At 63.3% G+C, this 57,146-nt stretch carries 51 protein-coding genes and 1 tRNA gene (2 of these 52 running past the window's edge); 22 read left to right on the forward strand and 30 right to left on the reverse strand.

Annotation, left to right across the window (positions count from 1 at the left end):
* A protein-coding gene (locus LJX93_RS17260; RefSeq protein ID WP_227696240.1) for a leucine-rich repeat domain-containing protein crosses the window boundary here: on the reverse strand, positions 1 to 3,482 show its 5' portion. Its footprint begins 568 nt before the window's first position; 3,482 of the gene's 4,050 nt are visible here — the first part of the coding sequence; its start codon is at positions 3,480 to 3,482; its stop codon lies off the left edge, out of view.
* Positions 3,483 to 3,720: 238 nt separating this feature from the next.
* Here LJX93_RS17260 and dkgB point away from each other — a divergent pair, with 238 nt between their 5' ends.
* Together dkgB and LJX93_RS17270 are read left to right on the forward strand one after the other, a co-directional pair.
* Positions 3,721 to 4,524, forward strand: a complete 804-nt coding sequence (dkgB, locus tag LJX93_RS17265) for a 2,5-didehydrogluconate reductase DkgB (RefSeq protein ID WP_033699024.1) — start codon at positions 3,721 to 3,723, stop codon at positions 4,522 to 4,524.
* Between the two features lie 162 nt (positions 4,525 to 4,686).
* A complete protein-coding gene (locus tag LJX93_RS17270; RefSeq protein ID WP_227696241.1) occupies positions 4,687 to 5,151 on the forward strand; it encodes a DUF1348 family protein in 465 nt (154 codons plus the stop codon).
* 14 nt (positions 5,152 to 5,165) lie between these two features.
* Here LJX93_RS17270 and LJX93_RS17275 read toward each other — a convergent pair whose 3' ends face one another.
* A complete protein-coding gene (locus tag LJX93_RS17275; RefSeq protein ID WP_033699028.1) occupies positions 5,166 to 6,521 on the reverse strand; it encodes a sensor histidine kinase in 1,356 nt (451 codons plus the stop codon).
* A complete protein-coding gene (locus LJX93_RS17280) occupies positions 6,518 to 7,228 on the reverse strand; it encodes a response regulator (RefSeq protein WP_095063633.1) in 711 nt (236 codons plus the stop codon). Before LJX93_RS17280 ends, LJX93_RS17275 begins: the two co-directional genes overlap by 4 nt.
* A 168-nt stretch (positions 7,229 to 7,396) precedes the next feature.
* Here LJX93_RS17280 and LJX93_RS17285 point away from each other — a divergent pair, with 168 nt between their 5' ends.
* The 4 genes from LJX93_RS17285 (at position 7,397) to LJX93_RS17300 (ending at position 10,899) form a co-directional block, all read left to right on the forward strand.
* Positions 7,397 to 8,164 carry a VacJ family lipoprotein gene (locus LJX93_RS17285; RefSeq protein ID WP_033699031.1) on the forward strand — a complete coding sequence of 256 codons (768 nt, stop codon included), beginning with the start codon at positions 7,397 to 7,399 and terminating at the stop codon, positions 8,162 to 8,164.
* Complete coding sequence (locus LJX93_RS17290; protein WP_033699033.1) at positions 8,157 to 8,399, forward strand: hypothetical protein; 243 nt, start codon at positions 8,157 to 8,159, stop codon at positions 8,397 to 8,399. The genes LJX93_RS17285 and LJX93_RS17290 overlap by 8 nt, the downstream gene beginning before the upstream one ends.
* 133 nt (positions 8,400 to 8,532) lie before the next feature.
* Positions 8,533 to 9,579, forward strand: coding sequence for an NAD(P)-dependent alcohol dehydrogenase (locus LJX93_RS17295; RefSeq protein ID WP_033699036.1), 1,047 nt, complete (start codon positions 8,533 to 8,535; stop codon positions 9,577 to 9,579).
* Between the two features lie 171 nt (positions 9,580 to 9,750).
* On the forward strand, positions 9,751 to 10,899 hold the full coding sequence (locus tag LJX93_RS17300) for a M14-type cytosolic carboxypeptidase (RefSeq protein ID WP_033699037.1): 1,149 nt from the start codon (positions 9,751 to 9,753) through the stop codon (positions 10,897 to 10,899).
* Positions 10,900 to 10,915: 16 nt separating this feature from the next.
* Here LJX93_RS17300 and LJX93_RS17305 read toward each other — a convergent pair whose 3' ends face one another.
* The 7 genes from LJX93_RS17305 to LJX93_RS17335 form a co-directional block, all read right to left on the reverse strand.
* Positions 10,916 to 11,884 carry a spore coat protein U domain-containing protein gene (locus LJX93_RS17305; RefSeq protein WP_047581089.1) on the reverse strand — a complete coding sequence of 323 codons (969 nt, stop codon included), beginning with the start codon at positions 11,882 to 11,884 and terminating at the stop codon, positions 10,916 to 10,918.
* Positions 11,881 to 14,178, reverse strand: coding sequence for a fimbria/pilus outer membrane usher protein (locus LJX93_RS17310; protein ID WP_227697311.1), 2,298 nt, complete (start codon positions 14,176 to 14,178; stop codon positions 11,881 to 11,883). Before LJX93_RS17310 ends, LJX93_RS17305 begins: the two co-directional genes overlap by 4 nt.
* 108 nt (positions 14,179 to 14,286) lie before the next feature.
* Complete coding sequence (locus tag LJX93_RS17315; RefSeq protein WP_095063635.1) at positions 14,287 to 15,063, reverse strand: molecular chaperone; 777 nt, start codon at positions 15,061 to 15,063, stop codon at positions 14,287 to 14,289.
* 39 nt (positions 15,064 to 15,102) lie between these two features.
* The gene (locus tag LJX93_RS17320) at positions 15,103 to 15,606 is read right to left on the reverse strand and encodes a spore coat U domain-containing protein (RefSeq protein WP_033699040.1); all 504 of its coding nucleotides are present in this window, start codon (positions 15,604 to 15,606) and stop codon (positions 15,103 to 15,105) included.
* Between the two features lie 3 nt (positions 15,607 to 15,609).
* Complete coding sequence (locus tag LJX93_RS17325) at positions 15,610 to 16,143, reverse strand: spore coat U domain-containing protein (RefSeq protein WP_033699041.1); 534 nt, start codon at positions 16,141 to 16,143, stop codon at positions 15,610 to 15,612.
* Positions 16,144 to 16,161: 18 nt separating this feature from the next.
* Complete coding sequence (locus tag LJX93_RS17330; RefSeq protein WP_047581094.1) at positions 16,162 to 16,698, reverse strand: spore coat U domain-containing protein; 537 nt, start codon at positions 16,696 to 16,698, stop codon at positions 16,162 to 16,164.
* A gap of 30 nt (positions 16,699 to 16,728) precedes the next feature.
* Positions 16,729 to 17,256, reverse strand: a complete 528-nt coding sequence (locus LJX93_RS17335) for a spore coat U domain-containing protein (RefSeq protein WP_227696242.1) — start codon at positions 17,254 to 17,256, stop codon at positions 16,729 to 16,731.
* Positions 17,257 to 17,551: 295 nt separating this feature from the next.
* Between LJX93_RS17335 and LJX93_RS17340 the strand changes: the two genes are divergently transcribed.
* From LJX93_RS17340 to LJX93_RS17350, 3 genes are read left to right on the forward strand one after another with little or no spacing between them, the layout of a single operon-like run.
* Positions 17,552 to 19,801 carry an ATP-binding protein gene (locus LJX93_RS17340; RefSeq protein ID WP_227696243.1) on the forward strand — a complete coding sequence of 750 codons (2,250 nt, stop codon included), beginning with the start codon at positions 17,552 to 17,554 and terminating at the stop codon, positions 19,799 to 19,801.
* 15 nt (positions 19,802 to 19,816) lie between these two features.
* Positions 19,817 to 20,278 carry a response regulator gene (locus tag LJX93_RS17345; protein ID WP_186655050.1) on the forward strand — a complete coding sequence of 154 codons (462 nt, stop codon included), beginning with the start codon at positions 19,817 to 19,819 and terminating at the stop codon, positions 20,276 to 20,278.
* A gap of 13 nt (positions 20,279 to 20,291) precedes the next feature.
* Positions 20,292 to 22,679, forward strand: a complete 2,388-nt coding sequence (locus tag LJX93_RS17350) for a response regulator (RefSeq protein WP_047581098.1) — start codon at positions 20,292 to 20,294, stop codon at positions 22,677 to 22,679.
* A 126-nt stretch (positions 22,680 to 22,805) separates the two neighbouring features.
* On the opposite strand, the gene LJX93_RS17355 is transcribed toward LJX93_RS17350, so the two are convergent.
* A tRNA-Gln gene (locus tag LJX93_RS17355) sits at positions 22,806 to 22,880 on the reverse strand.
* A gap of 272 nt (positions 22,881 to 23,152) precedes the next feature.
* On the opposite strand from LJX93_RS17355, the gene LJX93_RS17360 reads away from it, so the two are divergent.
* Complete coding sequence (locus tag LJX93_RS17360; RefSeq protein WP_033699049.1) at positions 23,153 to 23,395, forward strand: hypothetical protein; 243 nt, start codon at positions 23,153 to 23,155, stop codon at positions 23,393 to 23,395.
* A 114-nt stretch (positions 23,396 to 23,509) separates the two neighbouring features.
* Positions 23,510 to 24,583: a cell division protein ZapE gene (zapE, locus tag LJX93_RS17365; RefSeq protein ID WP_095063638.1), complete on the forward strand. Its 1,074-nt coding sequence runs from the start codon at positions 23,510 to 23,512 to the stop codon at positions 24,581 to 24,583.
* Between the two features lie 34 nt (positions 24,584 to 24,617).
* On the opposite strand, the gene LJX93_RS17370 is transcribed toward zapE, so the two are convergent.
* Positions 24,618 to 26,507 carry a propionyl-CoA synthetase gene (locus LJX93_RS17370; protein ID WP_033700162.1) on the reverse strand — a complete coding sequence of 630 codons (1,890 nt, stop codon included), beginning with the start codon at positions 26,505 to 26,507 and terminating at the stop codon, positions 24,618 to 24,620.
* A 180-nt stretch (positions 26,508 to 26,687) separates the two neighbouring features.
* On the opposite strand from LJX93_RS17370, the gene LJX93_RS17375 reads away from it, so the two are divergent.
* Positions 26,688 to 27,554: a LysR family transcriptional regulator gene (locus tag LJX93_RS17375; RefSeq protein WP_033699053.1), complete on the forward strand. Its 867-nt coding sequence runs from the start codon at positions 26,688 to 26,690 to the stop codon at positions 27,552 to 27,554.
* Here the strand turns inward: LJX93_RS17375 and LJX93_RS17380 are convergent.
* From LJX93_RS17380 to LJX93_RS17400, 5 genes are all read right to left on the reverse strand, one after another.
* On the reverse strand, positions 27,528 to 28,685 hold the full coding sequence (locus LJX93_RS17380) for an HPP family protein (protein WP_227696244.1): 1,158 nt from the start codon (positions 28,683 to 28,685) through the stop codon (positions 27,528 to 27,530). The genes LJX93_RS17375 and LJX93_RS17380 overlap by 27 nt on opposite strands.
* 225 nt (positions 28,686 to 28,910) lie before the next feature.
* A complete protein-coding gene (locus tag LJX93_RS17385; protein ID WP_033699055.1) occupies positions 28,911 to 30,230 on the reverse strand; it encodes a sensor histidine kinase in 1,320 nt (439 codons plus the stop codon).
* Complete coding sequence (locus LJX93_RS17390; protein ID WP_033699056.1) at positions 30,227 to 30,895, reverse strand: response regulator transcription factor; 669 nt, start codon at positions 30,893 to 30,895, stop codon at positions 30,227 to 30,229. The genes LJX93_RS17385 and LJX93_RS17390 overlap by 4 nt, the downstream gene beginning before the upstream one ends.
* On the reverse strand, positions 30,896 to 31,210 hold the full coding sequence (locus LJX93_RS17395) for a PepSY domain-containing protein (protein WP_033699057.1): 315 nt from the start codon (positions 31,208 to 31,210) through the stop codon (positions 30,896 to 30,898).
* Entirely contained in the window at positions 31,210 to 31,515 is a 306-nt protein-coding gene (locus LJX93_RS17400) for a PepSY domain-containing protein (RefSeq protein ID WP_033699059.1), read from the reverse strand. Before LJX93_RS17400 ends, LJX93_RS17395 begins: the two co-directional genes overlap by 1 nt.
* A 155-nt stretch (positions 31,516 to 31,670) precedes the next feature.
* Between LJX93_RS17400 and LJX93_RS17405 the strand changes: the two genes are divergently transcribed.
* On the forward strand, positions 31,671 to 32,750 hold the full coding sequence (locus tag LJX93_RS17405; RefSeq protein WP_033700164.1) for a hypothetical protein: 1,080 nt from the start codon (positions 31,671 to 31,673) through the stop codon (positions 32,748 to 32,750).
* 15 nt (positions 32,751 to 32,765) lie between these two features.
* Here LJX93_RS17405 and LJX93_RS17410 read toward each other — a convergent pair whose 3' ends face one another.
* On the reverse strand, positions 32,766 to 33,371 hold the full coding sequence (locus LJX93_RS17410; RefSeq protein ID WP_033699060.1) for a hypothetical protein: 606 nt from the start codon (positions 33,369 to 33,371) through the stop codon (positions 32,766 to 32,768).
* 124 nt (positions 33,372 to 33,495) lie between these two features.
* Between LJX93_RS17410 and queD the strand changes: the two genes are divergently transcribed.
* Entirely contained in the window at positions 33,496 to 33,852 is a 357-nt protein-coding gene (gene queD, locus LJX93_RS17415; protein WP_033699061.1) for a 6-carboxytetrahydropterin synthase QueD, read from the forward strand.
* Between the two features lie 66 nt (positions 33,853 to 33,918).
* On the opposite strand, the gene LJX93_RS17420 is transcribed toward queD, so the two are convergent.
* Positions 33,919 to 34,398: a DUF1289 domain-containing protein gene (locus LJX93_RS17420; protein ID WP_162181144.1), complete on the reverse strand. Its 480-nt coding sequence runs from the start codon at positions 34,396 to 34,398 to the stop codon at positions 33,919 to 33,921.
* Positions 34,399 to 34,803: 405 nt separating this feature from the next.
* On the opposite strand from LJX93_RS17420, the gene acnB reads away from it, so the two are divergent.
* Positions 34,804 to 37,413, forward strand: coding sequence for a bifunctional aconitate hydratase 2/2-methylisocitrate dehydratase (gene acnB / locus LJX93_RS17425; RefSeq protein WP_033699063.1), 2,610 nt, complete (start codon positions 34,804 to 34,806; stop codon positions 37,411 to 37,413).
* A gap of 128 nt (positions 37,414 to 37,541) precedes the next feature.
* Here the strand turns inward: acnB and prpD are convergent, their stop codons facing one another.
* The 6 genes from prpD to LJX93_RS17455 form a co-directional block, all read right to left on the reverse strand.
* Entirely contained in the window at positions 37,542 to 39,026 is a 1,485-nt protein-coding gene (prpD, locus tag LJX93_RS17430; RefSeq protein WP_033699065.1) for a 2-methylcitrate dehydratase, read from the reverse strand.
* Between the two features lie 68 nt (positions 39,027 to 39,094).
* The gene (gene prpF, locus LJX93_RS17435) at positions 39,095 to 40,285 is read right to left on the reverse strand and encodes a 2-methylaconitate cis-trans isomerase PrpF (protein ID WP_033699067.1); all 1,191 of its coding nucleotides are present in this window, start codon (positions 40,283 to 40,285) and stop codon (positions 39,095 to 39,097) included.
* 59 nt (positions 40,286 to 40,344) lie between these two features.
* Entirely contained in the window at positions 40,345 to 42,933 is a 2,589-nt protein-coding gene (gene acnD / locus LJX93_RS17440; RefSeq protein ID WP_227696245.1) for a Fe/S-dependent 2-methylisocitrate dehydratase AcnD, read from the reverse strand.
* 77 nt (positions 42,934 to 43,010) lie between these two features.
* Entirely contained in the window at positions 43,011 to 44,138 is a 1,128-nt protein-coding gene (gene prpC / locus LJX93_RS17445; RefSeq protein ID WP_033699070.1) for a 2-methylcitrate synthase, read from the reverse strand.
* A gap of 111 nt (positions 44,139 to 44,249) precedes the next feature.
* Positions 44,250 to 45,140 carry a methylisocitrate lyase gene (prpB, locus tag LJX93_RS17450; RefSeq protein WP_047581107.1) on the reverse strand — a complete coding sequence of 297 codons (891 nt, stop codon included), beginning with the start codon at positions 45,138 to 45,140 and terminating at the stop codon, positions 44,250 to 44,252.
* Positions 45,137 to 45,853 carry a GntR family transcriptional regulator gene (locus LJX93_RS17455; protein ID WP_050506083.1) on the reverse strand — a complete coding sequence of 239 codons (717 nt, stop codon included), beginning with the start codon at positions 45,851 to 45,853 and terminating at the stop codon, positions 45,137 to 45,139. The genes prpB and LJX93_RS17455 overlap by 4 nt, the downstream gene beginning before the upstream one ends.
* A gap of 293 nt (positions 45,854 to 46,146) precedes the next feature.
* Here LJX93_RS17455 and LJX93_RS17460 point away from each other — a divergent pair, with 293 nt between their 5' ends.
* From LJX93_RS17460 to LJX93_RS17480, 5 genes are all read left to right on the forward strand, one after another.
* Positions 46,147 to 46,683 carry an ATP-dependent zinc protease gene (locus LJX93_RS17460; RefSeq protein WP_033699072.1) on the forward strand — a complete coding sequence of 179 codons (537 nt, stop codon included), beginning with the start codon at positions 46,147 to 46,149 and terminating at the stop codon, positions 46,681 to 46,683.
* Positions 46,684 to 46,688: 5 nt separating this feature from the next.
* Positions 46,689 to 48,224 carry an inactive transglutaminase family protein gene (locus LJX93_RS17465; protein ID WP_033699073.1) on the forward strand — a complete coding sequence of 512 codons (1,536 nt, stop codon included), beginning with the start codon at positions 46,689 to 46,691 and terminating at the stop codon, positions 48,222 to 48,224.
* Complete coding sequence (locus tag LJX93_RS17470; protein WP_033699074.1) at positions 48,224 to 49,204, forward strand: alpha-L-glutamate ligase-like protein; 981 nt, start codon at positions 48,224 to 48,226, stop codon at positions 49,202 to 49,204. Before LJX93_RS17465 ends, LJX93_RS17470 begins: the two co-directional genes overlap by 1 nt.
* 159 nt (positions 49,205 to 49,363) lie before the next feature.
* On the forward strand, positions 49,364 to 50,707 hold the full coding sequence (gene pabB / locus LJX93_RS17475) for an aminodeoxychorismate synthase component I (protein WP_047581109.1): 1,344 nt from the start codon (positions 49,364 to 49,366) through the stop codon (positions 50,705 to 50,707).
* A gap of 103 nt (positions 50,708 to 50,810) precedes the next feature.
* Complete coding sequence (locus LJX93_RS17480; protein WP_033699077.1) at positions 50,811 to 51,545, forward strand: phosphoadenylyl-sulfate reductase; 735 nt, start codon at positions 50,811 to 50,813, stop codon at positions 51,543 to 51,545.
* 39 nt (positions 51,546 to 51,584) lie between these two features.
* Here LJX93_RS17480 and cysB read toward each other — a convergent pair whose 3' ends face one another.
* The 3 genes from cysB to LJX93_RS17495 form a co-directional block, all read right to left on the reverse strand.
* Positions 51,585 to 52,559 (reverse strand): HTH-type transcriptional regulator CysB, encoded by a 975-nt coding sequence (cysB, locus tag LJX93_RS17485; RefSeq protein ID WP_033699078.1) that lies wholly within the window; start codon positions 52,557 to 52,559, stop codon positions 51,585 to 51,587.
* A 128-nt stretch (positions 52,560 to 52,687) separates the two neighbouring features.
* Positions 52,688 to 53,185 (reverse strand): universal stress protein, encoded by a 498-nt coding sequence (locus tag LJX93_RS17490; RefSeq protein ID WP_033699079.1) that lies wholly within the window; start codon positions 53,183 to 53,185, stop codon positions 52,688 to 52,690.
* A gap of 104 nt (positions 53,186 to 53,289) precedes the next feature.
* Complete coding sequence (locus LJX93_RS17495; protein WP_047581116.1) at positions 53,290 to 54,237, reverse strand: putative 2-dehydropantoate 2-reductase; 948 nt, start codon at positions 54,235 to 54,237, stop codon at positions 53,290 to 53,292.
* A 234-nt stretch (positions 54,238 to 54,471) separates the two neighbouring features.
* Here LJX93_RS17495 and LJX93_RS17500 point away from each other — a divergent pair, with 234 nt between their 5' ends.
* Entirely contained in the window at positions 54,472 to 55,548 is a 1,077-nt protein-coding gene (locus LJX93_RS17500; protein WP_033699083.1) for a 3-deoxy-7-phosphoheptulonate synthase, read from the forward strand.
* A gap of 52 nt (positions 55,549 to 55,600) precedes the next feature.
* On the opposite strand, the gene LJX93_RS17505 is transcribed toward LJX93_RS17500, so the two are convergent.
* Positions 55,601 to 55,882 carry a GNAT family N-acetyltransferase gene (locus LJX93_RS17505; protein WP_033699084.1) on the reverse strand — a complete coding sequence of 94 codons (282 nt, stop codon included), beginning with the start codon at positions 55,880 to 55,882 and terminating at the stop codon, positions 55,601 to 55,603.
* 504 nt (positions 55,883 to 56,386) lie between these two features.
* Between LJX93_RS17505 and oprI the strand changes: the two genes are divergently transcribed.
* A complete protein-coding gene (oprI, locus tag LJX93_RS17510) occupies positions 56,387 to 56,638 on the forward strand; it encodes an outer membrane lipoprotei OprI (protein ID WP_003259780.1) in 252 nt (83 codons plus the stop codon).
* A 123-nt stretch (positions 56,639 to 56,761) separates the two neighbouring features.
* Here the strand turns inward: oprI and LJX93_RS17515 are convergent, their stop codons facing one another.
* Positions 56,762 to 57,146: the end of a L,D-transpeptidase family protein gene (locus LJX93_RS17515; RefSeq protein WP_033699085.1), read on the reverse strand. 593 nt of this gene lie beyond the right edge of the window; 385 of the gene's 978 nt are visible here — the last part of the coding sequence; its start codon lies beyond the right edge, outside the window; it ends in the stop codon at positions 56,762 to 56,764.

Genomic DNA, 57,146 nt, shown 5'->3' on the forward strand with positions numbered 1-57,146 from the left:
CGATTGCCGGCAAGGTTCAACTTGGTCAACCCGACCATGCGCTCGACACCCGCTGGCAACGACGCGAACTGGTTATTGCTCAGGTTCAGATACTGTAGCCGGATCAACCTGTGAATCTGATCGGGAAGGCCAGACAACAGGTTGTCACTCAGGTCCAACTGAGTCAGCAGCGTCAGGCCCTCCACACCCTCAAGCGCAGTCAGCCGGTTGCGCCGCAGATCCAGACGGGTGAGTCTGGTTAGCGTTGCCAACCCAGGCACCTCACTGACCTCGTTGTCATTCAAGATCAGTTGCGTCAGCGACGACATAGGCTGAACCCCATCGACGGTGGTCAAGCGGTTGTGCTGCAGGTCCAGGCTGATCAAACGGCGCAGGCCGCTCAAGCCAGGCACCGCAGTCAGTTTGTTGCCACTCAATCGCAGGCTCCGCAACTGGGTGAAACGGCCAAGGAAATCATCCTCCAGCGAGGTCAACCTGAGATTGCTCAAGCACAGTCGGTGCAGGTTCGCGAACTGGATATCAGCTGGCAGCAGGGGCAGGCCCTCGACTGGCTCATTGCGTACTACCAATTCCTCCACACCGCCGGGGCCATAGAAATCAGGCTCCCACGCCTCACGAATCAGTTGCCCGACGCGCTGGCGGCGATGGTAATTTTCCGGCGTGGCTTGCCCCCGCCAACCACGCAGGCTGAGGTCTAGCCGCTCGACCTGCCTGGCCAGGTCACTGAACGCTGTCCAGACCGTGCGGCCCGGCCTCTGCTCCAGCTGCATCGCCAACCACATCACATCCCTTGCCGAGCGATGCGTGAACAACTGGTGCAGCCCAGTGCGAATGGACTGGCGGGCACGCAGGTCTGCCGTGGTGAATACCTGACCGCGCAGTGGGCGCGAGGCATCGCCACCACTCAGCGGGTAGCCCAGTCGACCATCGCCAAGGCGCACTGGCGGGCGTACAGCCCCCTCTGCCGGCGCCATGCCAAGCAACGTTGCCGCGCGCTCCCGTGGTTCGCCAGCGCGAATGGCCAAGGTATGGCCAAGCTGCTCAGCCGTAGCTACACCCTCGCCAAGCACCTGCTTCTGCGCCTCATCGAGGTGCCACCATAGCGCCTGGCAGAGGCTGTCATTTTCGCTCGCCGACGGCAGTGGCGCCCCCGACTCATGCAGAGCCTGGTAACCCTGGCCACGCCTGACGATGTACCTCACTTGGCTGGCATCCTGTGCACCGGACTGGGCGAGCAGATCGCCGTCCAGGCGCTCGCTGCGCAGCTCGACCCGCACGGTTTGCGGCCACGGTGCCGCCTCTGCGATCAGGCCCAGCGCCAACCGCTCGGTGTCAGCATTCACCGCTGCCGCCTGATAGAACCCTGCGCAGGCACGATCCAAGCGGCAATCACGCAACAGCCAGCGTGCTTCGGTGGCCAAGGCAAGCGGCACGCGTTGGCTGCTGTTCATGGCTTCGATCACTTCGGGCCCCGCACGCTGGGTGATCTCCCGCGCGCCACGCGGCGTCAGGCCGGGGAAGTCGCGCCTCAACACCCGCTCGGCGGGTTCTGCAGGGGCCTGCAGCCCACTCAGGTGCAGCTCGAAAGCGTCACCGTGCAACGCGGGATGCTGTGCATGCAACTGGTAGCGCTGCACAGCATCCTGCAACCGTGCAGGCGCTGGCGCATGCTCAAGGTGCAAGCGGCGCAGACGCGCTTCATCGAAGCCTGTAATGCGCATGACATGCTCGGCAGTCAGTGGCTCGAGCGCCGCCCAGGCACTGTTCAAGCGTTGCATCAGTTGCGTAGAACCCTGCCAATACTGTGGGGTTTCCAACTGATGGCGCCAACCGCCCTCGCCATTGCCGTCGAGCAACGGCGAGTAGGCCTGCGCCCTGCTGGGGTGGCGGATGCGCAAGCCCGCCCCTTTAGCATCCTCGACCACCTGGTAGGTCGCCAGGTGGGTACGCAAGCGCATCTGTCCCACCACCTCGGCCCGCTCGCCAACGGCCAGTCCTCCATCTGGCAGCGCGTAGCCTGGCAGAGCTGCATCGATCAGGCGCAACCCATGGTTTTCGGTCAACACCGGCATCAATGCGTCCACGTAGGCAGACCGTTCGATCAGGCGCCCTGCTACCAAACCGATCGACGCCAATGCCACCCCTGCGGCCAGGTTTTCGGCAACGCCCCACAGGTGATTCAGCGCGCCTTCCCGGTCCCCTAGCTGCCAGTCGGCATACCCTTCATAAACCTCATGGCTGGCCTGCACCGCAGCGATACCCAACAACGGCAGGCCAAGCACGGGGACGAACAGGCTGGCCAGCCCCAACAGGTCAAGACCTGCACTGGCATAGTCGCCCATGCGCCGCTCGCGCTCTGCCTGGTTGGCCTTGGCAGTGGGTGTGGCCAGCACGCACGCATCGTCAAGCAGCGTATCGATACGCACCTGGCGTACATGCTGAAACAGCTGCCCTTCGATCGCCTGGCTGCGGCCATCGAGCTGGACTGTCTGGCTGTTGGTATGGGTCTGCAACAAACGTTGCAGTGTCTGGCTGAAGGCGCACCGGTCGCGCTCACTGACGAAGCGCTGAATGAAGGCAGGATAGCCGTCCTGCCGGCACCTTTGGCCCAGGGCCTGCCACAGGTCATCCCAGCAATCATAACGTTGCAACGCACCATGAACATCATCCGGCACCCACAGCACCACCCCCTCGAGCGGTGCGCTCGGCAGCCCCTCCTGGCGCGCTTCGAACGCCACCATCCCGCGCATCAACTTGCCCAGCAGGCGCAGCTCGAAGGGCAGCAAACGGGTTGGGTCGGACGCCACCACGGCAACTTCCGCAATGACCGGCAGGCATTGCAAGTACGTGCGCTCATCGATTTCACCTTTGGCTGCCGCCAGGCGCACGTCGGCCTCCAGGTTGGCGCGGGCGCTTTCTTCGAGCAATGCGGCTACCTGCGTACCCGGCACGCCCGGCGCCAGCAGTATGGATTCAAGATGCCCCTGGTACTGCCCCCCGACATCCACGCTTCGGCATAGCGCAACGTAGGTTTGCGGGTCAAGCGCCTGCACCGTGCCTTCAGCGTCAACGATCACCTGGGTCTGCAGCGAGCCTGCGGGCGCGGCTTCCTGTTCGGCGAAGTTGTGCAGCGCAGCAACCAGCAACGTCACCTCGCTGACCTCGGTCTGCGACTGGCCCAACCCGCCAGGTACGGTAGACGAACCAGGAAGGATGGTGGTGCGCCGCAACTTCACCTGCCGCACATCAAGCCCAGGCACCTGTCGCTCGCTCAATGCCTGGTCAAGCAACGCCTCGGCGAAGGTATCCAACGGGGTAACGCGGGAAAACAGCGTCGCCAGCCTGTGCTGGGTGCGCTGTTGGTACTGCAGGCTTGTCCGCAACTTGCCCAGCTGATCGAGTGAGGCCGTGCTGAGCCAGGTGGGTAATAGGCTGGCGATGAGGGTGTCGGTGAGATTGGGTTGCTGCGATGGCGTGGTCATGGGCGGCATTTTCCGGTTGGAGGTTCAGCCCGCAGCTAAACAGCGGTGCGCCGGGCAGCCGCACTACTTAAGTCAACCAGGGCGGCAATCGATGGATTGCCCGCGACTTGATCACGGTCACCCCCGCCATTCGTGACTACAAGTCAAATGACCTTCGCCCAGACCCGCCTTAATCATTTCACCTGAACCCCGCACACTGCTGCCCACTCGAACAGTCTCACTCAACAGGAGCACCTCCATGAGCATTCCCTCTTTCGGCCTGGGCACCTTCCGCCTTACCGGCCAAGCCGTCATCGACTCGGTCAGCTCGGCACTGCAACTGGGCTACCGCGCCATCGACACCGCACAGATCTACAAGAACGAAGCCGACGTGGGCCAGGCCATTGCCGAAAGCGGCGTGGCGCGCAGCGAGCTGTTCATCACCACCAAGATCTGGGTCGACAACTATGCAGCCGACAAACTGATCCCCAGCCTGCGCGAAAGCCTGGCCAAACTGCGCACCGACTATGTCGACTTGTTGCTGATCCACTGGCCCGCACCGGGCAATGGCATCGAGCTGCCCGAATACATGACTGCACTGGCTGAGGCCAAGGCGCTGGGCCTGACCCGCCAGATCGGTGTGTCCAACTTCAACATCGACCTGGCCCGCCAGGCCATCGAAGTGGTGGGCAAGGGCGAAATCGCCACCAACCAGATCGAGCTCAGCCCTTATCTGCAAAACAGCGCGCTGAGCGCTTTCCTCAAGGAACAGGGCATCACCGTCACCTCCTACATGACCCTGGCCTATGGCAAGGTCCTGAAGGACCCGCTGCTGGCCGAAATCGCCGCCAAGCACAAAGCCACCGTCGCGCAGGTCGCGCTGGCCTGGGCCCTGCAACTGGGTTATGCGGTAATCCCGTCCTCCACCAAGCGCGAAAACCTGGCCAGCAACCTGCTCGCCCGTGACCTGCACCTGGATACCGACGACATGGCGCGCATTGCCACCCTCGAGCGCAATGGCCGCGAAGTCAGCCCCGACGGCCTGGCGCCGCACTGGGACTGAGCCGGCTGAACCTGGGTTGCGTTACGGTGCCAGAACTCGATATTACCCCGTACAGCGCATTGTTCCGCAGCCCGCAACTATGAAGTGTCAAACGCCCCCATTCTCCTCACCAGACTCGGTGACTACTCTGAACAGGTGCAAATCACCTCAGGAGTGCCTACGATGCCCCGCCCACCGCTGCCCCCCTTCACCCGCGAAACCGCCATCGAAAAAGTCCGCCTCGCCGAAGACGGCTGGAACAGCCGCGACGCGGCCAAGGTGGCGCTCGCCTACACGCCCGATACGGTGTGGCGTAACCGCGTCGAGTTCCTCCGTGGCCGGGCCGAGGTGCAGGCCTTTCTGACACGCAAGTGGAACCATGAGCTGGAGTATCGCCTGATCAAGGAGCTGTGGGCCTTCACCGGCAACCGCATTGCCGTGCGTTACGCCTACGAGTACCACGATGACAGCGGCCAATGGTTCCGCGCGTATGGTAACGAGAACTGGGAGTTCGCCGACGATGGCCTGATGCACAACCGCCATTCGAGTATCAATGAGCAACCCATAGCCGAAGCGGATCGCAAGTTCCACTGGCCCCTGGGCCGGCGCCCGGACGATCACCCTGGCCTCAGTGACCTGGGGCTCTGAGCACGGCGGCCCGGTCAACCGACAGGCAGTGTGACCCTGACCTCGAGCCCGCCACCCTGGCGGTTGCTCAGGGTCACGCTGCCGCCCTGCTCCAGCACGATGGCGCGCGCCGCCGGCAAGCCAAGGCCCACCCCGCCGGTGTCCTTGTTGCGCGAGCCTTCGATGCGGTAGAACGGCTCAAAAACGCGCGCCTGGAGCGGCTCAGCAATGCCCGGCCCTCGGTCAAGCACCGCAATGACGAGGTGCTCGTCAGCAACGTGCAGCTGCACGGTCGGCTCACAGCCGTACTTCACTGCGTTGTCGATCAGGTTCACCACCACCCGTTTGATGCCGATGGGCCGGCCCGTATAGACGCAGCGGCGCGGGCCGCTGAGGCGGATGTCCATGCCTGCATCCCTGAAGTCATCCACCACCGTCGACAGCAATTCACCCAGGTCGAACGCCGTGCTCGGCTCCAGCCGCGCATCGTCACGGAAGAACTGCAGTGCGGCGTCGACCATCGCCTGCATCTCGTCCACGTCCTTGAACAACTTGGCCTGCAGTTCACTGTCCTCGATGAACTCGGCGCGCAGGCGCATGCGGGTCAGCGGGGCGCGCAGGTCATGGGAGATGGCGGCGAGCATTTGCGTGCGGTCGTCGAGAAAGTGCTTGAGCTGGGCCTGCGTGGCGTTGAAGGCAAGGATGGCCTGGCGCAAGTCGTAAGGGCCGACTACCGGTATCGGTGGCGCGTTGAAGTCCTTGCCAAAGCGCCGCGCCCCTTCGGCGAAACGCTCCAGAGGCTGGGCGAGGTAACGCGTGGCAAGCAGCGCCAAGGCCAGGCTGGAGGCAATCATCAACGCCAGAATGATCAGGTTGCGCGGCAGTTCATCCAGCCCCCAGCTGCGGTCGCTCGCGCGATACAGCAGCCACGACTTGTCCGACAGTTCGATCAGCAGGGCATACCCACGCTGCTGCGCCTGCGCGGGCAGATCCTGCGGTCCGAAGACCTCGATCTGCGCATCCGGGCGCTTCAACAGCGCACGCAAGGTCGGCGCGCCTTCGCGAAATTCGCTATCGGCCAGGGTCGGCAACCCAGCGTCGGCATGCCGCCGCAGCCATTGCACGCTGTAGGCCGCATCACCCGCTGCGCTGGCCAGGGCCGGCCGCTGCGCCGCAGGCGCGGCGTCGATCATGCGGGCGACCGAGGCAACCTTGTCGATCAGGCCGCTTTCCAGCAACGGCGGTTGCGCCCACACACTGAGCAGCACACTGAACAGCCACTTGAGCAGCAGCAGGCTAAGCATGGCAGCCAGGGTGGTGAGTGCAATCCAGCGGGCGATGGTGACCCGCGGCCGCGGCAGCGCCTTGCGCACCCAGGCAAGCGGGCTCATCGTTTGTTCACGCTGGCGCTGAACAGGTAGCCGACGTTGCGCAAGGTGCGGATCAGCGGCTCGCAGTCGTCATCGCGCTCAAGCTTGCGCCGCAGCCGGCTCACCTGCACATCGATGCTTCGATCATAGGCTTCGTGCGCTTCACCCCGCGCCAGGTCCAGCAATTGCTGGCGGCTGAGCACGCGCCTGGGGTGCTCGGCAAACACCAGCAGCAGTTCGAATTCGCCCGTGGACAAGGGGATCAGCACGCCCTCTGGCGAGCGCAACTCACGGCGCAGTACCTCCAGTTGCCAGCCCGAGAACTCAAGTACCGTACGCACGTCAGCGGGTGGGCTGCTCGCACTTTCGCCTGCCCGGCGCAGCACCGCCCGCACCCTGGCCAACAGCTCACGGGCAGCGAACGGCTTGGTCAGGTAGTCGTCCGCGCCCAGCTCCAGCCCGACCACACGGTCGCTCAGCTCGCCCATGGCGGTGAGCATGATCACCGCCATCTTGTATTCGGCACGCAAGCGCTGGCACAGCACCAGGCCGCTATCGCCCGGCAGCATCACATCAAGAATGACCAGGTCTGGCACCCGCCGTTCGAGCGCCTGCCAAAGGCCTTTGCCATCACTGGCCACATCGACTTCGTAACCATGCTGACGGAGAAACTTCTGCAGCAGGTCGAGTACTTCGACATCATCGTCGACAATCAGCAAATGGCTCACACCAGGGCACCGCGAACAGGGACAGTAAAGGCTTACTGTACGGCCATCGCGCAGCTGCCGTCATATATTTCAACCCGGAAACAAAGTGACAACCGCGAAGCAATCCGGACATTCCCAGGCAATCAATCGGCCACACCATCGGCGCCAGTTCTTGTCAGGAATGCGCCCATGCCCACCCTCCCCCATGCCTGGTTCTCAGCCCGCAATGCCCTACTCGCCCTGTCACTGCTCGCCGCCGCGGGCTGCAGTCAGCGGCCGCCTGCCAGTGCCTGCGGGCCTGTGGCCTATCAACTCAGCGACCCCGCCGAACCCGCCAACCGCGCCGTGTTCGCCTTCAACCGAAGTGTCGATGACTACCTGCTGGCACCCATCGCCCGTGGCTATAGCGCATTGCCTGATTTCACCCAGCAGGGCGTGCACAACTTCGTCGCCAACTTCGGCGAGCCCAAGGTCTTTCTCAACGACCTGCTGCAAGGCAATGGCGAGCGGGCATTGACCAGCCTTGCACGCTTCACCTTCAACACGACCCTGGGCGTGGCAGGCCTGGTCGATGTGTCCGGGAAGATGGGGCTGGCCCGACACACCTCGGACTTTGGCCAGACCTTCGGTGTGTGGAACATTGCCGATGGCCCGATCGTCGAACTGCCGTTGCTCGGCACGCACAACCTGCGCGATGCAACCGGCAGGGTGCTGGGCATTGCAGTCGCGCCGTTTGGCGACAACAGCGACACGGTCGACACCCTGGGCAACGCGGCAACGGCAGGTGGGCTGGTGGATGGCCGCGCCGACGTGCTGCCGCTGACCGACAGGCTGCGCACTCAGCCAGACTACTATCAGGCCGTGCGCGACTACACTGCCCAGCAGCGTGCCGAGCGGGTGGCCGAGGGCAAAGCTGACCACCCAGCGCGCTGCCAGGGGGTGCCAGCCGATGCGTGATGCGCAACCACCCGTGGTGCTGTTCAGGCGCCTGGAGAGCAACGCCCGGCAACAGTTGCTACACGAACTGGAGGCCCGGGTCTCCGAGGATGGCCGGGACCTGATCATCAGCCGCTATCGCGAACGCTCTGGCGAGGCAGCTGCGCAGCAGCGGCACGAAGTGCACCGCCGCGTGCCCATCGCAACGCTGTTGAAGTGGATGGCCAGGGAAGGCGCAGAAGGCGAGCCATGCTGATGGCGTTTTTCAGCGCGCCATCGCGCTGACGCTGGCAACAGAATCAGGCAATCCGTCGGCTGAATCGAGTTACCCCTGCCCGGAGAGGGTCGGACATGCTGCTTGTTCCGACTCTTCACCCGAGGATCTCCCCATGCACGTCATCGCCTATGGCGCCCACGCCAGCGACCAGCCCCTCGAACCGATCCGCATCACCCGTCGCGCGCCAGGCGCTGACGATGTGCAGATCGCCATCGACTATTGCGGCATCTGTCACTCCGACCTGCACCAGGTGCGCTCCGAGTGGGAGGGCACCCGCTTCCCCTGCGTACCGGGCCACGAAATCGTCGGCCGGGTGACTGCCGTGGGTGAGCATGTCAAAGGCTTCAAGGCCGGCGACCTGGTCGGTGTCGGCTGCATCGTCGACAGTTGCAAACACTGCGCCGACTGTGACGCGGGCCTGGAAAACTACTGCAACGGCATGATCGGTACCTACAACTTCGCCACGCCCGACGAACCCGGCTGGACCCTGGGCGGCTACTCGCAACAGATTGTCGTGCATGCGCGCTATGTGCTGCGCGTACGCCATCCGCAAGCGCAACTGGCGGCCGTGGCGCCACTGCTGTGCGCCGGTATCACCACGTATTCCCCGCTGCGCCACTGGGGCGCTGGGCCGGGCAAGAAGGTCGGCGTGGTTGGCATCGGTGGCTTGGGGCACATGGGCATCAAGCTGGCCCATGCCATGGGCGCGCATGTGGTGGCCTTCACCACGTCCGAGTCCAAGCGTGAAGCGGCGCTGGCGTTGGGCGCCGATGAAGTGGTGGTGTCGCGCGACGCCAACGCAATGGCAGCGCACCGCCTGTCATTCGACTTCATCCTTAACACTGTCGCGGCGCCGCATGAGTTGGATGCATTCCTGGTGCTGCTCAAGCGCGATGGCACGCTGGGCCTGGTGGGGGCGCCTGCTACGGCGCATCCATCACCGAACGTATTCAACCTGATCATGAAGCGCCGAGCGATTGCCGGGTCGATGATCGGCGGTATCGCCGAAACCCAGGAGATGCTCGACTTCTGCGCCGAGCATGGGATCGTTGCCGACATCGAGCTGATCCGGGCCGATCAGATCAATGAAAGTTATGAGCGGATGCTCAAAGGCGATGTGAAGTACCGCTTCGTGATCGACAACGCCACCTTGGCCTGACCCACTACGCCCGCCGAGCAGCCCCAGGGTTCTGGTTCCCATCGTCGGCGCCGCCGCCATCGCGGCGGGCCAGCGTTGGCTTGGCACCCGCAGCAACAGGCTATGTGCATCACTCCAGCACGCAACCGGTGTACAGTAACCCCACAACAAAGCCCGTCAAGGAGCCCGGCGATGACCGTGACGCTGTCCCCCCTGCAGATCGACTGCGATTTTGATTCCGGCAACATCCAGGTACTGGATGCCAGCAACCCTGCCCAGGTGCACCTGGCCATCCGCCCGGACACCCACAGCGGCCACTTCCAGTGGTTTCACTTCAAGGTCAGCGGGCTGACACCGGGGCAGGTCCATCGCTTCAGCCTGGATAACGCCTCCGAATCCTCGTACAAGCAGGCCTGGGCCGGCTACAACGCGGTGGCCTCCTACGACCAGCAGGCCTGGTTCCGCGTACCCAGCCAGTTCGATGGCAAGGCCTTGTCGTTCGAGCTGAACGCTGAGCACGAACAGGTCTGGTTCGCCTACTTCCAACCTTACCCTCGCGCCCGCCACAACCAACTGATCGAACGCGCACGGCAAATTCCGGGGGTCGAGCTGCTGGCCAGCGGCCGCAGCGTGCAGGGCCGTGACATCCCCTTGCTGCGTGCCGGCAACGGCGCACCCGGCAAACGCAAGCTGTGGCTGATCGCCCAACAGCACCCGGGCGAACACATGGCCGAGTGGTTCATGGAGGGCGTGATCGACCGCCTGCAAGCAAACGATGACAAGGTGCGGCAACTCCTGGAAAAAGCCGACCTGTACCTGATCCCCAACATGAACCCGGACGGTGCCTTCCTCGGGCATCTGCGCACCAATTTCAAAGGCAAGGACCTCAACCGCGCCTGGCAGGACGCCAGCGTCGAACTCAGCCCCGAGGTATTCTTTGCCCAGGCGCAGATGAAGCAGTACGGCGTGGATGCATTCATCGATGTGCATGGGGATGAAGAAATCCCCCACGTGTTCACCGCAGCGTGTGAAGGCAACCCCGGTTACACGCCACGCCTGGCGAAGCTGGAGGAACAGTTCCGTAGCACGCTGTGCAGCGTGACGCCGGACTTCCAGACCGTGCATGGCTACACGCGCGATGAGCCTGGGCAGGCCAATACCACGCTGGCGTGCAATGCCGTAGGGATGGCCCATGACTGCCTGTCACTGACGCTGGAGATGCCGTTCAAGGACCATGACGATGCGCCCGATCCGGTTGCCGGGTGGTCGGGGGCGCGGTCGAAGGCATTGGCCGGGGCTGTGCTGGAGACGTTGCTGAAAATGGTTGACGACCTGCGTTGATCGCAAGGGCCGACCGCTAAAACTGCACATCCAGCGTCACATTGTCGGTATAGGTGGCCGCTGGCGGTGTGGCCTGGTCGGTGTACACCTTGGCGTTGTAGTTGAACACCTGGCTGCCCGTGCCGGTGCCAGCCCCCGGGTTGATGTCGGCGTCACTGCTCGAACGCCGGGCACCGGTGACCGAGCCCCAGCGCACCGCGCTGGCGCTCTTGAAAATATCGTAGGCCAGGTAGTTGTTGGCTGCAGATTTCATCCTGCGCCGCCCGCCAGACACGTTCTGCCCGTCATCCAGCCCCACCGTGTAGCTGGTACCCTTGGTGCATGTCAGGCTTACGCCCTGGTTCACCGTGGCAAACCCCGATACCACGGGTGCACTGCCGAAACTGATGGCGGGCGTGGTGATCTGGCAGTCGTTGCTCACCGTCAGGCTGACAGTCAGCGGCTGGGTGCCGGAACTGTTGTCGCGCCCAATGCACAAGCCGCCAATGCCGATGCCGTCGCAATAGTTCCAGGCCCAGCCGACGCTCAGCGTTTCCTGATAAAGCCCCGCCGCAACGTTACTGCCGATCTGAGTCCGCATGTAGATCGGTACCGCCTTGGGCGTACCATTGAGCAACCCGAGCAGGTCGAGAATGCCGTTGCGGGCGAAATCGAAGGCCACGCCCCGGGTGATCGGGTAGTTGGTGCTGCTGTCGGCATACAACGTGTAGGGAATGACGTCGCCTGTGGGGCCGACCAAGCCACCTGTGGCCGGAAGAATGGTCGCTTTGAAGGTATCGCCGCTGCCGAGCACGCTGAGCACCGAGCCGTTGCACTGCAACCCCGAATTGCTGCTGAAGGCGGTCTGTACCGTGCTGCGCACCAGGGTCGAACTGATGGTGCCAAATGTCGCGGGCACGGTTGGCACTGACGTGCATTTGCTCCATGCCACGCCTGCCGGCAGCAGCAGCGCGCTGGCCCATAACCTTCGTTGCCAGGCCTTCATCGGCACACCAATGGGCCAATCAAGGGGATCGACCCTGCACTTTCAGGCAGGTCGAATTCAACCTGGCAATGCCCGCCCCCCTCCAGCACAACTTGCAGGCGGTTGTGCGGCGACAGGTTCTCCAGGTAGACCAACCCATCCCAGCCAACCACGGCCTGGCTGCCACTTTCCCCATGGGTCACGCGGCTGCCGAGTTTGATCACCTGCTGGTTGCTATCCACCAGTTCAATGCTCGCCGCCAGCACACGTTTGATCGGGAACTCCAGCAAGTAACCACTGCCCCGACGGACCGCCACGCGTTGCTCCACTTCCGGCGCCAGGATGTCGGGCGGCAGGTCCATCGGGTCGATTTCATACTTGCCTCGGTAGTAGCCGCTGCTGTACGGCACCAGCAGATGGCCATTGCTGTCGGTGCGGCCGATCTGCTGGTTTTCGTAGCGCACCGGCACATCGGCATAGCCATTGGTGCTGACTACTACGAAGGCGTCGTCGATGCGGTTGGCGGCGAACACCCCGGCGTCCATCCATACCAGTGAGCCGCTGGCATCAGCCCAACGGGTCATCTCGCCACTGCTGCCATACACACCGGCCTGCAACTGCACCGACTGCAGGCGCCAGGTGGCATCGGCCTGGCGGTAGGCATCGCGGTTGCCACCGGTGGCGTAACCCAGGTTGTAGCCGACACCACCGCCCACCGGCACCGCACGGCTGTAATTGACCCGCTGCAGATCTTCGCCTTCCTTGCTGCGCTCCACACTCATGGCCAAGGTGCCATTGAAGTCGAACGGAATCACCAGTTGCGCCTGCACGGCCCACTGGCTGTCACCAACCTCGCGGTTGCCCGACAGGTAGATGCTGGTGTTGCCCCATAGCGACTTGCTCCAGCTGAGGTTGATCAGCCGGGTGCGCGAACCGTCCCCGGCCCGGACATCGAAATAGCCGGCGCCGAGGCTGCCGTATTCGTTGAGGTTGAGGCTGACGGTGGCCTGCTCGCTGCGTTGGCTCAGCTGCATGTCCGGGCTGTCGACCCGTGACAGGTCGGCATAGTCGCCATAGCGCTGCAGGCGTTGGTAGCTGAAGCCGATGCGCTGGCTGTTGTACTGGTAGCCGAGGGCGACCTGATGGCCCTTCTCGCCCTCGAACTGGCTCTGCGCCAAGGCCGCGTTGAGCACCCCGAAGTTGCCCACCCGCATGTTGCCACCCAGCCCGCCCAGCAAAAGCGATTCAGAGGTTTCGATGTGACTTTCGAGGGTAAAGCTGTCACTCAGGCCATAGCGCAGGCTGCCCGAGGCGACGCCTGGCCCGTAGCTGAAGTCGCGCACCGCGTAGTCGCGGCGCAGGCTACCGGCAGCTACCGAAAAGTCCGACAGACCTTTTTGCAGCAGGCTGCTGGTGACATAGAACGGCAGCGTGGTCGACACCTGTCGGCCAAGGGCGTCGGTGGTCACCACCACTGCCTCGCCGGCGCCGTTGATGAACGGCACGTTGGTCAGGGTGTAAGGGCCCGGCTGCAGCTCGGTAGTACTGGACTTGTAGCCGTTGATGAACAGGTCGAGCGAGGTCGGCACCGCTGCCTCACCGGCGAATGCAGGCAGTGGGTAGGTGACCAGGTCGGGACGGGCGCCGAAGTCTCGCGACAATTGCAGGCCGCCGACCCGCACCGAGCTGGTCCAGGGCAAAGCACCGGTGACGAAATCACCGGCTTCGTAACTGAGCAGGCGTTGTTCATCCGTGAAGCGCCAGGTGCTGTCGTAACGCAGGAAGCCCTGGCGCGTCTGGTCGGCCTGCGCACCATTGAACGACTGACGCCACTGACCGGTGCTGGAGAACGTTCCCCAGCTATCGAACAGGCGCACTTCATTCCAGGCCGCCAGGTAGGTGCCGCCTTCATCGGTATCGTTGAGGTACAGGTCGTAGTTGAACAACACGCCGAAGCTGCTGCGTGCATCGCTGGCCGGGTACAGGCTGCGGTCGCCGACCTGTTGGCCCGGCAGCCAGGCGGGCGGTACTTGCAACAGCAGGCGTTGGTTCGCGCTGTCGTAGTCGGTGTGCAGGCCTGGCACCGCATCCAGGGCCAGTTCGCCCTGGGGCTCGCCCGGCAGGCTGATACCGGCAGCCCGCAACACATCGCTGCCCAGGTACAGGCGCCCGGCCCGTTGTTGCACGGGCACCAGCTCAGCCTTGGGCATCTGGTTCACCAGCAGGTCGAGGTACAGCGTGGCATCGGCGGTGGCGGACATCTCCGTGGGCGGTGGCGGCAGGTCGTCGGCCAGCACCAGGCAGGGGCCGAACATGGCCAGCCCCAGGCACCAGCGGCGCGTTGTCGCCGACAGCCAGTTCACACACGGTTTCCAACCATTGCCGGGTCCTCCCTGGCCCCTGCCCTTCATTCAATTGCTGGCTCATTGCCCTTGGCGGATGGCATCCGCCGCGCTCTGGCCATTGACCCGCCCCTTGAGCACGCTGCCGGCGCTCGGCGCCAGTGGTGCAGGCCAGCGCATGCTGGCACCGGGCAGCACATAGCCCAGCAGGCCTTCGGCCAATGGTTTGCTCTGGCTGCCCTGCTGCACCACCATGTCGGTGAGGCGCGCATGCACCGGGCCGGTGTTGCGCAGTTCCACGTAGGGCTTGCCCTGCACCGTCACCGCGCGCCAGCTCAATTGCGGCTTGCCCACGCCCTCGGCGTTGCGCTTGCCCTCGGGATCGGCCCTGCCCCACAAGCCTTCGCCGTAGACGAACAGCGGCACCGAGTAGCGCATCTGCAGGCGGATGGCGGCCGTCGCGCCCTGGCTGGCGGGGTCGGCCGGTATCGCCGGGGGGATTTCATCGATGATGATGCGATAGGCCTGCTCCTGGCCGGCGGGCGAGCTGCCGGTGCGGGTCAGGCGAATCAGCTGCTTCTGCCCGGGGGCGATGTTGGCCACTGGCGGGCTGCCAATGATGTCGCGCTGCGGCTGAAACTGCTCCTGGTAATCCCCCTGGCGCCAGGCGAACACCCGCACCTGCAGGTTGGCCGGGGCGCTGCCGCGATTTTCCAGCCACAGCGCACCGGCCTTCTGGTCGGGCTCCAGCACCGGATCAATCGGCCAGATCAGCACCGAGGTGGCGGCCCCTGCCGGCAGGCTTCCCAGCAGCAACAAACCGATCAAACCATGCGCCCACTTCGCGCCTGCCCCCATGCCACTCTCCTTAGATTGCTGTCATTGGTGCCGGCTGTTTCACCAGGTCACCGTCACTTGCACTACATCGGTGTAGGTCCCTGCCGGCAGCGTGCCGGTCAACTGGGTTCGGCCGTACACCGGCAACTTGATCGCCGTGGGGTCGGTGTAGCTGACCGCCACGCTCTGGCCGATGCCAAAGGCTTGGCTGTAGGCCGCGTCGCGGTACAACTGGTAGGCCAGCACTTGCGTGCCGCCCGTGCGTTTGAGGTTGCGGGTGCCGCTGGCGTTGTTCTGCCCGCCGTCCAGGCTCATGCTCAAGGCCACGCCTGGGGTGCACTGGAAGGTCACCGTGCTGCCCCCCAGCGAGGTGCTCAGGGTACCGCTGGCCAGCGCCGACTGGGTGCCGAAGTTGAGGGCCCCGTAATTGCTCACGCCCCCGACCACCAGGCAGCCGGCGACGATCTGTGCAGACACCTGGAACGTGCTGGTGGGCGCCGCACCCAGGGGCGTCGCCAGCAGCACAGCGATACCCGTGAGGCCACCTGCCAGCCAGGCGCGCATGGCTCAGAACGTCAGCTCGACCGCCACGGTGTCGGTGTACACCCCCGCCGGCAGCCCCGCCTTGCCGCGTGCCTGGCCGTACAGGTTGACGGTCTGCGCCACGCCGGTGCTGGTCGGCAAGGTGATGGTGCCGTCGATAGCCAGCACCTGAGTGCGCCCAGTGTCGGTGTAGAAGTCATACGGCACGAAGTTGCCGGCACCGTCGGCGAGCGCACGCGTGCCGCCGCTGGACTGGCCATCGTGGGTACCGGCCCGCACGCGGATCGCCGGTATGGTGCCCGCCGAGCACAGGATGCTCATGGCGCCACCGCTACCGCCAAGCACTTGTGCGTTGGCGGTGCCGAACAGAGCATCCTGGGTACCGAAGTCGAGGGCACCGAAGTTCAACCCTGAGCTCGCGGAACTGCCGTTGACCTGGCAGGCCGAGATCAGTGTCAGCGTCGAGGTGATGTTGCCGGTCACCGTGGCGGCCTGGGCCTGGGAAGCCAAGGCCAAACCGAGGCCGGCGAGGATGCAGTGGGTGAGGTTCGTTCGCATCGGAGTCTCCTTGCGTGGTTACCAGTCCAGGGTCACTCTCAGGGTGTCGCGGTACAGCCCGGCAGGCAGCGCGCGCGGTTGCGCCACCACCACACCGTAAATCGGAATCGGAACCTGCTGGGTGCTGCTGATGGTGAAGGCGCGCGCCTGGCCTATGCCGTAGCGGCTGTTGCCGCCTGGGTCTACCGCCAGTTGATAAGGGATCAGTTCACGGCCGTTGCTCAGGCGTCGCACACCGTCGCTGCCATTCAAGCCGCCATTGATCCGCACATTGAAGGCCCGCACCTCGGGCGTGCAGCTGATCTGCAAGCTGCCTTCCCCAGCCACTTCGTCGACCCGGCTGCGCAGTGGCTGGTCCCAGTTCGGGCCGCGTTCACCGAAGTCCATCAGGCCGGGGTTGCCCAGGGTCGCGGGTTGGTCGGTGCCGCTGCTGATCTGGCAGGCCGCGCTGATCACCAACCGTGCCTGGATGAAACCGGTGGTGGTGCCATGGGCCATACCGCCGGGCAACAGCAGCGGGCCAAGGGTAAGCAGCAGGATCGAGGTGCGGTTCATGGCGTCGCGTCCTTGTGCATGGTGGCGTCCCTACCAGGTGACCGTGATTTTGAGCAGGTCGCCATACAGGCCTGCGCGTGGTACCCAGGCCAGTTTGTCGATACGGGCGTATAACGGCAGTTCAATGGACCCGCTGTCCGGCACCCGTGCCGAATGCGCCACATCGACCGCAACCGGTTCGCGCCAGGCGGCGTCGCGGTACAAGCGATAAGGAATGGGCCGGGCCTTGCCGTCGTCGTTGGCCAGAAAGCGCAGCTCACCTGCGCCACCATGCTGGCCGCCATCGACCCGCACCTGGTAGGGCGTGTCAGGGTTGCATTCAAGGCGTGGCGGCCGTTGGTTGAGGAGTACACCGCTCAAAGGCGCATCAGGGCCATCCAGACGCGCAGCGCTACCCAGTTCGATCCGACCCAACGCTTGTGCGCCAGCGTCGCGCGTCTGGTTGACGAGCATGCAGCCGCGCTGCACCAGCACCCGCACTTCCACGAGAAAGTCAGCCGCTACGGCACTGCCGCTCAACATCAGGCCCAACAACGCGACCACAAAGCGTTCCGTCACTTGATAATCCTTGTCGCTGTGTGCTCACCTGAGCGTAGCAGCGCGTTGGAATATCATTGATGGCTTCAAGCCATTTTTTGGTATTAGCGAGAAAGCGATAGCGCGTGTTCAAGGCCACTCCTCGACAGCCGTCAGGAAAAAATCTTCTTCATCAGCGAACCCCTCGTCGCACAGTGCCTCCAATGGCCATGAGCCGGCAAATCAGCCGACATTCTGGTACGGTGCATGGCTACTCTCATCCCGTGCCAGACAGATGCGGCATGCACGGACAGGCATGACAGGAGCGTTTTCATTGATGACTGCAGACAACCCATTCGCCGAGGCCGCAGAGCGCTGTGCCCAGGAGCCTATCCAGGTGCCTGGCAGCATCCAGCCCCACGGGTTTCTGCTGGTGCTGGACGAAACCGACCTGCGCATCCTCCAGGCCAGCGAGAACACCGAGCGCTGGCTCGGCTTGCCGGCCAGGAAACTGCTGGGCTGTACGGTTGCCGACCTTGTCAGTGACGCCTTCGATGTACGGGCGCACCTTGCGCGCCTGCCCGACGACGAGGCCTTTCCTTTCCATATAGGCGATGTGCGCCTGCGCCAGGGCGCCCCCTGCACCGAGCCATTGCGCGTAATGGCCCACCGTCACGACCAGGTGCTGATCGTTGAGTTCGAGCCGGTGCGCAGGCTTGCGAACGCGGCCGAGCAAGGTGATTACTACCCACTGGTGCGCAGCTTTGTCGGTAACCTGCACCTGGCTGCCAGCCTTGAGGAGTTGCTGCAGCAGTCGGTGCAACAGCTCAAGCGCATCACCGGTTTTGGCCGGGTCAAGGCGTACCGTTTCGACAGCGAAGGCAACGGTCAGGTGCTGGCCGAGGTGGCCGACCCAGGCTACCCCAGCTACCTGGGCCTGTGCTTCCCCGCTTCGGACATCCCGCGCCAGGCCCGCGAGCTGTATCGGGTCAACCGTATCCGCGTGATCGAAGACGCCAACTACCAGCCCTCGCCGCTGGTGCCTGCCGCCAACCCGCGTACCGGCAAGGCACTGGACATGAGCTTCGCTGCGCTGCGCAGCGTGTCGCCGGTGCACCTGCAATACATGCGCAACATGGGCACCCTGGCGTCGATGTCGCTGTCGATCGTGGTCGACGGGCAGCTGTGGGGGCTGGTGTCCTGTCACCACGATCAGCCGCGCCCGGTGGGCCTGCCTACTCGCACCGCCTGCGAGCTGCTGGCCAGCGTGCTGTCGCTGCAGATCGAATCGCGCGAGTCCCACGCCAGCACGCGCAAACTGCTCGACCTGCGCCAGCACATCGTGCGCATGATTTCGTCGATGGCCGACCATGACAGCGTCAGTGACGGCCTGCGCGACCTGCCCGAGGTCTTGCTGGAGTTCGCCGACGCCTGCGGCGCTGCGGTGATCTCGGCCGACCGCTGCGACCTGATCGGCAAGACGCCACCGCAAGCGCAAGTCACGGCGCTGGTGCATTGGTTGGCCCAGCGCGGTGAAGACACGGTATTCCACAGCGACAACGTACGCCGCGACATCGACGAGTTGCCTGAGCTGGCGGCCCATGCCGGCGGTGTGCTGGCGGTGGCCATCTCGCAAATCCATTCGCACTACCTGGTGTGGTTCCGCCCTGAACAGGTGCGCACGGTGAACTGGGCCGGACAGCCTGCCAAACAGCTAGGCCCGCAAGGCCAGCTGGACCCGCGGCACAGCTTCGAGCGCTGGCAGGAGGACGTGCGCGGTTATTGCCAACCCTGGGACCCTTTGATCGTCGAAGGTGTGGTTGAACTGCGCACCGCCGTGCTGGGCATCGTCCTGCGCAAGGCCGAAGAGCTGGCGCAACTGGCAGGCGAGCTGCGCCGTTCGAACAAGGAACTCGAAGCCTTTTCCTACAGCGTGTCCCACGACCTGCGTGCGCCCTTGCGGCATATCGCCGGCTACACCGAGCTGCTGGGCGAGATCGAGGGCCAGGGCCTGAGCGAACGCGGTCGACGTTTTTTGCAGCATATAGAAGAAGCGGCGCATTTTGCCGGCAGCCTGGTGGACAACCTGCTGAACTTCTCGCAAATGGGCCGTTCGGCCCTGCGCTTGTCGGATGTCGACCTCAATGCCCTGGTCGACGCCATTCGCACCGAGCTGGCCCCGGACTACCAGGGCCGCGAAATCGTCTGGGATATCGCCACGCTGCCGAAGGTGATTGCCGACCCGGCGTTCATCAACCTGGCGCTGCAGAACCTCATCGGCAACGCCATCAAGTACACCCGCGGGCGTGACCCGGCGCGTATCGAAATCAGCGCCCAGGTGCATCAGGGCGAAGTCGAGGTGTGCATCCGCGACAACGGCGTGGGGTTCGACATGGCCTACGCCAACAAGCTGTTCGGCGTATTCCAGCGCCTGCACCGCATGGAAGACTTCGAAGGCACTGGGATCGGCCTGGCAAGCGTACGCCGCATCATCGAGCGCCATGACGGCCGCGTCTGGGCGCAAGGCCAGATCGACCAGGGCGCCAGTTTTCACTTCACCCTCCCGCGGCCCGCCGCGACTACATGAGGCCCCTGTACCATCATGCTCAAACCCATCCTGCTGGTAGAAGACAACCCCCGGGACCTGGAGCTCACCCTGCTGGCCCTGGAGCGCAGCCAGTTGGCCAACGAAGTCATCGTGCTGCGTGACGGCGCCGATGCCCTGGACTACCTGTTGCGCCGCAACGCCTATGCTGCACGCGACGACGGCAACCCCGCCGTGCTGTTGCTGGACCTCAAGCTGCCCAAGGTCGATGGCCTGGAAGTGCTCAAGGAAGTCCGTTCCACGCCTGACCTGCGCAGTATCCCGACGGTGATGCTGACCTCGTCTCGAGAGGAGCCCGACCTGCTGCGCGCCTACGAGCTGGGGGTCAATGCCTACGTGGTCAAGCCCGTGGAATTCAAAGAGTTCGTCGCCGCCATCTCCGACCTCGGGATATTCTGGGCCGTGCTCAACGAACCGCCACCCGGCTCGCTGCGCCTAAACCGCCGCAGCAGCAATTGAGGCCACCGCAAAGATGCTGCCAACGCCGCTGAAACTGTTGATGGTCGAAGACAGCTCGATGGACGCCGAGCTGACCCTGCTGCGCCTGGAGCGCAGCGGGCTGCACGTTGAGTCGCAGCTGGTGTTCGACCATATAGGGGTCGAGCACGCGCTGCGTGAGGCTCATTACGATCTGATCCTCTGCGACTGCGTACTGCCCGGCTCGTCCGGCACCGACGTGCTGGCCATTGCCCAGCGCCTGGCACCGGACACCCCGTTCATCTTCCTTTCCGGCATCTACGGTGAAGAGCACGCGGTGGAGATGATCCGCCTGGGTGCCACCGACTATGTGCTGAAGAAAAACCTGCCCCTGCTACCCAAGGCCGTGCGGCGGGCCCTGACCGAGGTACAGGAGCGCCAGCGCCGGCGCCGCGCCGAAGAAGCGCTGGCAGATGTCGAAGCGCGCGCACGCATCGCCATCGACGCCGCCGGCATGGGCACCTGGGACCTGCGCCCACAAGAAGGCCTGTTGCTGTGGGACGACCGCTGCAAAACCTTGTTCGGGTTGCCCACCAGCACCGAGATGAGCATGGAGGTGTTCCTGGCCGGCATCTACCCCGATGACGTCGCCATGGTCCGTGACGCCGTGCAGCATGCCATGCGCTCCGAGAGCGACGGCCACTACCGGGTCGAATTCCGTAGCGCGCTACTCGACGGCCTGGAACCGCGCTGGCTGCTCAGCAGCGGCCAGACCCAGTTCGTCGACGGCCAGTGCGTGCGCTTTTCCGGCGTGCTGCAGGACATCCATACCCAGCGCCAGGCCACCCAAGCCCTCAAGCAACTCAACGAGATGCTCGGTGAACGGGTCGAGCGCCGCACCCGTGAACGCGACCGTGCCTGGGAGCTGTCGCAGGACTTGCTGGCGGTGTTGAACAAAGACCTCACCCCGGTCGCGCTCAACCCGGCCTGGGAGGCGAGCCTGGGCCTTTCCCGCGAGCGGCTGAGCCAGGCGTCGCTGCTGCACCTGTTACCCGAACCCGATCAAGAACTGTTGCTCACCGAACTGGCCGCCCTCGCCCACGGCCGCACCAGCGCGCGCTTCGTCGGGCGCATCCTGCATGCCGGCGGCCAGCAGCGCTGGCTGTCCTGGGTGGTGGTACCGGAAGACACCCTGCTGTATGTGGTGGCCCGCGACATCACCAGCGAGCGCGAGGCCGCCCTGGGGCTGGCCGAGGCCAACACCCGCCTGCGTGAGCAAATCACCGAGCGCGAGCGCATCGAGGCCGCGTTGCAACAGATGCAGCGCCTGGAAGCGGTCGGCCAACTGACCGCTGGCGTGGCGCACGACTTCAACAACCTGCTGACAGTAATCCTCACCGGTGCCAGCTTCCTTGAGCGCGACCTGAACAAGGCCGACCTGAACAAGGCACGCACCCGCCTCACGCATATTCGCGAAGCGGGCGAACGGGGTGCCAAGCTGACCTCGCAGTTGCTGGCCTTCTCCCGACGCCAGCGCCTGGAGCCGGTGCCACTGAACCTGAACCGGACCCTGGCCGGCCTTGAGGAGTTGCTGCGCCGCACCCTTGGCGGCAACGTGTCGGTGCGCCTGGACCTGGACCCGAACCTGTGGCAGGCACTGACCGACCCGACCCAGACCGAGATGATCATCCTCAACCTGGCGATCAATGCCCGGGATGCCATGCCGGACGGCGGCCAACTGGCCCTCTCGACCCGCAACACCCACATCGAGGCCCGCCCTCAGCGCCCGGAAGACCCGGACCCCGGCGAGTACGTGATGCTGAGCATCCGCGACACCGGCTGCGGCATGAGCGAAGACGTGCTGGCCAAGGTGTTCGAGCCCTTCTTCACCACCAAGGACATCGGCAAGGGCTCGGGCCTGGGACTGGCCCAGGTATTCGGCTTTGCCAAGCAGTCGGGCGGTGGCGTGCGCATCGACACCGAGCCTGGTCGCGGCACTCAGGTGGCAGTGTACCTGCCGGCGGTAAAGGATCACGTGCAGAGCGAACCGGTGGCCCCACTGCTTGCCCAGCCGACCAGTGCAAGTGGCCACAACCGCACGGTGCTGCTGGTGGATGACGACCACCTGGTACGCGACATGCTCGGCGATGTGCTGCGCCAGTACGGCTATCAGGTGCGTCAGGCGCACAGCGGTGAGCAGGCCCTGGCCTTGCTCGATGACGAGATTGACCTGTTGCTGACCGACTTTGCCATGCCCGAATTCAACGGCGCGCAGTTGGCGCTGGCGGCGCGCGAACGGCACCCGCGTTTGCCGGTGGTGTTTCTGACCGGTTATGCAGAGCTGGAGGGGTTGGAGTTGCCAGGTAGCCTGGTGATGCAGAAGCCTGTGCAGGCCGATGAACTGGCGCGTGCGCTGAGTGAACTGCTGCGCACCTCGCCGTAGTTTGCACCCCCTGCCCATGTCGCCGGCTTACCGGCGACATGGGCAGGTACAAACGCCGGAAACGACAAAACCCGGCGCTTATCTTGCTAAGCACCGAGAAAAGAAGAGGTAATGTGAAACAGAAAATGGCAGGGGCGGCTGGATTCGAACCAACGCATGGCAGGATCAAAACCTGCTGCCTTACCGCTTGGCGACGCCCCTGTATCGGATGCAGCAATTGCTGCTCTGACAATTCCAACTGCCTGACAACTGGGTTGTTGTCGTGGAATGCGCGGCACTTTAACAACATTCTTTAGAGCTGTGAACCCCCTTTATGAAAAAAAATGCTTTAAAACAGCAAGTTACTCTTCGTCATCGGCGCGAAGCGCCCATCCCCGGCAACCACCCGTCGCTTTCCCCCTGCCCCGCGTCAACACAATCGTATTTCACCCTTCCAATCAGATAAGCGCACTGCATTGACCAAGGAGGCACCCATGCCTGTCTCACACGACCTTTACCAGGACTTGCACTACCCCCGCGAAATCGTCCAGCAACGTCGCCAGCAGGACAAGGCCCTGGACCGGCTCTTGGACGAGTACATGGACATCGACAACCAGGTGCTGGCCGCCGAGTCGATCTCCGCTGGCAATTTCGTCGACGAAGACCTGCGCCACCTCAAGGAACGCCGCCTGGCGGTGAAGTACATGATCGAGCGTCAACTGGAACGTAAAGGCTGAGGGCCGCGCGAACCTATCTCGTCTGGCGATCATTGCCCACTGCTTTCTCTATTGGTCAAAATGGCGGCCTTCGCGCAAGCTGCGCCCTGCCCCCTCGACCAAGGAGCTACCGATTTGCCTGCCTGGATCCCTACCCCGCTGCGTCAGCTCGGCCAGCGCCTGCGCGCAAGCGCTGCCCCTCAGAGCGAATTGCTGGCCTGGTTCGAGGACAAGGCCAGCAGCCGTGGCTACCAGCTCAGCGAGGGTCAGCGTCGGGTCATCCAATGCATGGCCAAGCAGGTGGCACAGCTGGAAAACGGACAACCGCGCAGCCTCTACCTGCATGGCTCAGTGGGCCGGGGCAAAAGCTGGCTGCTCGACGGTTTTTTCCAGGCTGTGCCGGTTGCGACCAAGCGGCGCCTGCACTTCCATGATTTCTTTGCCCGACTGCACCAGGGCATGCACCGCCACCGGGCGCTGGACGATGCCCTCGGGGCGACCCTGGACGAGCTGCTCGGCGCGTGTCGAGTGCTGTGTTTCGACGAATTCCATGTGCATGACATTGGCGATGCCATGCTGCTCACCCGGCTGTTCACCGCGCTGTTCGAGCGTGGGATATGGCTATTGGTAACGTCGAACTACGCACCGGAAGGGCTGTTGCCCAACCCGCTTTACCATGAACGTTTTCTGCCGGTGATCCGCCTGATCAACGGCCGAATGCAGGTGCTGGAAGTCGGCGGCGACACCGATTTTCGCAGCCTGCCAGCCAACCGCGAGCACCAGCGGTTTACCCAAGGTCACTATGTGTGGCCCGGCACCGCCGAGCAGCGCCAGGCACTGAACGTGCCGGGCGCGCAGCCTGCCACGCTGGATATCAACAAACGCAGCCTGCGCGCACTGGCCCATCAAGGTCGGCAGGTGATGTTTGCCTTCGACGACCTGTGCGAACAGCCTACTGCGGTGATCGATTACCTGGCGCTGGCGGCGCAATACGATGCGTGGGTCATCGATGGGCTGGGCGATTTGTCCGACTGCTCATTGGCCGCGCAGCAGCGATTCGTGAACCTGGTGGATGTGCTATATGACCAGGACAAGCAACTGACGGTGATCGGGCAGCGACCGCTGGATGAGAGCCTGGGTGGCGCGATTACCGACCTGATGCGCACGCGCAGCCGGCTGGGGCAGTTGCATCAGGTGGGGCCTGATTGATGCCGGGGCTGCCATGCAGCCCCAGCATCCCACCTCAACCCGCTCGCGGCAGGTCCGCCAGCACCGCCTCGATTTCCCCCAGCACGGCGGGGTCGTCCAGGGTCGAAGGCGGCACATAGTCCTGGCCATCGGCAATCTTGCGCAGCACCGCCCGCAAGATCTTCCCTGAGCGGGTCTTGGGCAACCGCTTGACCAGCCGCACCCGGTTGAAACACGCCAGCGCCCCGATCTCCTCGCGCACGTTGCCCACCAATTCGACCAACAACTGCGACTCGGCAATGCCTTCGCCATCCTTGAGCACCACCAGTGCCAAAGGCACCTGCCCCTTGATATCGTCATGCACGCCGATCACCGCGCATTCGGCGACCGCCGGGTGACGCGCCACCAGGTCCTCCATCTCGCCGGTAGACAGACGATGCCCGGAGACGTTTATCACGTCGTCCGTGCGCCCCATGATGTACACGAAACCGTCATCATCGAGGTAACCGCCGTCGCCTGTGTGGTAGTAGCCGGGATAGGTGCGCAGGTAGGCCTGCAGGTAGCGCTCGTGGTCGCCCCACAGCGTCTGGCTGCACCCGGGCGGCAACGGCAGCGCGATGACGATCGAGCCCTGGTGGTTGGGCCCCAGCAAATGGCCTTCATCGTCCAGCACACGTACGTTGTAGCCCGGCACGGCGCGGTTGCTCGAGCCCGCTCGCGCGGCGCTGCCGTCCAGCCCAACGCAAGGGGCGGTGACCGGCCAGCCGGTCTCGGTTTGCCACCAATGGTCGTGCACCGGTTTGCCAGTGACCCGTTCCAGCCATTCATGGGTGCTGGAGTCGAGCTTCTCCCCGGCCAGAAACAGCTGACGCAGCGAGCTCAGGTCGTGCCCTTTGATCAACGCGCCGTCCGGGTCTTCCTTGCGGATTGCACGCATGGCGGTCGGCGCACAGAACAAGGCGTTGACCTTGTATTGCTCGACCACCCGCCAATACGCCGAGGCGTCCGGGGTGCGTATCGGTTTGCCCTCATAAAACACCGTGGTGCAACCGCTCATCAACGGGCCATACACAATCAGCGAATGGCCGACCACCCAGCCCACATCGGAAATCCCCCACCACACGTCACCGGCCTGCATACCGTAGATGTGGCGCATGGCATAGCACAGCGCTACCGCGTTGCCGCCGTTTTCCCGCACGATGCCCTTGGGCTTCCCGGTGGTACCGGAGGTGTACATGATGTACAGCGGGTCACCTGCATCCAGTTCGACAGGGGCGACCGGCTCGGCCATTGCCAGCGCTTGCTGCCAATCGAGGTCGCGGCCAGGCTGCAACGGGGCGCGGGCCTGGGGCCGCTGCAATACCAGCACATTGCGCGGCTGGTGGCGGGCCAGTTGCAGGGCGCGATCGACCAGCGGCTTGTATTCGATCACCCGGTCGAACTCCAGGCCACAGGATGCCGTCAGCAACAAAGTGGGCCGGGCATCATCGATGCGCAAGGCCAGTTCGTTGGCGGCAAAACCGCCGAACACCACCGAATGCACCGCGCCGATCCGCGCGCAGGCCAGCATGGCCATGGCCGCCTGGGGCACCATGGGCATGTAGATGATCACCCCGTCCCCCTTGTTGACCCCCAGCTGGCGCAGCAAGCCCGCCAGGCGTGCCACCTCGTCGCGCAACTGACGATAGGTGTACGCCTGTTGCACGCCTGTCACAGGCGAGTCGTAGATCAGCGCCAACTGCTCGCCGCGACCTTGTTCGATCTGGTGGTCGAGGGCAAGGTGGCAGCTGTTCAGGCGGCCGTCGGCAAACCAGCGGTGGGTACCGTCCGGGTTGTCCTGCAAGGTGAGGGAAGGCGTGCGGTGCCAGGCCAGGTGCGCGGCCTGTTCGGCCCAGAATGCGGCAGGGTCGGCAATGGAATGGGCGTAGCTGTGCTGATAGCTCATGGCGTAGAAAACCCGGTACTTGTTGTTATTGAAGGGCGAAACTTGAGTATGGACCGCCACACCGGGGCCGCCATGGGACTAAAGTCACAACCGATCTGCAAATTTGCAGACAACGCCTATACGCCCCATAACGGTGCAAACTCTCTAGAATAGGCCTCCCCTTCCGCCACTGAGCACCCCATGGATATCGAACAGGCCCGTACCTTTCTGGAAATCGTGCGTTGCGGCAGCCTGGTCGCCGCCGCTGAGCGCCTGTTCGTGTCGCAGACCGCGATCACTGCACGGGTACAGCGCCTGGAGCAGCAACTGGGCTGCCAGTTGTTCGTACGCAGCCGCAACGGCGCCAGCTTGACCAGCGATGGCGAGGCCTTCGTCAGCTATGCCAACCAGCTGGTGCAGACGTGGGAAGCGGCGCGCCGCGACCTGCCGCTGCCTGAAGGGTGCCATCAAGTGCTGCATGTGGGCGGCGAAGTGAGCCTGGGCAACCCGATGATGCTCGACTGGGTCAGCGCCCTGCACCGCGAGCTGCCCAGCCATGCCATCCGCAGCGAGGTGAGCGATGGCGAGTCGCTGCTGCGCAAGGTGGAGATGGGCCTGCTGGACGCCGCGCTGGTGTATCAGCCGACCTACGGGCCGGGCCTGCAGGTGGAGCAATTGATGGAAGAGAAGTTGATCCGCGTGCGCCGGGTTGACCAGCCAGACCCGTACATCTACATCGACTGGGGGGAGGCATTCCGCCGCCAGCACGACGCCGCCCTGCCCGACTGCGCGCGCCCGGCACTGAGCTTCAACCTCGGGCCCCTGGCTCTGCAGTTCATCCTCGACCAGGGCGGCAGCGGCTACTTCCGTACCCGCGTAGTGCAGGCCTATCTGGACAGCGGGGTGTTCGAGCGGGTACCCCAGGCACCAGAATTCACCTACCCGACATTTCTGGTGTACCCGCGCAAGCGCGACAGCGAGGCCCTGCAACAGGCATTCGCGATACTGCGCCAGCTGGTGGCCGCCGGCGTCAGCGACTGGTCACAGCGCTGGGACCCGGTGATCTGAAGCATTGCCTGCGGCGCTGAGCAACTGGCGCTTGAGGCCGGCGATCAGGTCGGTCTGGGTGACCACCCCGACCAATTGGCCAGCGTCGATTACCGGCAAGCAGTGCAGCCCTTGTTCACACAGCAAGGGCAACAGGCGCTCCAGCGGGTGCTGGCTGCTGACACTGATCACCCGCCGGCTCATCACCTGCGCCATGCGCACCGCCTTGCGCCCGAACAGGCCGCGCCAACGGAACTGCCCCCGCTGCATGGCCGGCCCGACCAGGTCGCTGAGGCTGACGATGCCTACCAACTTGCCGTGCTGCAGCACCGGCAGGGTTTTCAGGTGGTGACTGGCCAGCATCGTCCACGCCTGCTCCAGGGTGGTGTCGGGTGACGCGAACTGCACATCCCGGGACATCACCGATGCTGCAGTAATACCGCCAAGGCTGCGTTGCAGGGCATGCTGCTCGGTGGCAAGGATGATGCGTTCCAGCTCGTCGCGAGTGACGTCGACGAACTCGCCCAACTCTTCAAGCGCCTGGTTCAGATCGGCGCCGCTGACCCCCACGCGCTCACTGGGCAATGGGTCATGGGTGTGATGCAGCTCTTTGCGCGGGGCATTGCCCTTGGGGTAGCGCACGCCGGTCAAACGGTTGTAGAGCACCGCGACTGTCACCAGGATCAGCGCATTGAGCAGCACCGGCTCCAGCAGATGGTCACCCAGGGCCGTAAGCCCCGAATCGGCCAGCACTGCACTCACCGCCACCCCACCGCCCGGCGGGTGCAGGCAGCGCAGCAGGCACATCAACAGCACCGAGATCGCCAGGGCTGCGGCAGCCACCCACAGCTCAGGCCCTAAGCCCTGGCGCATGGCCAGGCCGACAGCGCCCGCCAGGGCGTAACTGCCCAGCACTGGCCAAGGCTGGGCCAAAGGGCCGGAATGCACGGCAAATACCAGCACTGCCGAGGCAGCCAAGGGGCCTAGAAGGTGCAAGGCGATGCCAGGGCCGTAGGCCAGGCTGGTCAGCCAGCCGGCGAGGAACAGGCCGAGCAGTGCACCGGCTCCAGCACGCAGCCATTCTTTAGGGGATGTATTGAGGGGCGCAGGCAACAGCCGCTGCAGACGACTTTCGGAACGCGAGGCAGGCATTGGAATAATCGGGATCGTAGTTTTTCTGGTGAAAAAGAAAGCCCAGCCGAGCTGGCCTGGGCCCTGTATTGCCAAAGCAATAGCGCAAGGGGCTCCGTCCGTGGAGAGATGGAAACTGGGAAGTTTCGTGAGGGGATTGTGCCGGGCGTGGCTTACAAGGGCCAATTCAAAAAAATGCGGCTGTACTGCAATATTTTTGCAGTGGTGATCTGGCTGGCCCCGGCGTTATCGAGCCCGGCGCGGCAACTCGATACTCACCCGCAACCCGCCCAAAGGGCTTTCGAGCAACACCAGGCGCCCGCCCCAGGCCTCCACGATGTCGCGCACGATGCCCAGCCCCAGGCCATGTCCATCGACCTGTTCATCCAGCCGCGAACCGCGCTCCAGCACCTGCAGACGCTGGCCTTCAGGGATGCCCGGGCCGTCATCGTCAACCCACAGCTGGTAACCCCCTTCACTCGGCGCAATCCCCAGGCGCACCTCGCTGTCGGCCCACTTGCAGGCGTTGTCCAGCAGATTGCCCAGCAGCTCCAGCACGTCTTCGCGATCCCAGGGCAGCAACAGCCCAGGCGGTACGTCCCGCTCAAGCACCAGGCCTTCACCGTGGATCATCCCCAAGGTACCCAACAGCCCTGGCAATTCGGCATCGCAGTCGAACTGGGCACCCGGCAAGGCATCGCCCGCCAGGCGAGCCCGGTTGAGTTCGCGCGCCAGGCGCTGCTGAATCTGCTCAAGCTGTGCGCGCATCTGCTCACGCACGTCGGGCAGCCCCTGCAAGCGCTCGCTGGACGCCAGGCTCAGCAGCACCGCCAACGGCGTCTTCAACGCATGGCCCAGGTTGCCCAGGGCATTGCGCGAGCGGCGCAGGCTGTCTTCGGTGTGGCTCAGCAAATGGTTGATCTGCCCCACCAACGGTGCCAATTCCACAGGCACTTCGGCATCCAGCTGGGAGCGCTGGCCCTGTTGCAACTGGGCGATCTGTTGACGGGCTCGCTCCAGTGGGCGCAACGAGCGCTTCACCGTGATGCGCTGCAGTACCAGCACCAGCATCAAGGCCACCAGCCCCATGCCCAGGCCGATCTGCTGCATGCGCCGGAAGCCTTCGCGCACCGGTGAGTAATCCTGCGCCACACTGATCGAGATGTCCTGGCCAAGGCGTCGATAGTCAGCGCGCAGCGCGAGCAATTGCTGGCCCTCAGGGCCTAGCTCGTGGCTATCGGAAAGGCCGGGCGCAGCAGGCTTGGGCATGTCCAGGTCCCACAGCGAGCGCGAACGCCAGGTACCTTGGTCAAAATCGATGCGAAAGTAATAACCGGAAAACGGCCGCTGGTAAGCGCCGGAAATACGCCGCTCATCCAGCTGCAACCCCGAAGGGCCACGCACCAGTGCCACCAACAGGTTCTCGCTTTCCTTGCGCAGGCCGTTTTCCAGGTAGCGCTGCAGGCCCGCCTCGAACAACCACAGGGTGAGCTGCGCAAGCACCACGCCCACCACCACCAGCACCGCCACCAGCCCCAGGCTCAGGCGCGCCTGGATCGACTTCACGCGACGTTCCCGGCGTAGATGTAGCCTTGCCCGCGACGGGTTTCGATCACACTGCGGCCCAACTTGCGACGCAGGTGATTGACGTGCACTTCAAGCACATTGGAGTCGCGCTCGGTCTCGCCATCGTAGAGGTGTTCGGCCAGGTGGCTTTTGGAGAGAATCTGCTGCGGATGCAGCATGAAATAGCGCAGCAGCCGAAACTCGGCGGCGGTCAATTGGATATCGGCCCCATCGCGGCTCACGCACTGTCGGCTTTCATCCAGGTGCAAGCCGGCAGCTTCCAGGGTGGGCTGATTGGCCAGGCCGCGGGCACGGCGCAACAACGCCTGGATGCGCAACTGCAACTCTTCCGGGTGGAAGGGTTTGCTCATGTAATCGTCGGCCCCAGCCTTCAGGCCCTCGATACGTTCGGCCCAGGAGCCGCGCGCGGTCAACACCAGCACCGGCGTGGCCAGGCCGCCGGCGCGCCACTGGGCCAGCACATCGAGCCCCGGCAAGCCCGGCAGGCCGAGGTCGAGGACGATCAGGTCGTAGGGTTCGCTCTGGCCCTGGTACACCGCATCACGGCCGTCGGCCAGCCAGTCCACGGCATAGCCCTGGCGTTGCAGGCCGGCGATCAGTTCATCGGCCAGCGGCACATTGTCCTCGACAAGCAACAGGCGCATTCAGTCGTCTTCCTCGTCTTTGAGCAGCACGCCGCTGCGGGCATCCAGCTTGATCTCGCGCACCACCCCGGCAGGTGTCAGCAGCTCGACCTCGTATTCGTAGCGGCCGTGTTTTTCTTCCAGCTCCGCCTCCAGCAGACGCGCCCCGGGGTAACGCCCCAGGGCTGAGTCAAGCAATTGCTCAAGCGGCAGGATGACGCCCTTTTGCCGCAGCTCAAGGGCTTCATCCTGATCGAGGTCACGGGCAACCGCCAGCGAACAGACAGTCATCAGCGCGAGGGCCAGGTAGCGAGCCTTGCGCGGTAGCGCTTTCATCAGGTGTCCTGTTTGTCCTTCAGTACTTCACCAGTCTTGGCGTCCAGATCGACGTCCCACTCGACGTTTTGCGCATCACGCAGTTCGACCTTGAGGATGTAACGGCCGTACTCGTTCTCGAGCTCCGAATCGGTGATGGTAGAGCCCGGGTGTTTTGCCTTGGCCGTTTCAGCCAGTTTCTGCAGGGACTGAACGGTACCGGCTTTTTCCAGGCCGCTGATTTCGTGAGCCGGCACATCGGCCAGGGCAACGTTGGCACCAACAACCAGAGCAGCGGCGGTGAACAGGGCAGTCAAAGTTTTCATCGTGTCTTCTCTCCTGAGAGATGTTCAAGTTGTCTACGGGGTTAAGATTACCCAGCGGTCCTTAATTCAACCTGAAAACAGCTGGCGCCATGATAGCGCAGCCGGCCATCGTGATCTGCCCTTATAATGACCCGATTGCCGGCCCCGAGATCCCCATGAGCGCCATTCATATCAAGCATCCCGCCCTCACCCTCAAGGCTGGCCAGCGTGCGTTGCGGCAAATCCGCGAGCGCGGCCTGCAGGCTGCGGATGTGGGTGTACTGCCGGGTGCGGCCGGCGGGCCGAAGCCCTTGGGCATACAGGGCCTGGACCTGGCACTGTTCGGAGAGTGGCTGCCATCGGTACCCCGCCAGCGGGCACTGATCGGTGCCTCGATCGGCTCCTGGCGCTTCGCCAGTGCCTGCCTTGACGACCCGGTAGCTGGCATCCGCCGCCTCGGTGAGCTGTATACCGAACAGGACTTTGCCAAAGGGGTCACGGCGGCCGACATCAGCCGCAGCTGCCAGCGCATGCTCGACGACTTGCTGCAGGGCCGCGACGGGCAGATCCTCGCCAACCCGCACTACCGGCTGAACATCCTGGTGGTGAAGAGCCACGGCCAGCTCGCCCACGACCACCCCGGGCGCCTAGGCATGGGCCTGGGGTCGGTAATCGCCAGCAACCTGTTGGGGCGCGCGCGCCTGGGCCGACATTTCGAACGGATCATCCTGCACGACGAGCGTGCCGCCCCACCGCTGGATGCGCTTACGGATTTCCCCTCGCGCTGCCTGCCGCTGGCCCTGGCCAACCTGCGCCCTGCGCTGCTCGCGTCCGGCTCGATCCCGATGGTCATGGAGGGTGTGCGCGACATCCCCGGGGCGGGGGCAGGCACCTACCGCGACGGCGGCCTGCTCGACTACCACCTCGACCTGCCCTACCGTGGCGACGACCTGGTGCTGTATCCGCACTTCACGGACAAGGTGGTACCCGGCTGGTTCGACAAGGCAATGCCCTGGCGCAAAGGGGATGCCACGCGCCTGCAGAACGTATTGCTGATGAGCCCATCACCGCAGTACCTGGCGGCCCTACCCTTTGGCAAACTGCCCGACCGCAACGATTTCAAGCGCTTCATGGGCGACGCGCCCGGCCGCAAGCGCTACTGGTACAAAGCCATTGCCGAAAGCCAGCGGCTGGGCGACGAACTGCTCGAGCTAATTGCCACTGGCGCCCTGCAGGACCGCTTGCAGCCGCTGTAGGCGAAGCAGGCTGGGCTAGGGATACGGCACGCCCGCGCTCATGATCTGCAGCGCCAGTTTTCCAGAGGCGCCGCCCTTTTCATTGAGATAAGGGAAGCCGTCTTCGGTCAGTTGCCTGACCGGCAGACCGTGCAGGCTGACCAGGTCAAGCCCGGTGATGAATTGCCCGCTTTCCAGCGCGCCTGCTTCCAGCCCTTCCAGGCGCCAGATCATCATGCCAGCGCCCAACGGATCGACCCCTACAGGGTCGCTGCAGCCATACAAGCCAAGATAACCGCCACGACTGATGTCAAGCCGGTGCCCTCGGTACCCGTACACATAGGAGGAAGGATCTGTGGCAGAGGCCCTGATATCGAAGTCATAACGTCCCTGGGTTTCATAACAGCCGAACCAGAACCTTACCGGGAAAATCAACCTGCCGGTGATGTTGTAGACGGGTTCGGCGCTGTAGTCATGAGGCCCGGCAAACAGCCAGCCATCGCTGCCAAGGCGCGATTCGGGCCGCCCCAGCACCCCGACCCGGTGCAGGTTTGCCGAGCCTTCTTGTGCAGAACCATCGCCCTCGCTCCAGAACAGGCGGGCTACAAAACTATTTTCGGGAACAAACTGGTAGTCGCTCATGCAGGCATGCCTCACGTCGAGATGAGGGGACTATGCTCAAGCCTGTATCGCGCCAATCGCAGCGGGAAAGGCGCTCGTAGTGTTAAACTGCGCGATCGCACCCGTTCCTACAGAGTTATCTAGCGTGGAAATCTTCAAAGAATTTACATTCGAATCGGCCCACCGCCTGCCCCACGTCCCTGCCGGCCACAAATGCGGCCGCCTGCACGGCCACTCGTTCAAGGTCGGCCTGCACTTGACCGGCCCACTTGACCCTCACACCGGCTGGATCCGCGATTTCTCGGAGATCAAGGCGATCTTCAAGCCGATCTACGAGCAACTGGACCACAACTACCTGAACGACATCCCAGGCCTTGAGAACCCGACCAGCGAAGTGATCGCCAAATGGATCTGGGAGCAGGTCAAGCCGCTGCTGCCGGAGCTGTCCAAGGTGCGGATTCACGAGACCTGCACCAGCGGGTGTGAATATACCGGGGACTAATGCGGTTTTTCCCCAGCCTGTTCGCCAGCAAGCCTGCGCACAGGCCGGGAAACGCGCGACAACAGGCTAGCCCTGGCTATTCTCCAGGGCATCGCGCAAGAAGCTCGGGGCGATATAACGCTGGTAATGAGCCTCGGAGAGCAGAAAGAACTCCCGGTCGATGGCATCGCGCAGCTGCGGTAATTCCCAGTCACGAAACTCGGGCAACAACACCATGCCGTAGGCCTCCAGGTCACGGATCATCCGCGCCCCACGGGCGATCAACTGGTAGGCCCAGCAGTATTCCGACTGATGCTCGACAAAACGGATGGCACGCTGCTCCAGTTGCTGGCGCAGCAGGCTTTTGTCGAAGACTTCCAGCTTGGCCATCATCACCTGCACCAGCAACTGCTCCAGACGCAACCACACGGCGCGCTTCTGCGCGTCGTCGTAGCCGTTCCAGTTGATCACTTCATGGTGAAAACGCTTGCAGCCACGGCATACCGTGTCTCCGTACACCGTGGAGCACAGGCCGACGCAAGGGGTCTTGATGGACTTGTTGGACATGAAAAACAACGGCTTTGCGGAGGAATACGGGCCCATGTTAGCCCTTTGTCTAACCGGGGTCACTCGTTAAAGTCATGTTCGCCGCCTTACCTTCGGGCTTTTTTTGCCGTAGAATCATCCCGCCTTTTCAAGGCAACAATGTCCGTTGGAAGCTGTTTTCAAAGCGTCACGAGCACAGTTAATCCGGTAGAACGGCGTTGGCCCGGGCCATGCACCCTCGCATGCCCGCGCCAGCCCTCATCAGCTCCCCGTTCTGCAGGCGTAAAACTTTGAAAGCAGCTTCTGTTAAGGATTCTCTGCGACCCTGGCTGGGCGGCCCAAGAAGCCGTGATTGCGCATGGGTGCATGGAATGCTGGATGAGCGTCCCGGACTCCCTTTAGGGACCACTGATGAGGGTAATAACTGTGCTTGAAGCCTACCGCAAACACATCGAAGAGCGTGCCGCCCTGGGTATCGTGCCCCAGCCGCTGAACGCCGAACAAACTGCAGGCCTGGTCGAGCTGCTGAAAAACCCGCCGGCCGGCGAAGAAGCCTTCCTCGTAGACCTGATCACCAACCGCGTACCGCCAGGGGTCGACGAAGCTGCCTACGTCAAGGCCGCTTTCCTCTCCGCCGTGGCCAAGGGCGAAGCCAAGTCGCCACTGATCGACCGCAAGCACGCCACCGAGCTGCTGGGCACCATGCAGGGCGGCTACAACATCGAAACGCTGGTCGCGCTGCTGGATGACGCCGAACTGGGCGCCGTCGCGGCCGAACAGCTCAAGCATACCCTGCTGATGTTCGATGCCTTCCACGACGTGGCCGAAAAAGCCAAGTCGGGCAACGCCCACGCCAAGGCCGTGCTGGAGTCCTGGGCTGCCGGCGAGTGGTTCACCACGCGCCCGGCCATCGCCGACAAGTACACCCTGACCGTGTTCAAGGTGCCTGGCGAAACCAACACCGACGACCTGTCCCCTGCCCCGGATGCCTGGTCGCGCCCAGACATCCCGCTGCACGCGCTGGCCATGCTGAAAATGGCCCGCGACGGTATCGAGCCACAACAGCCAGGTTCGGTCGGCCCGCTGGCGCAGATCGAAGCGGTCAAGGCCAAAGGCTTCCCGGTCGCCTACGTCGGTGACGTCGTCGGTACCGGTTCTTCGCGTAAATCCGCCACCAACTCGGTGCTGTGGTTCTTCGGCGACGACATCCCGTACGTGCCGAACAAGCGCGCCGGTGGTTTCTGCTTCGGCACCAAGATCGCCCCGATCTTCTACAACACCATGGAAGACGCCGGCGCCCTGCCGATCGAGTTCGACTGCACCAACCTGGGCATGGGCGACGTCATCGACGTATACCCGTACAAAGGTGAAGTACGCCGTCACGACAGCGACGAACTGGTCACCAACTTCGCCCTGAAAACCGAAGTACTGCTGGACGAAGTCCGTGCTGGCGGCCGTATCCCGTTGATCGTTGGCCGTGGCCTGACCGAAAAAGCCCGCGCCGAACTGGGCCTGGGTGCGTCCGACCTGTTCAAGAAACCAGAGCAGCCTGCCGAATCCAACAAGGGCTTCACCCTGGCGCAGAAAATGGTCGGCCGCGCGTGCGGCCTGCCAGAAGGCCAAGGCGTGCGCCCAGGTGCATACTGCGAGCCGAAGATGACCACCGTCGGCTCCCAGGACACCACTGGCCCGATGACCCGCGACGAGCTGAAAGACCTGGCGTGCCTGGGCTTCTCCGCTGACCTGGTGATGCAGTCGTTCTGCCACACCGCGGCTTACCCCAAGCCGATCGACGTCACCACCCACCACACCCTGCCAGACTTCATCCGCACCCGTGGCGGCGTGTCGCTGCGCCCAGGCGACGGCATCATCCACAGCTGGCTGAACCGCATGCTGATGCCTGACACCGTCGGCACCGGTGGCGACTCGCACACCCGCTTCCCGATCGGCATCTCGTTCCCGGCCGGCTCCGGCCTGGTGGCCTTCGCCGCCGCCACCGGCGTCATGCCGCTGGACATGCCAGAGTCGATCCTGGTGCGCTTCAAGGGCAAACTGCAACCCGGCATCACCCTGCGTGACCTGGTGCATGCCATCCCTTACTACGCCATCCAGAACGGCCTGCTGACCGTCGAGAAGAAGGGCAAGAAAAACGCCTTCTCCGGCCGCATCCTGGAAATCGAAGGCCTGGACGAACTGACCGTCGAGCAAGCGTTCGAGCTGTCCGACGCCTCGGCCGAGCGTTCCGCTGCCGGCTGCACCATCAAGCTTCCGGAAAAGGCCATCGCCGAGTACCTGAAGTCCAACATCACCCTGCTGCGCTGGATGATCGGCGAAGGCTACGGCGACCCACGTACCCTGGAGCGTCGCGCCCAGGCCATGGAAGCCTGGCTGGCCAACCCTGAGCTGCTGTCGGCCGACGCCGATGCCGAGTACGCCGAAATCATCGAAATCGACCTGGCCGACGTCAAGGAGCCTGTGCTCTGCGCGCCGAACGACCCGGACGATGCCCGCCTGCTGTCTTCGGTACAGGGCGAGAAGATCGACGAAGTGTTCATCGGTTCGTGCATGACCAACATCGGCCACTTCCGCGCTGCCGGCAAGTTGCTGGAGAAGGTCAAGGGTGGCATCCCTACCCGTCTGTGGCTGGCTCCGCCAACCAAGATGGACGCTCACCAGCTGACCGAAGAAGGCTACTACGGCATCTACGGCAAGGCCGGTGCGCGCATGGAAATGCCAGGCTGCTCGCTGTGCATGGGTAACCAGGCGCGCGTGCAGACCGGTTCGACCGTGGTCTCCACCTCGACCCGTAACTTCCCGAACCGTCTGGGCGACGCGACCAACGTGTACCTGGCATCGGCCGAGTTGGCTGCTGTCGCTTCGATCATCGGCAAACTGCCGACCGTCGAAGAGTACATGCAGTACGCCAAAGACATCGACAGCATGGCTGCCGACGTCTACCGCTACCTGAGCTTCGACCAGATCGCCGAGTTCCGCGAGGCTGCGGCCAACGCCAAGATCCCGGTGGTTCAGGCGTAATCAGCGGTAAGCAGTAACAAAAACCCCGGCAGAAATGCCGGGGTTTTTTATTGGGCGCTCGGCCCTCAGGGACGACTCCCTACCAGTGGGAGCGGGCTTGCCACGCGAAGAGGCCCGCAAAGGCAACCTCAGATCACGAACAGGTCGACAAACCTGTGCACCGCCGTCGATTCCAGCTTCTGCTGGTCCTCGCACAGCTCGAAAATCGCCTCACAACGCTGCCGCGCAAACCGCGTCGCCAGGTTTTCCCTGAACTTCGCCTCCAGCAAGGGTATGCCCTCCCCGCGCCTGCGCCGGTGCCCGACCGGGTACTCGACCACCACTTGCTCGGTGCTGCTGCCATCCTTGAAGAACACCTGCAGGGCGTTGGCGATGGAGCGCTTGTCAGCTTCCAGGTATTCACGCGTGAAACGCGGGTCCTCGACCACCTCCATTTTCTCGCGCAGGCGGTCGATGCTCGGATGCGCAGCGTGGAAGGCATCCTCGTAATGCTCGGCCACCAGATGGCCGAATATTAGCGGCACTGCCACCATGTACTGCAGGCAGTGGTCGCGGTCGGCGGCATTGGCCAGCGGGCCGCCCTTGGAGATGATGCGGATCGCCGATTCCTGGGTGGTGATGACGATACGGTCTACCTCATGCAGGCGATTACGCACCTGCGGGTGCAGGCTCACCGCCGCCTCACAGGCGGTCTGCGCGTGGAACTCGGCCGGGAAACTGACCTTGAACAGCACGTTCTCCATCACATAGCTGGCCAGCGGCTGCGGCACGCGCAGCTCCTGCTGGGCGCTGGGTTTAAGCGCCAGGTCCTTGTTGGTATGGCTGAACGACACGTCGTAAAAGCCCCATTGCGGCGCAGTCAGCACACCCGGCACGCCCATCTCGCCACGCAGCGCGATATCGGCCAGGCGCACCCCACGGCTGGAAGCATCGCCCGCCGCCCAGGACTTGCGCGAACCGGCGTTGGGCGCATGACGGTAGGTACGCAGTGCCTGGCCGTCGACGAAAGCATGGGACAACGCCGAGAGCAGTTGCTCCCGGGTGGCGCCCATCAGCTTTGCGCACACGGCCGTGGAGGCCACCTTGACCAGTATCACGTGGTCGAGGCCAACGCGGTTGAAGGAATTTTCCAGCGCCAGCACACCCTGAATCTCGTGAGCCATGACCATGGCTTCTAGCACTTCGCGCATGAGCAGTGGGCTTTCACCCTTTGCCACGTGTTTTTGCGACAGGTGATCGGCCACGGCCAGGATGCCGCCAAGGTTGTCCGAGGGGTGCGCCCACTCGGCGGCCAGCCAGGTGTCGTTGTAGTCCAGCCAGCGCACGATGCAGCCGATATCCCAGGCGGCCTTGACCGGGTCCAGCCGGTACGCGGTGCCGGGCACACGGGCACCGTTGGGCACCACGGTGCCTTCCACCAGCGGGCCAAGGTGCTTGGTACATTCAGGGAAGCGCAGGGCCAGCAGGCCGCAGCCCAGGGTGTCCATCAGGCAGTTGCGCGCGGTGTCCAGCGCCTCAGGGGATTCGACCCGGTAGGTCAGGACATAGTCGGCGAGGGTTTGCAGCACCCGGTCGTAGTCCGGGCGCTGGTTGAGGTCTACGTTGGCGCTCATCATCTGCTCCCTTCAGAAGTACAGGGGCTGCTGTGCAGCCCCGCTTGAAGCCGAGCGCCAATGGTGCGTCAGAAGCTATCGCCGGGCACCCTCACCCAGCCTTCCATCAGCACGCGAGCACTGCGGCTCATGATTGCCTTGGTCACCGTCCACTCGCCCTTCACCTGACGCGCTTCGGCGCCCACCCGCAAGGTGCCCGAGGGGTGGCCGAAACGCACGGCACTGCGCTCACCCCCGCCTGCTGCGAGGTTGACCAGCGTGCCCGGAATGGCAGCAGCGGTACCGATGGCCACTGCGGCAGTGCCCATCATTGCGTGGTGCAGCTTGCCCATGGACAACGCACGCACCAGCAGGTCGATGTCAGCCGCCGCGACAACCTTGCCACTGGACGCAGTGTAGGTGGTCGGCGGGGCGACGAAGGCCACTTTCGGTGTGTGCTGACGCCCGGCCGCCTGGTCGACATGCTCAATCAGGCCCATGCGCACGGCGCCATAGGCGCGAAGGGTCTCGAACCGCAGCAGCGCTTGCGGATCGCCGTTGATCGCGTCCTGCAGCTCGGTACCGGTGTAGCCGATATCGCCCGCATTGATGAAGATGGTCGGGATCCCTGCATTGATCAGGGTCGCTTTGAAGGTACCAACACCGGGCACTTCCAGGTCGTCCACCAGATTGCCGGTGGGGAACATCGAGCCGCCGTCGCCGTCTTCATCAGCAGCCGGGTCGAGGAACTCCAACTGCACCTCGGCGGCCGGAAAGGTCACGCCATCAAGCTCGAAATCGCCCGTTTCCTGAACTTCACCTTCGGTAATCGGTACATGGGCAACAATGGTCTTGCCGATGTTGGCCTGCCAGATCCGCACGGTGGCCATGCCGTTGCGCGGCAGGCGCGACGGATCCACCAGGCCGCTGCTGATGGCGAACGAGCCGACAGCGGCAGACAGGTTGCCGCAGTTACCGCTCCAGTCGACGAAAGCCTTGTCGATGCTGACCTGGCCGAACAGGTAGTCGACATCGTGCTCGGGCTTGATGCTGCGCGAAAGGATCACCGTCTTGCTGGTGCTCGAAGTGGCGCCACCCATGCCATCGATTTGCTTGCCATAAGGGTCGGGGCTGCCGATAACCCGCAACAGCAGCGCATCACGGGCTGGGCCCGGGACCTGCGCCTGCTCGGGCAGGTCTTGCAGGCGGAAGAATACGCCCTTGCTGGTGCCGCCACGGATGTAGGTGGCAGGGATCTTGATTTGTGCTGCATGTGCCATTGCTGTGCCGTCCTGTCTGAAATGCAATAACCCTTGGGGCCGCTGCGCGGCCCCAGCCGTCAAGCGGAGGCTTCGAGGAAGTCCTGGGCAAAGCGCTGCAGCACCCCACCCGCCTCGTAGATCGACACTTCCTCGGCGGTATCCAGGCGGCAAGTCACCGGCACCTCGACCCGCTCACCGTTGCGACGCGTCACCACCAGGGTCAGGGTCGCGCGTGGCGTGCGCTGACCCAGCACATCGTAGGTCTCGCTGCCATCGAGCGCCAAGGTATTGCGGTCGGTCCCCGGCTTGAACTCCAGCGGCAGCACGCCCATGCCCACCAGGTTGGTACGATGGATCCGCTCGAAGCCTTCGGCAACGATCGCCTCGACCCCGGCCAGGCGCACGCCCTTGGCCGCCCAGTCACGCGACGAACCCTGACCGTAGTCGGCACCAGCAACAATGATCAGCGGCTGCTTGCGCTCCATGTAGGTTTCGATCGCCTCCCACATGCGGGTCACCTTGCCTTCAGGCTCCAGACGCGTCAGCGAGCCTTGCTTCACGCTGCCATCTTCCTTGCGCACCATTTCGTTGAACAGCTTGGGGTTGGCGAAGGTGGCGCGCTGCGCAGTCAGGTGGTCGCCACGGTGAGTGGCGTAGGAGTTGAAGTCCTCTTCCGGCAGGCCCATCTTCGCCAGGTATTCACCCGCCGCACTGTCCAGCATGATGGCGTTGGACGGCGACAAGTGATCGGTGGTGATGTTGTCCGGCAGCACCGCCAACGGGCGCATGCCACGCAGGCTGCGCTCACCGGCCAGGGCACCTTCCCAGTACGGCGGACGGCGGATGTAGGTGCTCATCGGGCGCCACTCATACAGCGGCGCAACCTTCGGCCCGCGGTCCTCCTCGATGGCGAACATCGGGATGTAGACCTTGCGGAACTGCTCCGGCTTGACCGCCGCACGCACCACGGCATCGATTTCTTCATCGCTCGGCCAGATATCCTTGAGGCGGATTTCCTGGCCGTCCACCACCCCCAGCACGTCTTTTTCGATGTCGAAGCGGATAGTACCGGCGATGGCATAGGCCACCACGAGCGGCGGCGAGGCCAGGAAGGCCTGCTTGGCGTAAGGGTGGATGCGCCCGTCGAAGTTGCGGTTGCCCGACAGCACGGCAGTGGCATACAGGTCGCGGTCGACGATCTCCTGCTGAATCACCGGGTCCAATGCACCGGACATGCCGTTGCAGGTGGTGCAGGCGAAAGCGACGATACCAAAGCCCATCTGCTCCAGCTCTTTCTCCAGCCCCGCTTCTTCCAGGTACAGCTGCACCGCCTTGGAGCCTGGCGCCAGCGAAGACTTGACCCAAGGTTTGCGCGCCAGGCCGAGCTTGTTGGCATTGCGTGCCAGAAGGCCTGCGGCTATCACGTTGCGCGGGTTGCTGGTGTTGGTGCAACTGGTGATGGCGGCGATGATGACCGCGCCGTCCGGCATTTGCCCCGGCACTTCCTCCCAGGCCCCGGCGATGCCCTTGGCCGCCAGCTCGCTGGTGGCAACGCGGGCGTGCGGGTTGGACGGGCCGGCCATGTTGCGCACCACGCTCGACAGGTCGAAGCTCAGGGTGCGCTCGTAGACGGCGCCGCCCAGGCTGTCGGCCCACAGGCCGGTGGCCTTGGCGTAGGTTTCTACCATCTTGACCTGCTGATCCTCGCGGCCGGTCAGCTTCAGGTAGTCGATGGTCTGCTGGTCGATGGCGAACATCGCTGCAGTGGCGCCATATTCCGGGGCCATGTTGGAGATGGTCGCACGGTCGCCCAGGGTCAGGGCACGGGCGCCCTCGCCGTGGAACTCCAGATAGGCACCGACGACTTTCTGTTTACGCAGGAATTCGGTCAGGGCCAGCACCAGGTCGGTGGCGGTGATGTTCGGCGCCAGCTTGCCGGTCAGCTCGACGCCGACGATTTCCGGCAGGCGCATCCACGAGGCACGGCCGAGCATCACGTTCTCGGCTTCCAGGCCGCCGACACCGATGGCGATCACGCCCAGGGCGTCGACATGCGGGGTGTGGCTGTCGGTGCCGACACAGGTGTCCGGGTAGGCCACGCCGCGGTCGCTGTGGATCACCGGCGACATCTTCTCCAGGTTGATCTGGTGCATGATGCCGTTGCCCGGCTGGATCACATCGACGTTCTTGAACGCCTTCTTGGTCCAGTTGATGAAATGGAAACGGTCTTCGTTGCGGCGGTCTTCGATGGCGCGGTTTTTCTCGAAAGCCTGCGGGTCGAAACCACCACACTCGACGGCCAAGGAGTGGTCGACGATCAGTTGCACCGGCACCACCGGGTTGACCTGAGCCGGGTCACCACCTTTGTCGGCAATGGCGTCACGCAGGCCGGCCAGGTCGACCAGGGCAGTCTGGCCGAGGATGTCGTGGCACACCACACGGGCCGGGAACCAGGGGAAGTCAAGATCGCGCTTGCGCTCGATCAACTGAGTCAGGGAGGCGTCGAGGGTGCTCGGGTCGCAGCGGCGCACCAGGTTTTCGGCGAGTACGCGGGAGGTGTACGGCAGGCCGTCGTAGGCGCCGGGCTTGATCGCCTCGACCGCCGCGCGGGCATCGAAGTAGTCCAGGTCGGTGCCTGGCAGATTCTTGCGGTATGCGGTGTTCATATAGTTATCAGGCTCGGTCACGGTAGTCGGTAGGTCTGGCCGGCGGGGCTGCGTTACAGCCCGCAACGGCCTTCAACTCAACGCTGTTCGATCGGCACGAACTGACGCTGTTCGACGCCGACATACTCGGCGCTCGGGCGGATGATGCGGTTGTTGGCACGCTGCTCGAAGACATGCGCCGCCCAGCCGGTCAGGCGCGAGCAAACGAAGATCGGGGTAAACAGCTTGGTCGGGATGCCCATGAAGTGGTACGCCGACGCGTGGTAGAAGTCAGCATTGGGGAACAGGCGTTTCTGCTCCCACATGGTCTTGTCGATGGCTTCGGAAACCGGGTACAGCACCTTGTCGCCGACCTCGTCGGCCAACTGCTTCGACCAGCCCTTGATCACCTCGTTGCGCGGGTCGGACTCTTTGTAGATGGCATGGCCGAAGCCCATGATCTTGTCCTTGCGCTCCAGCATCCTCAGCAGTTCGGCCGTCGCGTCCTGCGGGCTCTGGAAGCGCTCGATCAGCTCCATCGCCGCTTCGTTGGCACCGCCATGCAGTGGGCCGCGCAGCGAGCCAATGGCAGCGGTGATGCAGGAGTACAGGTCGGACAGGGTGGAAGCGCACACGCGCGCGGTGAAGGTCGATGCGTTGAACTCGTGCTCGGCGTAGAGGATCAGCGACACGTTCATCACTTTGACGTGCAATTCGCTGGGCTTCTTGCCGTGCAGCAGGTGCAGGAAATGCCCGCCCAGGGTGTCTTCATCGCTGGTGCAATCGATGCGCACGCCATGGTGGGTGAAGCGGTACCAGTAGCACATGACCGCCGGGAACAGCGCCAGCAGGCGGTCGGTCTTGTCGTGCTGGGCGTCGAAGGTCAGTTCCGGCTCCAGGGTACCCAGCAGCGAACAGCCAGTGCGCATCACGTCCATCGGGTGGGCGTCGCGTGGGATGCGTTCGAGCACTTCCTTGAGGGCTTGCGGCAGGTCACGCAGGCCCTTGAGCTTGTGCTTGTACTCGGCCAGCTCGGCGCTGCTTGGCAGTTCGCCGTACAACAGCAGATAGGCCACTTCCTCGAACTCGGCACCGGCCGCCAGGTCACGGACATCGTAGCCGCGGTAAGTCAGGCCGGCACCGGCCTGGCCAACGGTCGACAACGCGGTCTGGCCGGCCACCTGGCCACGCAGGCCTGCGCCACTGAGTACTTTTGCTTCGGCCATGGTGTTTCTCCTTTCTTGAATTTGTTATGGATTGCTTTCTGGCTAATTCGGCGTGCCTGGGCCGGCCTCTTCGCGGCTAAACCCGCTGCCAAAGGTGGCCGGCACCCTCACTTACCCTTTCTTCTGCGCAAACAACGCATCGAGGCTCTGCTCGAAGGCGTGATAACCAATGGCATCGTAGAGCTCCATGCGGGTTTGCATGGTATCGATCACGTGCTTCTGGGTGCCGTCGCGACGCAGCGCGGTGTACACATTTTCGGCCGCCTTGTTCATGGCCCGGAAGGCCGACAGCGGGTACAGCACCAGCGACACATCGACCGACGCCAGCTCTTCAGTGGTGTACAGCGGCGTGGCACCGAATTCGGTGATGTTGGCCAGGATCGGCGCCTTCACGCGGTCAGCGAAGGTCTTGTACATCGAAAGCTCGGTGATGGCCTCCGGGAAGATCATGTCGGCGCCCGCCTCGACGCAGGCAGCGGCGCGGTCCAGGGCAGCGTTCAGGCCTTCGACGGCCAGGGCGTCGGTACGCGCCATGATCACGAAGCTGTCATCGGTACGCGCATCGACGGCGGCCTTGATCCGGTCGACCATCTCTTGCTGGGTGACAATTTCCTTGTTCGGGCGATGGCCGCAGCGCTTGGCACCCACCTGATCCTCGATATGGATGGCGGCAGCGCCGAACTTGCACATCGAACGCACCGTACGTGCCACGTTGAACGCCGAGGCGCCAAAACCGGTATCGACATCCACCAGCAGCGGCAGGTCGCAGACATCGGTGATGCGGCGCACGTCGGTGAGCACATCGTCCAGGCCACTGATACCCAGGTCCGGCAGGCCGAGCGAGCCGGCAGCAACACCGCCACCGGACAGGTAGATGGCCTTGAAACCGGCGCGCTTGGCCAGCAGGGCATGGTTGGCGTTGATCGCGCCGACCACCTGCAAGGGATGTTCGGCGGCAACCGCGTCGCGGAAACGTTGGCCGGGCGTGCTCTTCACAGTCATGAATCACCTCGTGGGCTGTTGTCGTTGGCGTCCAGGTAGTGACGCTCGATGTTGCGTTTGGACGCGCCGATATGGCGGCGCATCAGGAGTTCGGCCAGTTCACCGTCACGGTCGGCGATGGCATCGAGGATCCGGTGGTGCTCGGCAAACGCCTGGCGCGGCCGATTGGGCGTGGCGGAGAACTGGATGCGGTACATGCGCACCAGTTGGTACAGCTCGCCGCAGAGCATCTTGACCAGGGTCTGGTTGCCGCTGCCCTGGATGATCCGGTAATGGAAGTCGTAGTCGCCTTCCTGCTGGTAGTAGCCGACACCGGCCTGGAACGCCGCATCGCGTTCATGGGTGTCGAGCACCCGGCGCAGCTCGTCGATATCGGCCTGGCTCATGCGCTCGGCGGCCAGGCGGCAGGCCATGCCTTCGAGCGATTCGCGGATTTCGTACAGCTCGATCAGCTCGGCGTGGTTGAGCGACACCACCCGCGCCCCGACATGCGGCACGCGCACCAGCAGGCGCTGGCCTTCGAGCCGGTGGATGGCTTCGCGCAGCGGCCCGCGGCTGATGCCGTAGGTACGCGCCAGCTCCGGCTCGGAGATCTTGCTGCCCGGGGCGATCTCGCCCTTGACGATGGCCGCCTGGATTCGCCGAAAGACGTTTTCGGACAAGGTTTCCGTTTCGTCTGCCAACGCGGGACTGGAAGTAGAAAGGTCCAGCATATTGTCGACACCCTGATAATCACATGGCCAGAAATTAGCTAATTAAGCGCTATCAGTCAAAGACAAAATCAACATTGTCGACAATCGTCTAAGAACGAACTAACCCTGCCCAGCCGCTGTCAGATCGCGACGCGCTGGCGTCAAGACGTCGGCGTGATAGAATGCCGCGCCTCCGACAGAGTATGGATAGCGTGTCTGTCATCTATTCATGTTGTTGACAGATGAACGAGGAAGCTTGCGCAGTCGTTGCCAGTCGCCTTGCCCCGAACCCTGCACAGTACCGCGCCAGGACTATGAGACTTACACCCGTTTTATTGCTGCTATGCCTCACCCTGCTGCCGGCCATCGGCCAAGCGGCGGGCAAGACCGTGTACGGTCTCAACGAATACGCACAGTTGGGCGACCTTGACCTGGAAGTGGCCGCCAAGCTCGACACCGGCGCCAAGACCGCCTCGCTCAGTGCCCGAGACATCAAGCGCTTCAAGCGCAACGGCGAGAGCTGGGTACGCTTCTACCTGGCCATCGATGCCGCCCACTCGCACCCGATCGAGCGCCCCCTTGCGCGTGTCAGCAAGATCAAGCGACGAGCAGGCGACTACGATGCCGAATCGGGCAAGGCCTATACCGCGCGCCCGGTCATCGAACTCGAAATCTGCATGGGCCAGGCCCTGCGCACCATCGAAGTCAACCTCACCGACCGCAGCGCGTTCCAGTTCCCGCTGCTGATCGGCTCCGAGGCGCTCAAGCACTTCGACGCGCTGGTCGACCCAAGCCTTAAATACGCGGCCGGCAAACCTGCCTGTGCCACCGACGCTCCCAAAGCAGAGTAATCCCGATGCGCTCTCTTACCCTCCATCTGAAAGTCCTGATCACCGTGCTGGTGTTGCTGGGCGTGGCGGTCACGGCTTATCAGATCTTCTTCCTCGGCATCCCGGTGACCGAGGATGAAACCGACGATCTGTGGAACATCGACGCCAAGGTCGAGTTCGTGGCCAGCACCAAAGACCCGGTCAAGGTGCAGATGTTCGTGCCGCCGCTGAACCGCGACTACGTCAGCCTCAACGAGAGCTTCATCTCCAACAACTACGGGGTGAGCGTCAACCGTGCCGACGGCAACCGCAAGGTGACCTGGTCGGCACGCCGCGCCAGCGGCAACCAGACCCTCTACTACCGCCTGGTGCTGACCAAGCGCTACAGCAACGAGAAGACCACCGTCAAAGGCCCGACCTTCCGTGACAGCCTGGCTGTCGAAGGCCCCGAAAAAATCGCCGCCGAAGCCCTGATGGCGCCGATCCGCCAGCATTCGGCCGACGTCGAGACCTTCGTCAGCGAGACCATCAAGCGGGTCAACAATCTCAACGACGACAACGTCAAGCTGCTGCTGGCCGGCGACACCTCGGCCATGAAAAAAGCCCAGATCATCGACCTGCTGCTGTCCATTGCCCACGTGCCGATGGAAAAGGTCCACACCATCCGCCTGGTCGCCGACACCCCGCAGACCCCGGAGCTGTGGCTGCGCAGCTTCAACGGCAACGACTGGCTGTACTTCAACCCGGACACCGGCGAGCAGGGCCTGCCCAGCGACCGCCTGCTGTGGTGGACCGGTGACGACAACCTGATCAGCGTCGATGGCGGCAAGAAAGCCAACGTCACCTTCAGCATGAACAACAGCGAGATGAACGCCATCCGCCTGGCCAAGCTGACCGACGAGAACACCGACGCCGACTTCCTCGAATACTCGCTGTACAGCCTGCCGCTGCAGACCCAGCAGACCTTCATGATCATGGTGATGATCCCGATCGGCGTGCTGGTGATTCTGGTCCTGCGCAACCTGATCGGCCTGCAGACCCTGGGTACCTTCACCCCGGTACTGATCGCCCTGGCCTTCCGTGAAACCCAGTTGGGCTTCGGCATCGTGCTGTTCACGGTGATCACGGCACTGGGCCTGTCACTGCGCTCGTACCTCGAACACCTCAAGCTGCAGATGCTGCCACGCCTGTCGGTGGTGCTGACCTTCGTGGTGGTGTTGATCGCCGCTATCAGCCTGTTCAGTCACAAGCTGGGCCTGGAGCGCGGGCTGTCGGTGGCGCTGTTCCCGATGGTGATTCTGACCATGACCATCGAACGTCTGTCGATCACCTGGGAAGAGCGCGGCGGCGGCCATGCCATGAAAGTGGCCATCGGCACCCTGTTCGCAGCCTCCGTGGCGCACCTGTTGATGATGGTGCCGGAGCTGGTGTACTTCGTCTTCACCTTCCCGGCGGTGCTGCTGATCCTGGTGGGCTTCATGCTGGCGATGGGCCGCTACCGCGGCTACCGCCTGACCGAGCTCGTTCGCTTCAAAGCGTTCCTGAAGAAGGCTGACGCCTGATGTTCGGACTGATCAAGACCTGGAAAGCCCTGGAGGCCCGGGGCATCATGGGTATCAACCGGCGCAACGCGGACTATGTCCTGAAGTACAACAAGCGCCACCTGTACCCGATCGTCGACGACAAGATCATCACCAAGGAGCGCGCACTCGCAGCGGGCATCCATGTGCCGGAAATGTACGGCGTCATCGAGACCGAGAAAGAGATCGAGAAGCTCGACCAGATCATTGGCGGGCGCAGTGATTTCGTCATCAAGCCGGCGCAAGGCGCCGGCGGTGACGGCATCCTGGTGATCGCCGATCGCTTCGAAGACCGTTACCGCACGGTGTCGGGCAAGATCATCAGCCACGAAGAGATCGAGCACCAGGTCTCGAGCATCCTGACCGGCCTGTATTCACTCGGCGGCCACCGCGACCGTGCGCTGATCGAATACCGGGTGACACCGGACCAGATCTTCAAGAGCATCAGCTACGAAGGCGTACCGGACATCCGCATCATCGTGCTGATGGGCTACCCGGTCATGGCCATGCTGCGCCTGCCGACCCGCCAGTCCGGCGGCAAGGCCAACCTGCACCAGGGCGCCATCGGCGTAGGTGTCGACCTGGCAACCGGCGTGACGCTGCGTGGCACCTGGCTGAACAACATCATCAGCAAGCACCCGGACACCACCAATGCGGTGGACGGCGTGCAGCTGCCCAACTGGGACGGCTTCATGAAGCTCGCAGCCGGCTGCTACGAGCTGTGCGGCCTGGGCTACATCGGTGTCGACATGGTGCTGGACCAGGAGAAGGGGCCGCTGATCCTGGAACTCAATGCCCGCCCGGGCTTGAACATTCAGATTGCCAACGACTGCGGGCTGACCCAGCGCACCCATGCCATCGAGGCGCACATTGAAGCACTGGCCAAGGATGGCCTGACCGAAGATGCCGAACAGCGTGTTCGCGTATCGCAAGGACTGTTCGGGCACGTGCATCCGCACTGACAGCCTGCCGCTATACAGACCTTCGCGGGTTCACCTGCGAAAGTCTGGATAGCGGCGCCGGCGCGCAATCGAACGGTTTAATGTCGCGCCCAGCGCTAGGCGCTTTTCCTACACAGGTCTACAATCGCCCCCTCGCTTTTTACATCGCCGTCCACACTGATGCCGACCTGTACGCTCTACCCCCTGCCCTACCAGCCCGATCCCGCTGCCTATTTCGCCCGCCTGCGCCAGGCACCCGGCGCGATCCTGCTCGACAGTGCCCGCCCCGGCGCCAAACGCGGGCGCTATGACCTGTTGAGCGCCTGGCCCGTGCACTATCTGCAAGCGCAAGCAGACGAGGACGGCCGCGCGTTCCTCCAACGCCTGCGTGCAGGGCTGGCGCAACTCGGCCACGCCGAATTGCCCAATGGGGTGCAACTGCCGTTTGCCGGCGGCCTGATCGGCTACCTCAGCTACGACTTCGGCCGCCGCCTGGAGCAACTGCCCAGCCTCGCCGCAGACGACCTCAACCTGCCCGATGCCCAGCTGGGCCTATATGACTGGGCGCTGGTGACCGATCACCAGCTAGGCACCAGCCAACTGGTGTTCCACCCCCACCTTGCAGCTGACGAGCGCGAGCGCCTGATCACCCTGTTCCACGCAGCGGATGCCCCTGCGGCTGGCGAGTTCCACCTGCTCGCCGCCATGAAGGGCGATTTGCAACCCGCGCAATACGAGGCAGCGTTCAACCAGGTACAGCGGTATATCCAGGCCGGCGATTGCTACCAGATCAATCTGACACAACGTTTCCGCGCCCCCTGCGAAGGCGACCCGTGGCACGCCTATCAGGCGCTGCGCAAGGCGTGCCCAACGCCGTTCTCCGGCTACCAGCAACTGGCCGACGGCAGCGCACTGCTGAGCTTTTCCCCGGAACGCTTCATCCGCGTCAGCCAGGGGCTGGTCGAGACCCGCCCGATCAAAGGCACCCGCCCGCGCGCAAGCGACCCGGACGAAGACGCCCGCAATGCCGAAGAGCTGCTGCACAGCCCCAAGGACCGCTCGGAAAACCTGATGATCGTCGACCTGCTGCGCAACGACCTGGGCCGCACCTGCCAGATCGGTTCGGTCAAGGTGCCCGAGCTGTTCAGCCTGGAAAGCTACCCCAACGTGCATCACCTGGTCAGCAGCATCACCGGGCAACTGGCCAGCAACAAGGATGCCCTGGACCTGATCGGCGACAGCTTCCCGGGCGGCTCGATCACCGGCGCGCCCAAGATCCGTGCCATGCAGATCATCGACGAGCTGGAGCCTACCCGCCGAGCCCTGTATTGCGGCTCACTGCTGTACATCGACGTACGCGGCGAAATGGACAGTTCGATCGCCATTCGCAGCTTGCTGGTCAAGGATGGGCACGTGAGCTGTTGGGGAGGTGGCGCGGTGGTGGCAGATTCGAACTGGGAGGCGGAGTATGAAGAATCGATTGCCAAGGTACGGGTGCTGATGCAAACCCTGCAACAGCTCTGACCCGGCGCCACAAGCCTCTATGCCGGGCGTCTAACCCCGTATTTTTTGTTACCATCACCCTATTACGAGCGCACAGCGCCACAGCCAAGATGGAAACCGCCTGATGAGCCAACCCTTCGACGTCGCCGCCCTTGCCGCGACCTATGCCAACAAGTCCCCGCAGGACATCCTCAAGCTCGCCTTCGAACACTTCGGCGACGACTTGTGGATCTCTTTCAGCGGCGCCGAAGACGTGGTACTGGTCGACATGGCCTGGAAGCTGAACAAGCAGGTCAAGGTGTTCAGCCTCGACACCGGCCGCCTGCACCCGGAAACCTACCGGTTCATCGACCAGGTCCGCGAGCAGTACAACCTGCCGATCGAACTGCTCAGCCCCGATCGCAGCAAGCTCGACCCGTTCGTCAAGGAAAAGGGCCTGTTCAGCTTCTACAAGGATGGCCATGGCGAGTGCTGCGGCATCCGCAAGATCGAGCCTTTGCGACGCAAACTGGCCACGGTAAGTGCCTGGGCCACCGGCCAACGCCGAGACCAGAGCCCGGGCACCCGCAGCCAGGTGGCGGCATTGGAAATCGACGGTGCCTTCTCGACCCCCGAGCGTACGCTGTACAAGTTCAACCCGCTGGCACAGATGAGCAGTGAGGAAGTCTGGGGCTACATTCGCATGCTCGAACTGCCTTACAACAGCCTGCACGAGCGCGGCTTCATCAGTATTGGCTGCGAGCCGTGCACACGCCCGGTGCTGCCGAACCAGCATGAGCGCGAAGGCCGCTGGTGGTGGGAGGAGTCGACCCAGAAGGAATGCGGGCTGCACGCTGGCAACCTGATCAGCAAGGCATAAATGAATGGGGCCGCTTTTGCGGCCCCTTACATTTCAGGATCAGTGCACCGGCAGCTCGACGCCGTCGAACAGCTCTTCGAGCTCCTGCTTGTTATGGCACTGAATGGCCTTGGCCATCACTTCACGGGTCAGGTGCGGGGCAAACTTCTCGATGAAGTCGCACATGAAACCACGCAGGAAGGTGCCACGGCGGAAGCCGATCTTGGTGATGCTGGCCTCGAACAACTCGCTGGCATCCAGGGCCACCAGGTCGCTGTCGAGCTTGGTGTCTACTGCCATCTTGGCGACGATACCGACACCCAACCCCAGGCGCACGTAAGTCTTGATCACGTCGGCATCCGCTGCGGTGAACACGACCTTCGGCGTCAGGCCGCGATGGTTGAAAGCCTCGTCCAGCTTCGAACGGCCAGTGAAGCCAAACACATAGGTAACGATAGGGTATTCGGCGACCGCTTCCAGGGTCAGCTTCGGCAGCTTGGTCAGCGGGTGCCCCTGTGGTACCACGACGCAGCGGTTCCACTTGTAGCACGGCATCATGATCAGGTCGCCGAACAGCTCCAGCGCCTCGGTGGCAATGGCGAAGTCGACAGTGCCATCAGCGGCCATCTCGGCAATCTGCATGGGCGAGCCCTGGTGCATGTGCAGGGCCACTTCCGGATACTGCTTGATGAAACTGCTGATCACCGGCGGCAGTGCATAGCGTGCCTGGGTGTGGGTGGTGGCGATGGACAGGGTGCCCTTCTTCTCGTTGGAGAATTCCTGGGCGATCTGCTTGATGCTCTCGACCTTGCGCAGGATCTCGCCAGCGGTATTGATGATGCGCTCACCGGCCGGGGTGACGCGGGTCAGGTGCTTGCCGCTGCGGGCAAAGACTTCAACACCCAGCTCATCCTCGAGCAGGCGGATCTGCTTGCTGATACCTGGCTGGGAGGTATACAGGCTCTGCGCCGTCGCGGAGACGTTGAGGTCGTGGTGCGCCACTTCCCAGATGTAGCGCAGTTGTTGAAGCTTCATAGGTTTCCCTCGGTTCAGCGGTGAGTCAGCGGCAGCAGGCAGCGACGATATATAACTATATTAGTGGTTCTGGAAATAAATCTAGAACTATTTTGTTACACGCGCCCCGTAAAAGCCTACAGCCAGCTTCACGTTTTCCTACGCCCCAAATGCTGTGCAAGCGGCACCATATATACCGGCACAGGCGACAGCTGAAGCAATCGCACCGCCGTTCGCCCAAGCGGTACATCAACCCCCGCACCTGCACTGTGGCTCCCAAAAATCAGCAGATCGACACTCAGGCGCTGGGCCTGGTCGAGGATCACCTGGGCAGGGTCACCCTGGCGCACACGCACCGCCTTGATGACAGCCAGGTCTGCCTCTTCACCCAGTTCATCGCGAAAGTTTTCCAGCACGCGTTGTTCGATATTGGCCATGACGGTGGTGACGCCCTGGCTGTGCAACTGGTCCAGCGTCTGTTCATCCAGGTAGCTTTGCAGGAGCGATTCGGCAAACTGCCCCATGGGTTCTACCGCGTGGATCACATACAGCTCTGCATTGAACGTCCGCGCCAGGGCCAGGGCGTGCTGCATGACAAAAGGGGCGTAGACACCGAGGTCGGTGGCGTACAGCATGGAGCGGATCATTCGACCTCCTCGACTGCCGCTGCGGCAGAGCAAGCTTCAGCTTAGCAGCGCGCCGCACGCACGCTTTGCCGTCCGGCGTGCTGCCGGCGCGGGCTGTGCAGGCTTCAGGGGTGCCGGCCAGCGTGGTCGATGAACGACAGTGCCTGGTAAAGCATCTGCATGCGCGGCAAGTTGCAACCTGCCGCTCGCGCCTGCGCCAACGGCTCGGCATAGATAGCCTGAAGTTCCAGCGGGCGCTGCTGCGCGTGGTCGTGGTACATGCTTGGCCAATAGTCGGGCATCCGCTCGGTGATCTGGAACAGATGCTCGGCATAGCCGTCGGGTAGCACGTGGCCGCAGGCAGCGGCACCCTGGACCACCTCGGCCATCAACGCCTGGACCAGCGCCCGGCTGTGCGGGTCGGCCATCAACGGTGTGGTGCTGGCGCCGAGCAACACCGAAAGCCCGTTATAAGGCACGTTCCACACCAGCTTTTGCCAACGCGCCTGGCTCAGGTTATCCATGGCCTGGGAATCGATGCCCGCCGCCTGGAACAACCCCGCCCCCTCCTTGACCAGCGCGGCACCGCCATCGCGGGCAGGCCCGCTGTGATAGCCAAGATTGACCGCCCCCAGCGCCTGATGGCGAATCACCCCAGGCGCCTGGCGGTTGACACAAATGAAACACAAGCCGCCGAGCAAGTGCATGTCATCGCGCAAGGCCGGACGCAACTGCGCCTCTACACCCAGGCCGTTCTGCAGCAATACCACCCGCGCATCGGGCGCGGCGGCCTGGACGATCCGCGGCGCCAACTGCTCGTTACTGGTGGCCTTGGCCCCCACCAACAGCCAGTCGCATTGCGGCATGTCGGCAGCGCTGACATAAGCCTGAACCTTCATCTGCAACGTGCCATGCACTGCGCTTTCAAGCATCAGCCCCTGGTTGCGCACCACTTCATACTCACTGCGCAACAGGAAATGCACATCGAAACCGGCCCGTGCCAGCATCAACCCATAAAAGCCGCCGATAGCACCACTGCCGATGATGCCGATACGTGGTTTGCGCGGATGCATGCCAATCTCCAGGTAAATGTCAGTGCGCTTTTTTACACCGGTTGCTGCACCCTGGTCACCCCAATCGCGCCACACCACCGCCAGCGTGGGGAAAATCCCTGGGCTTACGGGGTCAAGCCCATTGTCGCGCCCCCTGTAACGCGCTAAGGTTCGGCTCCCCGCTGCGAACATTCTTGCTGCTGGGCCGCACGGGGATTGCTGGCGGCCGGCACCCGTGACCTGACGAGTAACACGATGGCTGATTTACCGATCGACGACTTAAACGTTGCTTCCAACGAGACCCTGATCACCCCCGATCAGCTCAAGAAGGAAATCCCTCTCAGCGCCAAGGCTCTGCAGACCGTGACTGCCGGCCGCGAAGTGGTGCGCAATATTCTCGACGGCAAGGACCATCGCCTGTTCGTCGTAGTCGGCCCCTGCTCCATCCACGATATCAAGGCTGCCCACGAGTATGCCGAACGCCTGAAGGTACTGGCCGCAGAAGTGTCCGACACGCTGTACCTGGTCATGCGCGTGTACTTCGAAAAGCCGCGCACGACGGTCGGCTGGAAAGGCCTGATCAACGACCCGTACCTGGATGACTCGTTCAAGATCCAGGACGGCCTGCACATTGGTCGCCAACTGCTGCTGGACCTGGCTGAAATGGGCCTGCCGACGGCCACCGAAGCGCTCGACCCGATTTCCCCGCAGTACCTGCAGGACCTGATCAGCTGGTCGGCCATCGGCGCCCGCACCACCGAATCCCAGACCCACCGGGAAATGGCCTCGGGCCTGTCTTCGGCTGTCGGCTTCAAGAACGGCACCGATGGCGGCCTGACCGTTGCGATCAACGCCCTGCAGTCGGTATCCAAACCGCACCGGTTCCTGGGCATCAACCAGGAAGGCGGCGTATCGATCGTCACCACCAAGGGCAACCCTTACGGTCACGTGGTATTGCGCGGCGGCAATGGCAAGCCGAACTACGATTCGGTCAGCGTCGCCCTGTGCGAACAAGACCTGGCCAAGGCCAAGATCAAGGCCAACATCATGGTCGATTGCAGCCACGCCAACTCCAACAAGGACCCGGCCCTGCAGCCGCTGGTGATGGAAAACGTCGCCAACCAGATCCTCGAAGGCAACCAATCGATCATAGGCCTGATGGTCGAGAGCCATTTGAACTGGGGTTGCCAGTCGATCCCCAAAGACCTGAACGAACTGCAATATGGTGTTTCGGTCACCGATGCCTGCATCGACTGGTCCGCCACCGAGAAGACCCTGCGCAGCATGCACGCCAAGCTCAAGGATGTATTGCCACAGCGCCAGCGCGGCTGAGCAAAGACGAAAAAAGGGGCCGCGAACGGCCCCTTTTCTTTTATCTAATAGTTCAAGCCTTGCTGGAGTGACGCTGCTGGCGCTCCATGTAGCGTTCTACATAAGAGCACGACGGTATCACCGTGTAACCCATCTGCTCGGCATACTCCAAGGCCCGCTCGGTCAGTGCTGCGGCAATCCCACGCCCGCGCAGGGCGTTGGGCACAAAGGTGCGATAGATGTCCAGCGTCTGCTTGCCCAGGTCCATGTACGTCAGATAGGCACGATGACCGTCCACGCTGGTCTCGAACTGATGACCGGCCTGGTCATGGTGGATGGTCAGCGCTTCGCTCATCACAACTCCTCGCAGGTCTTCTCGGCAGACCCATACCTTAACCGATGGTGGTTGATCCGGCACAGAACCTCTACGCCACCTGTTGCCCCTTGGACCGCAAGGCGCTTGCAATGGTTCTGCCCCCGGCACTCACAAGATAGTAGGCGCGGCAGGCGGGATTGCTCAAGGTGGCAGCGGTTAAAAATGGCGAGAAACGGGGTTAAATCGACTCTTCCCGATACGCCAACAGAAGCCGGATGTTCTAGCCCTTAAGACGCTGAAGGACAGTCAAAGTCACCGTTAGTTCAACAAAAAAGTTCCCGTACTACAAACGCTTGCGCGCCTTGGACGTTTTTTTCACAAAAGCGTCGCAATGCGTGTCGGCGTGAGCTGGCGTAACATTTTTTTTGCAGTTCTTGCGCTCAGTCAGTTTACTTACTACAAGTAATGGGTACTATGTACGCCGGCCAGTTTCTCTATTCCGAGAGATGGCTCTTTAATAGAAAGTCCTTGAAGGGGAACACGATGAACAACGTTCTGAAATTCTCTGCTCTGGCTCTGGCCGCAGTTCTGGCTACCGGTTGCAGCAGCGTATCCAAAGAAACCGAAGCTCGTCTGACTGCGACTGAAGACGCAGCAGCTCGCGCTCAAGCTCGTGCTGACGAAGCCTACCGTAAGGCTGACGACGCACTGGCAGCCGCTCAGAAGGCTCAGCAGACCGCTGACGAAGCCAACGAGCGCGCTCTGCGTATGCTGGACAAAGCCAGCCGCAAGTAATAGTCCTCACGGATTGTTATGAAGCCGACCCACTTGTGGGTCGGCTTTTTTATTGCCGATCAACACGCAGCGCACATACGAAAAGGCCTGCACTAAGGCAGGCCCTGGGCAGGTCGCGAAACCTTACTGCAATTCGGGCGGAATGCTCGTCACCATCGGTGCAGTACCCTGATTATCGACCGGCACGGCGATCTCGACAGGCATGCCATCTTCGGCGGCGACCACGTCGCGCACCATGTCCCAGTTCATCCGCAGGTTGTTCGCCAGGTCTTCACGCTTGAGCAAGGCATTGATGACCGCTGTGTGTTTGTCCACGACTGACGGGTTGCCCTGATCGTCCAGCGGAGTGTGCGCTTCGAGATAGACCTTGCCGGCACTGATACCGAACTTGTAGGGCTCGTTGATGATGCGTACCGGCGTACCGACCGGGACCATTTTGGACAGTTCGAGTACGTTGTTGTTGAGCATGCGGAAGCAACCATGGCTGGTACGCATGCCAATACCAAAC

This window comes from Pseudomonas sp. HN2-3 (assembly GCF_020691745.1).
Classification (GTDB): domain Bacteria; phylum Pseudomonadota; class Gammaproteobacteria; order Pseudomonadales; family Pseudomonadaceae; genus Aquipseudomonas; species Aquipseudomonas capeferrum.

Bases quoted from the DNA above. Each gene is read 5' to 3' on its own strand.
- LJX93_RS17490 (WP_033699079.1), bottom strand. From the start codon at position 53,185: ATGATCCGCTCCATGCTGTACGCCACCGACCTCGGTGTCTACGCCCCT.
- LJX93_RS17505 (WP_033699084.1), bottom strand. From the start codon at position 55,882: ATGAGCGAAGCGCTGACCATCCACCATGACCAGGCCGGTCATCAGTTC.
- LJX93_RS17470 (WP_033699074.1), top strand. From the start codon at position 48,224: ATGTTCGGACTGATCAAGACCTGGAAAGCCCTGGAGGCCCGGGGCATC.
- oprI (WP_003259780.1), top strand. From the start codon at position 56,387: ATGAACAACGTTCTGAAATTCTCTGCTCTGGCTCTGGCCGCAGTTCTG.
- LJX93_RS17395 (WP_033699057.1), bottom strand. From the start codon at position 31,210: ATGAAAGCGCTACCGCGCAAGGCTCGCTACCTGGCCCTCGCGCTGATG.
- LJX93_RS17295 (WP_033699036.1), top strand. From the start codon at position 8,533: ATGCACGTCATCGCCTATGGCGCCCACGCCAGCGACCAGCCCCTCGAA.
- LJX93_RS17300 (WP_033699037.1), top strand. From the start codon at position 9,751: ATGACCGTGACGCTGTCCCCCCTGCAGATCGACTGCGATTTTGATTCC.
- pabB (WP_047581109.1), top strand. From the start codon at position 49,364: ATGCCGACCTGTACGCTCTACCCCCTGCCCTACCAGCCCGATCCCGCT.
- LJX93_RS17320 (WP_033699040.1), bottom strand. From the start codon at position 15,606: ATGCGCGCCTGGCTGGCAGGTGGCCTCACGGGTATCGCTGTGCTGCTG.
- LJX93_RS17305 (WP_047581089.1), bottom strand. From the start codon at position 11,884: ATGAAGGCCTGGCAACGAAGGTTATGGGCCAGCGCGCTGCTGCTGCCG.
- LJX93_RS17380 (WP_227696244.1), bottom strand. From the start codon at position 28,685: ATGCCTGCCTCGCGTTCCGAAAGTCGTCTGCAGCGGCTGTTGCCTGCG.
- LJX93_RS17370 (WP_033700162.1), bottom strand. From the start codon at position 26,507: ATGAGCTATCAGCACAGCTACGCCCATTCCATTGCCGACCCTGCCGCA.
- LJX93_RS17290 (WP_033699033.1), top strand. From the start codon at position 8,157: ATGCGTGATGCGCAACCACCCGTGGTGCTGTTCAGGCGCCTGGAGAGC.
- LJX93_RS17350 (WP_047581098.1), top strand. From the start codon at position 20,292: ATGCTGCCAACGCCGCTGAAACTGTTGATGGTCGAAGACAGCTCGATG.
- LJX93_RS17275 (WP_033699028.1), bottom strand. From the start codon at position 6,521: ATGAGCCCGCTTGCCTGGGTGCGCAAGGCGCTGCCGCGGCCGCGGGTC.
- LJX93_RS17390 (WP_033699056.1), bottom strand. From the start codon at position 30,895: ATGCGCCTGTTGCTTGTCGAGGACAATGTGCCGCTGGCCGATGAACTG.
- LJX93_RS17420 (WP_162181144.1), bottom strand. From the start codon at position 34,398: ATGTCCAACAAGTCCATCAAGACCCCTTGCGTCGGCCTGTGCTCCACG.
- LJX93_RS17285 (WP_033699031.1), top strand. From the start codon at position 7,397: ATGCCCACCCTCCCCCATGCCTGGTTCTCAGCCCGCAATGCCCTACTC.
- LJX93_RS17375 (WP_033699053.1), top strand. From the start codon at position 26,688: ATGGATATCGAACAGGCCCGTACCTTTCTGGAAATCGTGCGTTGCGGC.
- LJX93_RS17340 (WP_227696243.1), top strand. From the start codon at position 17,552: ATGACTGCAGACAACCCATTCGCCGAGGCCGCAGAGCGCTGTGCCCAG.
- prpF (WP_033699067.1), bottom strand. From the start codon at position 40,285: ATGGCACATGCAGCACAAATCAAGATCCCTGCCACCTACATCCGTGGC.
- LJX93_RS17405 (WP_033700164.1), top strand. From the start codon at position 31,671: ATGAGCGCCATTCATATCAAGCATCCCGCCCTCACCCTCAAGGCTGGC.
- LJX93_RS17330 (WP_047581094.1), bottom strand. From the start codon at position 16,698: ATGAACCGCACCTCGATCCTGCTGCTTACCCTTGGCCCGCTGCTGTTG.
- LJX93_RS17495 (WP_047581116.1), bottom strand. From the start codon at position 54,237: ATGCATCCGCGCAAACCACGTATCGGCATCATCGGCAGTGGTGCTATC.
- LJX93_RS17410 (WP_033699060.1), bottom strand. From the start codon at position 33,371: ATGAGCGACTACCAGTTTGTTCCCGAAAATAGTTTTGTAGCCCGCCTG.
- LJX93_RS17455 (WP_050506083.1), bottom strand. From the start codon at position 45,853: ATGCTGGACCTTTCTACTTCCAGTCCCGCGTTGGCAGACGAAACGGAA.
- LJX93_RS17400 (WP_033699059.1), bottom strand. From the start codon at position 31,515: ATGAAAACTTTGACTGCCCTGTTCACCGCCGCTGCTCTGGTTGTTGGT.
- LJX93_RS17465 (WP_033699073.1), top strand. From the start codon at position 46,689: ATGCGCTCTCTTACCCTCCATCTGAAAGTCCTGATCACCGTGCTGGTG.
- LJX93_RS17270 (WP_227696241.1), top strand. From the start codon at position 4,687: ATGCCCCGCCCACCGCTGCCCCCCTTCACCCGCGAAACCGCCATCGAA.
- dkgB (WP_033699024.1), top strand. From the start codon at position 3,721: ATGAGCATTCCCTCTTTCGGCCTGGGCACCTTCCGCCTTACCGGCCAA.
- LJX93_RS17310 (WP_227697311.1), bottom strand. From the start codon at position 14,178: ATGTTCGGCCCCTGCCTGGTGCTGGCCGACGACCTGCCGCCACCGCCC.
- LJX93_RS17360 (WP_033699049.1), top strand. From the start codon at position 23,153: ATGCCTGTCTCACACGACCTTTACCAGGACTTGCACTACCCCCGCGAA.
- LJX93_RS17460 (WP_033699072.1), top strand. From the start codon at position 46,147: ATGAGACTTACACCCGTTTTATTGCTGCTATGCCTCACCCTGCTGCCG.
- cysB (WP_033699078.1), bottom strand. From the start codon at position 52,559: ATGAAGCTTCAACAACTGCGCTACATCTGGGAAGTGGCGCACCACGAC.
- LJX93_RS17315 (WP_095063635.1), bottom strand. From the start codon at position 15,063: ATGGGGGCAGGCGCGAAGTGGGCGCATGGTTTGATCGGTTTGTTGCTG.
- prpC (WP_033699070.1), bottom strand. From the start codon at position 44,138: ATGGCCGAAGCAAAAGTACTCAGTGGCGCAGGCCTGCGTGGCCAGGTG.
- prpB (WP_047581107.1), bottom strand. From the start codon at position 45,140: ATGACTGTGAAGAGCACGCCCGGCCAACGTTTCCGCGACGCGGTTGCC.
- acnD (WP_227696245.1), bottom strand. From the start codon at position 42,933: ATGAACACCGCATACCGCAAGAATCTGCCAGGCACCGACCTGGACTAC.
- LJX93_RS17345 (WP_186655050.1), top strand. From the start codon at position 19,817: ATGCTCAAACCCATCCTGCTGGTAGAAGACAACCCCCGGGACCTGGAG.
- LJX93_RS17325 (WP_033699041.1), bottom strand. From the start codon at position 16,143: ATGCGAACGAACCTCACCCACTGCATCCTCGCCGGCCTCGGTTTGGCC.
- LJX93_RS17500 (WP_033699083.1), top strand. From the start codon at position 54,472: ATGGCTGATTTACCGATCGACGACTTAAACGTTGCTTCCAACGAGACC.
- LJX93_RS17480 (WP_033699077.1), top strand. From the start codon at position 50,811: ATGAGCCAACCCTTCGACGTCGCCGCCCTTGCCGCGACCTATGCCAAC.
- prpD (WP_033699065.1), bottom strand. From the start codon at position 39,026: ATGAGCGCCAACGTAGACCTCAACCAGCGCCCGGACTACGACCGGGTG.